Source organism: Pseudomonas monteilii NBRC 103158 = DSM 14164 (assembly GCF_000730605.1).
Classification (GTDB): domain Bacteria; phylum Pseudomonadota; class Gammaproteobacteria; order Pseudomonadales; family Pseudomonadaceae; genus Aquipseudomonas; species Aquipseudomonas monteilii.
The window spans coordinates 1-56,571 of sequence record NZ_BBIS01000049.1 but is presented as its reverse complement, the minus strand read 5'-3'; the positions used below and the strand labels follow the sequence as shown (position 1 = coordinate 56,571).

The following is a 56,571-nucleotide window of genomic DNA, read 5'->3' as shown; positions in this document are numbered from 1 at the left end:
ACAGCAGCGACGCCAGGCTCAAGGCGCAGTTGCAGCAGTTGCGTGACAGCCATCGGCAGTTGGGCCAGGCCTATGCGCAGGGCCGCCAGGCTTTCCTTGCCGCAGGTGGTGACCCGGTAGTCGGCGACCAGGCGGTCAAAGGCGTGGACCGTGCCGCCAGCGAGCAGATGAGCGAACTGGTCGAGCAGCTGCGTGCCGATGCGCGCCAGCGTGCGGCCAGCATCAGCGCCAGCGCCGAGCGCACGGTATGGCTGGGCTTGCTGGTGATGTTGGCTTCGGCGGTGCTGGTGGGGCTGCTCAGCCTGTGGCTGGTCAACCGTAGCCTGATCGAGCCGATCCGCCAACTGATCGAGTATGTCGCACAACTGAGCCAAGGGCGTTTCGCCGCCCGGGTCGATAGCCGCCGTGAAGATGAACTGGGGCGCCTGGCGCGGGCTGCCAACACGCTGCGCGACTTCCTTGCCGATACCGTTGGCCGCCTGCAGGACAACGCGCAGGAGCTGGAAGGCGCCAGTGGCCAGTTGCGTAGCATCGCCGGCGACATGGCCCGTGGCACCCACGACCAGTTCCAGCGTACCGACCAGGTGGCCACGGCCATGCACGAGATGTCCGCCACCGCTCAGGAGGTCGCCCGTCACGCCGCCGAGGCCGCTCGCGCGGCAGATGACGCCGACCACAGCGCCCAGGCCGGCGAGCAGGTGATGCAGCAGACCATCGACATTATCGGTGTGGTCAACCGTGAAATCGCCGGTACGGCGTCGGTAATCCGCGACCTGGAGCACGACAGCACGCGCATTGGCAAAGTGCTGGAGGTGATCCGTGGCATCGCTGAGCAGACCAACCTGCTGGCGCTCAACGCAGCCATCGAAGCGGCCCGTGCTGGCGAAGCCGGGCGTGGGTTTGCAGTGGTTGCCGATGAGGTGCGCAGCCTGGCCCAGCGCACCGCTGCATCGATTGCCGAGATTCACCAGATCATCGAAGCCGTGCAGTCGGGGGCGGTAGAAGCGGTCAAGGCGATCGAAAGCGGCCAGCAGCGCAGCGAGGAGGGGGCCGAGCAGGTGCAGCAGGCCGGGCAGATGCTGCAGCGCATCACCCAGTCCGTAGAGGCGATCCGCGACATGAACCGACAAATCGCCACGGCGGCCGAAGAGCAGACCAGCGTAGCCGAAGACATCTCGCGCAACCTGATCGAAATCACCCGTATTGCCACGGCCAACCAGCAGGCAGTGCAGCATACCGAGCAGGCCGGGCAGCGCTTGCATGGATTGTCGGGGCAGTTGGGTGAGGTGACCTCGCGCCTGACGGCCTGACCGTTTTCAGGCACAACAAAAAGCCCGCGCAAGGCGGGCTTTTTGTTGCGATTTTGGTCGGAGAGACAGGATTCGAACCTGCGGCCTTCTCGTCCCGAACGAGACGCGCTACCTGGCTGCGCTACACTCCGATGAACAAAATCCTACTGCATCCCGTTTTTGCACACAAGCCCTTGTTGTTTAAAGGGGCTTTGCAAAACGGGCGCCTGGATCACAGCTCTTTGACGGTGCGGATCTGGTCCTTGTTCAGGCGGGTGCGCTTGCCATCCAGTTGCTCGAATTCGTAGAAACCGGAGTCTTCATCGTACTTCGGGGTGTCCGTGGCCTGGATTTCGCGGCCATCGTTCAGGGTAATAACGGTCGGCGAAGCGCAGCCGGCAAGGGCGCCCAGGCCCAGGGCGAGCAGGAAGGCAGGTAGGGTCCGTTGAATCATCGTGTTTCTCCAGTGCGATGGTGCTAGATGTCAGTTAAGACGCAGGGTGTCCATGCAAGTTCCTTCTTTAGTGCAGCATAGCGGCAAACCCGGCCTATTGACCGAGGGCAATCGCCATGGGCGCAACGTCGGGAAAGGTGCGCTGTGATATAACTGCGGCCATCTCATCCTGTTGTGACGGACACCCATGAAAGCCAAGGCAGATACCCCCTTCGTGGCGCTGAACATCGCCGTGCTCACGGTCAGCGACACCCGTACTTTCGACACCGACACCTCCGGGCAGCTGTTCGTCGATCGCCTGAGTGCAGCCGGCCACCGTTTGGCCGAGCGCGTGCTGCTCAAGGATGACCTGTACAAGATCCGCGCCCAGGTTGCCACTTGGATCGCCGATGACAACGTGCAAGTGGTGTTGATCACGGGGGGGACCGGCTTTACCGGCCGCGACAGTACGCCCGAGGCGGTGGCCTGCCTGCTGGACAAACAGGTGGAGGGGTTTGGAGAGTTGTTCCGGCAGATCTCCGTGGCCGACATTGGCACATCCACTGTGCAGTCGCGTGCCTTGGCCGGGCTGGCCAACGGTACCTTGGTGTGCTGCCTGCCGGGCTCGACCAACGCCGTGCGCACCGGCTGGGATGGCATCCTTGCCGAACAACTCGATGCCCGCCATCGTCCGTGCAACTTCGTTGCGCACCTGAAGCAGGCAGCGGCCTGTGACAGCCGTGGCTGAGGCCGGCCAGGCCCGGCCGCTGATGCCGGTGGAGCAGGCCCTGGAGCAACTGCTGGCGCTGGCCGAGGCGGCGCCCATCCACGAGACCGAAAACCTGCCGTTGGCCGACGCCGAAGGCCGCGTGCTGGCCACCGACCTGGTGGCCTCGCTCGACCTGCCGCCCTGGCCGAACAGCGCCATGGACGGTTATGCGTTGCGCAGCGCTGACTGGCAGGGCCAGCCGCTGCCGGTCAGCCAGCGCATTTTTGCCGGGCATGCGCCACAGCCGCTGCAGCCAGGCACCTGCGCGCGAATCTTTACAGGTGCGCCGGTGCCGGAAGGCGCCGACTGCGTCGAGATGCAGGAAAACACCGAAGGGCTCGAAGATGGCCGGGTACGCTTTCTTGAAGCGTTGCAAACCGGGCAGAACATACGCCCTCAGGGCCAGGAAACCCGCAAGGGTGAGCAGGTAATGAGCGCCGGCACCCGCCTTGGGCCGATCGAACTGGGCCTGGCGGCGACCCTGGGCCATGGTCGCCTGGATGTGGTGCGCAAGGTACGGGTGGCGGTGCTGTCCACCGGTGACGAGCTGGTCGAGCCCGGTCTGCCGCTGGGCCCTGGGCAAATCTACAACAGCAACCGTCGGCTGCTGGTCAGCTGGTTGCAGCGGCTGGGCTGCGACGTGGTCGATGCGGGCATCCTGCCGGATGACCTTGCACGTACCCGTGCCTGCTTGGCCTCGCTGGGCGACGTTGACCTTATCTTGTCTACCGGCGGTGTCTCGGTGGGTGAGGCCGACTACCTCGGTGCAGCCCTGCGCGAAGCCGGCGAGCTGGCGTTGTGGAAACTGGCGATCAAACCGGGCAAACCGCTGACCTTCGGCCACTTCCAGGGCGTGCCGGTGATCGGCCTGCCGGGCAACCCGGCCTCGACCTTGGTCACCTTTGGCCTGCTGACCCGGCCCTACCTGCTCCGTCGTCAGGGGGTGGCCGATGTCACGCCGCTGCGTTTCGACATGCCGGCGGGCTTCGACTGGCCCAAGCCTGGCACGCGCCGCGAATACCTGCGCGCGCGCATCGAACAGGGCCAGGTGCGCATCTACAAGAACCAGAGCTCGGGGGTGCTGCGCAGTGCCGCCTGGGCCGAGGGCCTGGTAGAGGTGCGCGAAGGCAGTACGCCGAAACAGGGCGATAGCGTGCCGTTCATCCCCTTCAGCGAGCTACTTGGCTGAGCGGCCCAGCCAGGCACTGCCCAGCGGTGCGGCCTCGGCGGGCGCTGCCTGGGCCAGGCGCATGTGCACGTTCTCCAGTTGCTGGGCCGCCACGCTCCAGTCGTGGCGTTGACGGGCGAATTGCCGCCCAGCATCGCTCAGTTGGCTCATGCGCCAGGGCTGGTTGAGCAGTTGGGTGATCAGCAGGGCGAGCTGGTCACCGTCATCACTGCCCAGGTAGTGCTCACCGTTGTTCGCGGCCAGGCCCGATACGCCTTTGCCGGTGGTGATCACCGGCAGGCCGGCGGCCATGGCCTCGAGGATTTTTACTTTGGAGCCGCCGGCATAGCGCAGCGGGGCGAAGAACAGTGCCGAACGCTTTTGCAGCTCGCGCAGGTCAGGGCGGTAGCCGAACCATTCGATGCGCGGGTCGTTCCAGTGCAATTTCCAGCTGATTGGCAGCGCATGCCCGGCTATCGCCAGGCGCACCGCCGGGTTGCTCATCCACACTTGCGGCATGATGTCTTCCAGCGCCCACTCGATGGCTTCCAGGTTGGCGCCATACTCGAAGTTGCCCACGAACAACAAGCGCTGGCTATGCAGCGCCGGTTGCACGTGCTGGTAGAAATCACAATCCACACCATTGACCACCACGTTCACCGGGCGCCCGCTGATCTGCGCGATCAGCTCGGCATCGTGAGCGCTGACCGCCACCAGCTCGGTAGGTTGGCGTAGCACCCGCTGTTCCCAGCGCCGGTAGCGCCAGCGGTCAAAGGCATTGAGCGGGCGTAGACAGAGCGGCAGGCGGTCGTGGCAGGCACCGCCCATCACGGACTCCAGCGTGTGCTCGCTGAGCATGTAGGGCAGCCCGCGTGCCTGCAAAGCCTTTTCGAACGGCTGGAAGCTGTAGCTGTGCTCGATCTGGATCACGTCCCACGGTTCGTCCAGCAATTGCTCGAAGCGGTGCCGCAGGCAAGGGGACAGGCCATTGATGATCGCCCGCATGGGGTAGTCGATGATTGGCGAAGCCAGCAGGTTCAGCGGGCTGTGCAGTGGCCGACGGGGTAGCACGATCAGCCGCTCGAGTAGCGGCTCCAGGGCTTCGCGGGCCGCATCGCTGAGCGGGATTTTCGACTGCACCAGCAGGGTAATGCGGTGGCCTTGCTGTGCCAGTGCGCGCATCAGGTGGTATTGCCGGGTCTTGCTGCCGCTGGTAGTTGGCCAAGGCAGGTACGGCAGTGTCCAGAGAATGCGCATGACCCGAAATCCTCGCTGAGGGCTGCGGATGAAAAGACGCGCCCATCGGCAGCGCTATGCACACCACTGCCGGGGGCGCGTCCATGGCCAGGATCGAGATTGGCCCGGCGAACAGAAGTCAAAAGGCTGACATCCCTGGGGAAAATGTTGGCCTGGGTCAAAAACTTGTCAAAAGTTCATCTTCTGAGCATAGCCGCGCATTGTCGGGTGTGGGAAAAAGACCGCGCCTGCTTCGTTATTTTTTTGCACCCATGCAACGATCCGTTGCTGCGTATGGTCGAGATCTGGGTGGTTCAACTTCACGGAGAAGCGCAATGCAAGGGCGCAAGGCAATGCTGATCTTGCACGGTAAGCAGGCGATGAACGAGGATCTGCGCAGCGCTGTGCATGACCTGCGCGGTACCGGCTGGGCGCTGGATGTACGTGTCACCTGGGAAGCGGGTGATGCGCAGCGGCTGGTTGGTGAGGCACTAAGCGCGGGCTACAGCCATATCGTTGCCGGTGGTGGGGACGGCACTTTGCGCGACGTGGCCGAAGCCATGGGGCTGGCCGGCGCCGATGCCAGCCTGGCGCTGTTGCCCCTTGGCACTGCCAACGATTTCGCCCGAGCCGCTGGTATACCGCTGGAGCCTGCTGCGGCTCTGGCGTTGTTGAGCACGCCGGCCCAGGCGGTAGACCTGGGCCAGGCTGGCGACCAGTTGTTCCTTAACATGGCCACAGGCGGATTTGGCAGCCAGGTCACCGCCAGCACTTCCGAAGACCTGAAAAAAGTGCTGGGGGCGGCGGCCTACCTGTTCACCGGCTTGTCGCGCTTCAGCGAACTGCAGGCAGCTTCGGTGGAACTGCAAGGGCCAGATTTTCAGTGGCAAGGGAGCTTGCTGGCACTGGGTATCGGTAATGGCCGCCAGGCTGGGGGAGGGCAGGTGCTATGCCCTGAAGCGGTGGTGAACGACGGTTTGCTGGACATCGCCATCCTGCCTGCGCCGCAGGAAGTGGTTGGGGCTTTGCGCGATCTGCTGGCCGGTGATGGCCTGTTCGTTCGGGCGAGGCTGCCCTGGGTGGATATCAAGAGTTCGCAGGGGCTGGATATCAACCTCGATGGCGAGCCGTTGCAGGCCGACAACCTGCGCTTTCAGGTCAGGCCAGCCGCGATACGCCTGCACCTGCCGGTCGGGTCGCCATTGCTCAGTCGTCCAGGCTGATGATCTTCTCGCGTACGGCAAACAGTACCAGGCCAGCCACGTCATGAATCTGCAGCCGCTTCATGATTTGCGAACGGTGGGTTTCGACCGTCTTGATAGACAGGCCAAGGCCTGCAGCGATTTCCCGGGTGGACTTGCCGCGTACGATCAGGCGCAGGATTTCCAGTTGCCGGGCCGTGAGGTTATGCCGCTCGCCAGCGGCCTGCTTGCCCTGTTTGGTGTGCCGTAACGCCTGGTTGATGACGGTGTGGGCGATGGCCGGGCTGAGGTAGCGCTCGCCGTTGCGCACCGCGCTCAGGGCCTGTTCCAGCTCGGTGGCGCTGGTGTCCTTGAGCAGATAGCCGTGGGCGCCGCTTTCCAGTGCCCGCATGATCAGGTCGGGGTCGGTATGCATCGACAGAATCAGCACTTTGCAGGCGTTGTCGCTGGCCCGCAATTGAGTCAGGGCGTCCAGGCCGCTGGTGGAGCGCATCGAAATGTCCAGCAAGACGATATCGGGCGCCAGCGTGCGCACCTGTTCGAGCAGTTGGCCGCCATCGTCAGCTTCGCCGATCACGTCATAGCCAGGGATGTCACAGACCAGCGCGCGCACCCCGGCGCGGATCAGCGAGTGGTCGTCAACCAGCAGCAGTCTACAGGTCATGGGTAGCAGTACTCCGGGCACGTTGCTGGCTGCGCGGGGGCCAGGGGAAGATCGCTTCGATCTGCGTGCCCAAGCCAGGCTGGCTGGTGATGTCGAGGCTGCCCTGCAACGCGGTTACCCGTTCCTGCATGCCGGCCAGACCGCGCTGGCCTGCCTTGGCCGGGTGCCGGGCGGGGATGAAGCCACGGCCATCGTCGTGGATCGACAGTGCCAGCCCTTCAGGGTTGCGCTGCAGGCGGATGACCAGGTTGTTTGCCTGGGCGTGGCGCAGCATGTTGGTTACCGCCTCCTGGGTAATGCGGAACACGGCCATGGCCACGGCTTCGTCGATGCCGCCCAGGCGCTGGTTGCACGCCAGGCTCCAGTGAACGCTGCTGCTGGCCAGGGTACGTACCAGGTGCGCGCGCAGGCTGGCTTCCAGGCCAAGGCTGGCGAGCTGCCGGGGGTTGAGCAGGGCGGACACATCGCGCACGTTGCCCAGGGTGTCATCCAGCGTGCCGCGCAGTGCATCGCAGTGGCCCTGCAGCTCGTCGGGTATACGCCGCTGCAGCCACTGCAACTGCAGCTTCGCAGCGGTCAGCAATTGGCCGATGTCGTCGTGAAGTTCGCGGCTCAGATGCTGACGTTCGTCTTCCTGCACCTTGAGCATGCGCTCGGCCAGTTCGGCCGGGCGCAGGCTGATCGACCTGGCGCCCAGCCCCAGTTGAACGGCGGCGCCCAGCGTCGCGACCAGATGCAGCACCAGCAGGCTGGCCGGGATGGCCTGGTTGGCCAGGTACAGCGCCAGGTTCGCAACCAGCGAGGCCACGCACAGCCCGACCGTTGCCCAACGCAGCAGGGCAGCGCGGGAGCAGCAACGCAGAGAAGTCTTCAAGCGTGGGGACATAAGTAGGAAAGCCACTGAAGTATTGCTGATGGAGGCCTTGCACAATGCTGGTCAGAGGCTTTGGCGCAGTACTTTCGATGTTTTTTCGAATGCGTGGTCTTGCAACCTTGGTTCAGGTTGCAAGCCTTGGTGGGGGCGCATATTACCACTTTGGATTGCATCGGTCGCGGCTGGGAAACGCTTTGAAACGCCTGCTAGTCCGGTCTTTTCGGGTAGCAAAGTGCCACCCTTTAATCGTGCAGTACGCACTTGTGCTGTAACTAGCGTGCTCAGGGTTCAACTTGGGCCACTGAAACGCTGGAGAACTTTCCAAGTTTGACCATGGTAGGGCTTGAACAGCGGTACTTAGTTGCACTACGCGTCAATTAAAGCGCCGGGTTAGAGCGGTCAGGGCGGCTGCTGGCTGCCACTTCACCTTGGGTGTGAATGCACACGCTGCCTTGCTCATCGCATGACGTACAGGCTGACGCAAAAGGTTGTTGCACGACTTTCGCCAACTCACCCAGTAGCACCAGTTGCTCGCCGATGTCCAGGTTCAGCCGCCCGGTACGGGTGTCGATCAGTTCCAGTTGCCAGGCCAGTAGGGTCAGGCACTCCCCTATCGCGGGTAGGGCTGCACGTTGTAGGCAACCACCGTGGCAGGCTGGGGCGAGCAACTGTTGAAGGGCAGTGGTGTAATAGGCGACTTCACGCAGGCCCAGGCGTGTGGCCTGACGGGCGAGGCTGTCGAGGGCGTTGCCCAGGCAGCGGCAGGCATCCAGATCATTGTCGATCAGTTCCAGATGTTGCAGGCATTCCTGGGCCTGGGTCAGCAGTACCTGGGCATCCAGCAGGAAGCCCTGCAGGGCGTCGTCGAACGATAAGGCAGTGTCCATGGTCAGGTCCCCGCGCGTGGGGTAGGCGCAGGGGACGGGCACGCCGAAACGATAGCTAGCAAAAGCCTGACTCCATTCATGCAGTGAGAATGGCGTCACATTAATGGCTAAAGGATATCGCGAACATCAGGTTGCACCCGATTGCGACTAAGGGTTTCCCTGATGTGGGGCCAGGGTGGGGAACTTTTGCAGCACCCTCGGTTTATCCCGGTGTGCCCGCAGTAAAACATGATGGTAAAGTGATATCAATTGCCTTTGCGGTATTTTCCCGCGAGGGTCAAGGTGCGCGTGAAACCGCCGATACAGGGTAGATGATTTCACCTTTTCCGACTCAAACCTGGGGGTTTCCAATGGCTGGCATTCTCGACACGGTAGACCAACGCACGCAATTGGTGGGTGAGAACCGCCTGGAAATTCTGATGTTTCGCCTGGCCGGTCGCCAGTTGTTCGCGATCAACGTGTTTAAGGTGCAGGAGGTGCTGCAACTGCCCAAACTGACCTTGATGCCCCAGCGCCACGCCTTCGTCTGCGGTGTGGTCAACCTGCGCGGGCAGACCCTGCCGGTGATCGACCTGTCCCAGGCGATTGGCATGCGCCCGCTGCAGCCGGGGCCGGACAGCACCATCATCGTCACCGAGTACAACCGCTCGGTGCAGGCCTTCCTGGTAGGTGGTGTGGACCGTATCGTCAACATGAACTGGGAGTCGATCATGCCACCGCCTTCCAGTGCCGGGCGCCAACACTACCTGACAGCCATCACCAAGGTTGATGACAAGCTGGTGGAGGTTATCGACGTAGAGAAGGTGCTGGCCGAGATCGTGCCGTACAACGCCCGGGTCTCCGGCGACAAACTCGCCGACCCAGTGCTGGCCCGGGCGCGTGGCCGCGAGGTGCTGCTGGTGGATGACTCCAGCGTGGCCTTGGCGCAGTTGCGCGATACGCTGTCCCAGTTAGGCGTGAAACTGCATGTGGCCAGTGATGGCCTGAAAGCGCTACGTATGCTCAAGGGCTGGGCCGATGCCGGTGAAGACGTATGCGAGAAGCTGCTGATGGTATTTACCGATGCCGAAATGCCGGAAATGGACGGCTACCGGCTGACCACCGAGATCCGCAGTGATGCACGCCTGCGCCAGCTTTATGTGGTGCTGCACACCTCGCTGTCGGGCAGTTTCAACGAGTCCATGGTGAAAAAGGTGGGTTGCGACAACTTCCTGTCCAAGTTCCAGCCTGATCGCCTGGTCGACGTGGTCAAGCAACGCCTGCTATTGGACACCGCCACTGCGTGAACCCTGGGCCGGCCAGGTATAAGCTTGGCTTTTGGCATGACACGAGGCAGCAGGGATGTTTCTCAGTGAGTTGTATCGATACCCTGTGAAGTCGGGGCAGGCGCAAAGTCTGCAGGCTTCACCTGTTGGGTTGCTGGGGTTGCAAGGTGACCGGCGCTGGATGGTGGTCGAGGAAGAAAACGGACGCTTCCTGACCCAGCGCGCATGGCCACAACTTGGCCAGCTGCAGGCGTGTGCAGACGACAGCGGCCAGTTGCTGCTGCAGGCGCTCGGGCAGGCACCGTTGCGGGTATCTGTGCCCGCTGCCGACGAAGCCCTGCGTGGCGTGACCATTTGGCGCGATACGTTGCGAGTGCCTGATGCAGGCGATGAAGTGGCGGCCTGGCTGAGCGAACTGCTGGGCAAGGCCGTGCGCCTGGTGCATTGCCCGGAGCAGCGTGCGCGCTACCTGCCCAATGGTTACGGTTTTAACAGTGACCGGGCGGCGTTTCCGGATGGTTTCCCCTTGCTGCTAATTGGCCAGGGCTCACTCGACGAGCTTAGCCGGCGTGTTGGCAGGCCCATGGAGATGCTGCGCTTTCGGCCCAACCTGGTGGTGCAGGGCGCTGAACCCTTCGCCGAAGATGGCTGGAAGCGGATTCGTATCGGCAGCTTGGTGTTTCGAGTGCTCAAACCGAGTGTGCGGTGCATCTTTACCACGATTGACCCGGCTACCGGGGAGCGCAGTGCCGACCGGGAGCCTATGGCCACGCTCAAGACCTTTCGCGAGAAAGAGGGGGATGTGCTGTTTGGGCAGAACCTGGCGGTGGATGGCAGTGGGTGGCTTGAGGTAGGGATGGAAGTCGAAGTGCTGGAGTAACTTGGTTCGCTGCACCGGCCTCTTCGCGGGTTTACCCGCGAAGAGGCCGGTTCAGGCTCGGCAAACCTTACATATCATCGAAATACCGCTCGTGCCAATCCACCAGCGGCTGCGGCGAATTCAGCTTCTGCCCGTAGATCACCGAATACGACAGCACGTTTTGCACATACTGGCGTGTTTCGTCGAACGGGATCGACTCAACCCACACATCGAAGCTCAGGTGCTTGGCGCCTTTCAGCCACTGGCGAACACGCCCGGGCCCTGCGTTGTAGGCCGCCGAAGCCAGCACACGGTTGCCGTTGAACTGGCTGTGCACCTGGCTCAGGTACGCGGCGCCCAGCTGGATGTTCTTGTCCGGGTTCAGTACCTGCGCCGGTGACGCCAAGGGAATGCTGAACTTGCGCGCGGTTTCCTTGGCTGTGGCCGGCATCAGTTGCATCAGGCCGCTGGCACCCACCGGTGAGCGCGCATCCTCCATGAATGCACTTTCCTGGCGGGTGATGGCGAATACCCAGCTCGAATGCAGGCCGCGGACCTTGGCTTCGCGCACCAGCGTGTCGCGGTGGGCCATCGGGAAGCGGATGTCCAGATCGTCCCAGTACTGCGCCTGGCTAATGGTGCGGATAGCCGGGAAGTACCAGCGCAGCTCATAGCCCAGGCGCGCCTGGGCAACCATTTCGTCGCGGTTGAAGTGGCGGCTGACGTGGTACCACTCGCGGCGGCCTTCCACGATCTGGCCGCGGGCGTGGAATTCCAGCGCGCGCTGAATGCCGGGTGTGTTGCGTACCTTCTTGACCAGTTGCGGGCTTAGCAGCAGCGGCTTGTTGTTCAGCTGGTAAGGTGTTTGTGCCCGGTCGGCAGCAAGGAAACCATAGAAGTCACGCTCACGCGCCACGGTTTTGTACAGCAGCGGGATCTGCGGGTTGTTCGGCTGTGCCAGCTCCAGGCTGCGAGCCTGCCAGTATTTCCAGCGGCTGCTGCTGGCCAGGTCCTGGGGTAGGCGTCTGGTCAGCTCGTAGGCGTCTTCCCAGCGGCCCAGGCGTAGCAGCAGTCGCAGGCGCCACTCGCTGACGGTGTTGTCCCGTAGCTCTGGGTCGTAGCGGGTCATCAGGTCGAGGGCGCGCGGGTCGTAGCGGCGTGCCAGGGTCAGGCCGATTTCACGGGCGATGGCCACTTTCTCGTCGCGGGAAAAGTGCATGCGCTGGGCGTAATCGTCCAGCAAGGCCATGGCCCGCTCCGGGTCCTGGCGGGCCAGGCGGCGCAGGCCGAGGCTGACCACGTCGGACATGGCTTCGTTGACCGGGGTGAAGCGCGACGGCTGGTTGAGCAGCTCAGGTTTTTGCGCTACGTCGACCAGCAGGCGCCCTTGCGGGCCGAGGGTGGTCAGGGTCTTGATCAGGTTGTTGGCCAGGGCGTAGTTGCGAGCCTGGGCCGCCAGCTTGGTACGTTCCCAGCGCTTGGCCTCGGTCAGCTGGCCTTCGGCGGCCCACATGCCGAACAGCGTGTCGCACGCGGCAGGTTGTGACTTGCCGACGTTCCACAGTTTGTCGGCCGTGGCGTAGCCCTCGGCACGCAACCCATGGCTGAGCTGGTACTGGCCGTTGAGGCAGTCCAGTTCGGTGAAGTTGAGCTTGGGGTCGTAATATTTGACGAAGGTGTCCCACTCGCCCCGTTCGGCCAGCCAGCGCAACCAGCGCAGTTTCATCCAGTTGGCCTGGGGCAGGTCGCCGTGCTTGGCGAGGAAACCTTCGATTTCCTGGTTGCTGGCGCTTTTCAGGCGGGCGGTAAGCTCGTCGTAGGCCAGGTAGGGCGTCAGCGGGTAGTCGTTCAGGGCCTGGGCATAACGCAGGTACGGGCCTTTGTCGCCTTTGGCCAGCGCACGCTTGGCCTCGTCGTAGTACTGGCGTTGCAGGGACAGGTCGGTGGCCTGCGCCGCGCAGGTGGCAGCGGTAAGCAGGAGGCAGGATGCAATATGTAACAGGCGGCTGCGCATGATACGTCCGGGCAGTTGAACCATGGGGAAGTGACGGCGGAGCCAGCACTGTTGAAAGCTATTGCCTTAGCTTAGCTGTTTGCCGGCAGCGGGTGAAAGGACTGTGCTTGTATCGGGATATTAAGTTCGACCAGATGTCGCCAGGCACTCGCCGGTTGGCCTGGCGGATGCCGTCGAGGGCCAAGTCAGGTAGAATGCGCGCCCGATTTATGGAGACCAACATGACCCTGCTCAAATTCAGCGATGTGTCCCTCGCATTCGGCGCCATGCCGCTGCTGGACAAAGTGTCCTGGCAGATCGCTCGTGGCGAGCGGGTGTGCATCATCGGCCGCAACGGCACCGGCAAGTCGAGCATGCTGCGCCTGGTCAAGGGCGAGCAGAAGGGCGATGACGGTGAAATCTGGCGTGCCCCGGGCCTGAAGATCGGCGAATTGCCGCAGGAACTGCCGGTGGCCGACGAACGTACGGTGTTCGATGTGGTGGCCGCTGGCCTGGACGGCGTGGGCGAGTTGCTGGCGCAGTTCCACCACCTGAGCATGAACATCCAGGGTGACGAAGACCTGGAAAAGCTCATGCACGTCCAGCACGAGCTGGAAGCCCGTGATGGCTGGCGCCTGCAGCAGGTGGTAGAGAGCACCCTCAGCCGCCTGCAACTGCCCGCCGACAAGACCCTGGCCGAGCTGTCCGGTGGCTGGCGCCGCCGGGTGCTGCTGGCTCAGGCGCTGGTGTCCGAGCCCGACCTGTTGCTGCTCGACGAGCCCACCAACCACCTGGACATCGGTGCCATCGCCTGGCTCGAGGAAGCCTTGCGCGGCTTCAACGGTGCGGTGCTGTTCATTACCCACGACCGTTCCTTCCTGCAGAACCTGGCCACTCGCATCCTCGAGCTGGACCGTGGCGGCCTGATCGACTGGAACGGCGACTACGCCAGCTTCCTGTTGCACAAGGAGGCGGCACTGGCCGCCGAAGAGACGGCCAATGCGCTGTTCGACAAGCGTCTGGCCCAGGAAGAGGTGTGGATTCGTCAGGGCATCAAGGCCCGTCGTACCCGCAACGAAGGCCGTGTGCGTGCGCTGAAAGCCTTGCGTGTGGAGCGTGGCGAACGCCGCGAGCGCCAGGGCAAGGCCAACATCCAGATCGAAGCGGCGGAAAAGTCCGGCAAGCAGGTGATGGTGCTGGAAAACGTCAGCTTCCATCACCCTGACGGGCCGATGCTGGTCAAGGACTTCTCCATGGTCCTGCAGCGCGAGGACCGTATCGGTCTGCTGGGCGCCAACGGTACCGGCAAGACGACCTTGCTCAAGATGATGCTCGGCGACCTTGAACCGACCGCAGGCAAGGTAGAACGCGGCACCAAGCTTGAAGTGGCCTATTTCGACCAGATGCGCCACCAGCTCGACCTTGAAAAGACCGTGATCGACAACCTGGCCGAAGGCCGCGACTTCATCGAGATCGACGGCCAGAACCGCCACGTGCTGAGCTACCTGGGCGACTTCCTGTTCAGCCCGCAGCGTGCGCGCACGCCAGTCAAGGCGCTGTCGGGTGGTGAGCGTGCTCGCCTGCTGCTGGCCAAGCTGTTCAGCAAGCCGGCCAACCTGTTGGTGCTCGACGAACCGACCAACGACCTGGACGTGGAAACCCTCGAGTTGCTCGAAGAGGTGCTGTCCAACTACAAGGGCACTGTGCTGATCGTCAGCCACGACCGGGCCTTCCTCGACAACGTCGTCACCAGCACCCTGGTGTTCGAAGGCGAGGGCAAGGTGCGCGAGTATGTCGGGGGTTATGAGGACTGGATTCGCCAGGGAGGCTCGCCAAAGCTGCTGGGCGTGACCGAGAGCAAGGGCGGCAAGTCGGCCCTTAACAGCGCGGTGGTGGAGAAGGTCGAGGCCAAGCCTGCGCCTGTTGCTGTGCCGGTGGTGGAAGAGGCCTCGAAGAAGAAGCTCAGCTATAAGCTGCAGCGTGAGCTGGAGATGCTGCCGGGGCAGATCGACGCGCTGGAGCAGCGCATGGCTGAAGCCCAGGAAGAAGTGAATGCGGCGGGCTTCTATCAGCGGCCGATTGCGGAGACTTCGGCGGTGCTGGCCAAGATCGAGAAGCTGCAGGGTGAGCTGGATGTACTGGTAGAGCGCTGGGCTGAGCTGGAAGGCTGATCAGATTTCAATCTGTACCGGCCTCTTCGCGGTTTTACCCGCGAAGAGGCCGGTACAGGTTAAATCATTCCCTCTTCAGCAACCGCACCGCCAGCACATCACACGGCGCCCCATGCAGCACGTCATTGGCCGTGGAGCCCAGCAACAACGCCAGGCCGTGACGGCCATGGCTGCCGACCACGATCAGGTCGCATTTCTGGTCCTTGGCCAGTTGATGGATTTCCTGGCGCGGCTGGCCATAGGTCAGGTGTGAGTCGCCGCGGTTGATGCCCGGGTATTTGTTGAACAGGCGGTCCATGCGCTCCTTGGCCTGGTCGAACTGCTGCTGTTGCAGCTGCGACAGGTCCATTGGCACGTCACCGCCGAACGCCATGGCCATCGGTTCGACGATGTGCACCAGCGACACCTTGGCGTTCGAAGGCGCGGCCAGCGCCATGGCGCGTTTGATCACCGGGTCGCATTCTTCGGTCAGGTCGACGGCGACCAACAAATGTTCGTATTGCATGAGCGGTACTCCTGACAATCGCGATAGAAGAAGTATGGTCGCTTTCGGGCGGGTCTTCCGTGAAAAATGGCTAACCAGCTCATTTGCAACGCTTTATGGGATCTACTGATATGACGGTATTGCTGGTGGTGTCAATCCTTGCGCTGATTCTCAGCCCGCTTTCCTGGCTGCGTTCCTCGCGCAAACAGAGCGAGCAGATGAAACTGCGCCTGGAAGCACGGCGCATGGGCCTGGCCATGCAGCTTGCGCCGCAGCAATGGCCGCACTGGCTGGAAAAGGAGCCGCCAAGCCCTTGCCCGCAGTACCACCGCGCCCGGCGCCGTGGGCACGAGGACAGCTTCAGCTTCTGGCAGGTCAGCCCGGGGGTGTGGTGGAACCAGTGGCGTGAACCCTGCGAAGACCCGCGCTTCGTGGAGGCCCTGGCGCGCTTGCCGGCGAGCGTTTACAAGGTCGAGGCGGATGCTCGGATGATCGCGTTGTACTGGACTGAGCGGGGCGATACGGCTGTATTGCAGGATGTTGCCTACTTCCTCGAAACCCTCGCCTGAATCATGCTCATACGCCTTCTAGGGGCGGGTAGGCATCAGCCCGGTTAATCTGGCCTGAAACGACAAAGCGGCGGCTCGGCAGAACCCTGAAGGGGTGGGGTGCCAAGTCGCCGCTTTGCGTTCTGCTGCGCAGAAAAGGCCAGGCAGGCCGGGTATTCATTCAAGCAATTGGCAGTGTAGCCGCCCAGGATTGCCGTGCAAGTGGAAAGTTGCAGCACACTGCAAGTGGCTGTGGTCAATCGCTGACATGAATGGCCGGCGATCACTGTCATCATGTTTTGTACCAAGACGATACAAAATGACTGGAAAGTCGCGTTTTCGCCATGCTCGTGAGCATTTGACAACGCCGATCTTTTCGGAGAATGTGTGCACACCCAAATCAAACGGGCGTATGAATTGAGCGTTTGTATGTCATGACGCCAAGCCATACTTCCGACTAGCGCGCTGACGGGTGTGCCTGGGGCGGGGCAGTTAGGCCTGCTTTTGCTGCAGCGATCGGCGTGTACAGTTCAGCTTCCATATCGTGGAGATCAGTTGATGATTTACGAAGGTAAAGCCATCACGGTTAAGGCTCTTGAAAGTGGCATCGTCGAGCTCAAGTTCGACCTCAAGGGTGAGTCCGTCAACAAGTTCAACCGCCTGACCCTGAACGAGCTGCGCCAGGCCGTCGATGCCATCAAGGCCGATGCCTCGGTCAAGGGCGTGATTGTCAGCAGTGGCAAGGACGTGTTCATCGTCGGCGCCGACATCACCGAGTTCGTCGACAACTTCAAGCTGCCCGAGGCCGAACTGGTCGCCGGCAACCTGGAAGCCAACCGCATCTTCAACGCCTTCGAAGACCTCGAAGTGCCGACCGTTGCCGCCATCAACGGCATCGCCCTGGGTGGTGGCCTGGAAATGTGCCTGGCCGCCGACTACCGGGTCATGTCCACCAGCGCCAAGATCGGCCTGCCGGAAGTCAAGCTGGGAATCTACCCGGGCTTCGGCGGCACCGTGCGTCTGCCACGCCTGATCGGTTCGGACAACGCCATCGAGTGGATTGCCGCCGGCAAGGAAAACCGCGCCGAAGACGCCCTGAAAGTGGGTGCCGTCGACGCTGTGGTCGCCCCTGAGCTGCTGCTGGCCGGTGCCCTGGACCTGATCAAGCGCGCCATCAGCGGCGAGCTGGACTACAAGGCCAAGCGCCAGCCGAAGCTGGAAAAGCTCAAGCTCAATGCCATCGAACAGATGATGGCCTTCGAAACCGCCAAGGGCTTCGTCGCTGGCCAGGCCGGCCCGAATTACCCTGCGCCGGTCGAAGCCATCAAGACCATCCAAAAAGCTGCCAACTTCGGCCGCGACAAGGCGCTGGAGGTCGAAGCCGCAGGCTTTGCCAAGCTGGCCAAGACCTCGGTTGCCGAAAGCCTCATTGGTTTGTTCCTGAACGACCAGGAGCTCAAGCGCAAGGCCAAGGCGCATGACGAAATCGCCCACGACGTGAAGCAGGCTGCCGTGCTCGGCGCTGGCATCATGGGTGGCGGTATCGCTTACCAGTCGGCGGTCAAGGGCACCCCGATCCTGATGAAGGATATCCGCGAGGAAGCCATCCAGCTGGGCCTTAACGAGGCTTCCAAGCTGCTCGGCAACCGCGTCGAGAAGGGCCGCCTGACCCCGGCCAAGATGGCCGAGGCGCTCAACGCCATTCGCCCGACCCTGTCCTATGGCGATTTCGCCAATGTCGACATCGTCGTCGAAGCCGTGGTCGAGAACCCGAAAGTGAAGCAGGCCGTGCTGGCTGAGGTGGAAGGCCAGGTGAAGGACGATGCGATTCTCGCCTCCAACACCTCGACCATCTCCATCAACCTGCTGGCCAAGGCGCTCAAGCGCCCGGAAAACTTCGTCGGCATGCACTTCTTCAACCCGGTGCACATGATGCCGCTGGTGGAAGTGATCCGAGGCGAGAAATCCAGTGAAGTGGCGGTCGCCACCACCGTGGCCTACGCCAAGAAAATGGGCAAGAACCCGATCGTGGTCAACGACTGCCCGGGCTTCTTGGTCAACCGTGTGCTGTTCCCGTACTTCGGCGGCTTTGCCAAGCTGGTCAGCGCCGGTGTCGACTTCGTGCGTATCGACAAGGTGATGGAAAAGTTCGGCTGGCCAATGGGCCCGGCGTACCTGATGGACGTGGTCGGCATCGACACCGGCCACCACGGCCGCGACGTGATGGCCGAAGGCTTCCCGGACCGCATGAAAGACGAGCGCCGCTCGGCCGTTGACGCGCTGTACGAAGCCAACCGCCTGGGCCAGAAGAACGGCAAGGGCTTCTATGCCTACGAAACCGACAAGCGCGGCAAACCGAAGAAAGTCTTCGACGCCACCGTGCTGGACGTGCTCAAGCCTGTCGTCTTCGAGCAGCGTGAAGTCACCGACGAAGACATCATCAACTGGATGATGGTCCCGCTGTGCCTGGAGACCGTGCGTTGCCTGGAAGACGGCATTGTCGAAACCGCCGCCGAAGCCGACATGGGCCTGGTCTACGGCATTGGTTTCCCTCCCTTCCGCGGTGGTGCGCTGCGCTACATCGACTCGATCGGTGTGGCCGAATTCGTTGCCCTGGCCGATCAGTACGCCGACCTGGGGCCGCTGTACCACCCGACCGCCAAGCTGCGTGAAATGGCCAAGAACGGCCAGCGCTTCTTCAACTGAGCGGTCAACGAGCTAGAGCGAGAGATTTGATATGAGCCTGAATCCAAGAGACGTGGTGATTGTCGACTTCGGTCGCACGCCAATGGGCCGCTCCAAGGGTGGCATGCACCGCAATACCCGCGCCGAAGACATGTCGGCGCACCTGATCAGCAAGCTGCTGGAACGCAACGACAAGGTCGACCCGAAAGAGGTCGAGGACGTGATCTGGGGCTGCGTCAACCAGACCCTGGAGCAGGGCTGGAACATCGCCCGCATGGCCTCGCTGATGACCCAGATCCCGCACACCTCTGCAGCCCAGACCGTCAGCCGCCTGTGTGGCTCGTCGATGAGCGCGCTGCACACGGCTGCCCAGGCGATCATGACCGGCAACGGTGATGTATTCGTGGTCGGTGGCGTGGAGCACATGGGCCACGTCAGCATGATGCACGGCGTCGACCCCAACCCGCACCTGTCCTTGCACGCCGCCAAGGCTTCCGGGATGATGGGCCTGACTGCGGAAATGCTCGGCAAGATGCACGGCATCACCCGTGAGCAGCAGGACCTGTTCGGCCTGCGTTCGCACCAGCTGGCCCACAAGGCCACGGTCGAAGGCAAGTTCAAGGACGAGATCATCCCGATGCAGGGCTACGACGAGAACGGCTTCCTGAAGGTGTTCGATTTCGACGAAACCATTCGCCCGGAAACCACCCTCGAAGGCCTGGCATCGCTCAAGCCTGCGTTCAACCCGAAAGGCGGTACCGTCACTGCCGGCACCTCGTCGCAGATCACCGACGGCGCCTCGTGCATGATCGTGATGTCTGGCCAGCGCGCCATGGACCTGGGTATCCAGCCATTGGCGGTGATTCGTTCGATGGCGGTGGCCGGTGTCGACCCGGCAATCATGGGCTATGGCCCGGTGCCTTCGACCCAGAAAGCCCTCAAGCGTGCCGGCCTGACCATGGCCGATATCGACTTCATCGAGCTCAATGAAGCCTTCGCCGCACAGGCCCTGCCAGTGCTGAAAGACTTGAAAGTGCTCGACAAGATGGATGAGAAGGTTAACCTGCACGGCGGCGCCATTGCCTTGGGCCACCCGTTCGGTTGCTCCGGGGCACGTATTTCGGGCACCCTGCTCAACGTCATGAAGCAGAATGGCGGTACCCTGGGGGTGGCGACCATGTGCGTCGGCCTCGGCCAAGGTATCACCACTGTCTTTGAACGCGTCTGATCGCGTAGCGGGACAGCAGCCGGGGCCTTGTGCCCCGGTTTTTGTTTTTTTCAGGTTCAAGTCAAGAGGGTGGGCAACATGCAGATACAACCAGGCGTATACCGGCATTACAAAGGGCCTGAGTACCGTGTCTTCAGTGTTGCACGGCACTCCGAGAGCGAAGAGTGGATGGTGTTCTACCAATGCCTGTATGGTGATTACAGCTTCTGGGTACGGCCACTTTCGATGTTCCAGGAGTCTGTCGAGGTTGACGGCGAGCAGGTGCCACGCTTTGCTTTGGTCAAGGTCGAAGAGGGGCTGCCTGGGTTGCTGGGCAAGTCGCACGCATGATCGTTCGAGCTTGACCTCACCCTTTTGCCACTATATATAGCGGTGCCGCGTCTGGCACCTGACGCGTTTTTCATCTTCAGATTCAGGAATACTCCGATCCATGGGCAAATCGCTGGTCATTGTGGAATCCCCGGCCAAGGCCAAGACCATCAACAAGTACCTGGGCAACCAGTACGTGGTGAAGTCGAGTATCGGCCATATCCGAGACCTCCCCACCAGCGGTTCGGCCAGCGCGAGCAAAGAGCCAGCCGCCAAGCGTGGTAAGGCCGCGGGTGAGGCTCCGGCCCTTTCGCCAAAAGAAAAGGCCCGTCGCCAGTTGGTGGCACGCATGGGTGTCGACCCTGACCATGGCTGGAAGGCCAAGTACGAGATCCTGCCTGGCAAGGAAAAGGTGATCGAAGAGCTGCGCCGCCTGGCCAAGGATGCCGACACCATTTATCTCGCAACCGACTTGGACCGCGAAGGGGAAGCCATTGCCTGGCACCTGCGCGAAGCCATCGGGGGTGACGACACCCGCTACAAGCGCGTGGTGTTCAACGAAATTACCAAGAAGGCCATCCAGGAGGCCTTCTCGCAGCCAGGCGAGCTGGATATCGACCGGGTCAATGCCCAGCAGGCCCGCCGTTTCCTCGACCGTGTGGTCGGTTACATGGTTTCGCCGCTGCTGTGGGCCAAGATTGCCCGTGGCCTATCTGCCGGCCGTGTGCAGTCGGTGGCGGTAAAGCTGGTGGTGGAGCGCGAGCGCGAAATCCGCGCGTTCATCCCGGAAGAGTACTGGGAGATCCACGCCGACCTGGGCACCGCCAAAAACGCCAAGGTGCGTTTCGAGGTGGCGCGCGAGAAGGGTGAGGCGTTCAAACCGCTGAACGAAGCCCAGGCCATGGCTGCGCTGGAGAAGCTCAAGGCCTCCAGCTACAGCGTGGTCAAGCGTGAAGACCGCCCGACCAGCAGCAAGCCATCGGCACCGTTCATTACCTCCACCCTGCAGCAGGCGGCCAGTAACCGCCTGGGCTTCGGGGTGAAGAAAACCATGATGATGGCCCAGCGTTTGTACGAAGCTGGCTACATCACGTATATGCGTACCGACTCGACCAACCTGTCGGCCGATGCCCTGGACATGGCGCGCAGTTACATCGAGCGCGAGTTCGGCAAGCAGTACCTGCCGGAAGCACCGCTGGTATACGGCAGCAAGGAAGGCGCTCAGGAAGCGCACGAAGCGATTCGTCCTTCTGACGTGAATACCCACCCGACCAAGCTCAGTGGCATGGAGCGTGACGCCGAGCGCCTGTACGAGCTGATCTGGCGCCAGTTCCTGGCCTGCCAGATGCCGCCGGCGCAGTACCTGTCCACCAGCGTCACCGTGGCGGCAGGCGACTTCGAGCTGCGCGCCAAGGGCCGCATTCTCAAGTTCGACGGTTACACCCGCGTGCTGCCACAGCAGAGCAAGCCGGGCGAAGACGACGTACTGCCAGAAATGGTCCAGGGCGAAGCGCTGAAGCTGATCCAGATCGACCCGAGCCAGCACTTCACCAAGCCGCCGGCGCGCTTCACCGAAGCCAGCCTGGTCAAGGAAATGGAAAAGCGCGGCATTGGTCGCCCGTCGACCTATGCGGCGATCATCTCGACCATCCAGGACCGTGGCTATGTGACCTTGCACAACCGCCGCTTCTATTCCGAGAAGATGGGCGACATCGTCACCGAGCGCCTGTCGGAGAGCTTCTCCAACCTCATGGATTACGGCTTTACCGCCGACATGGAAGAGAACCTCGACGACGTGGCCCAAGGCGAGCGTGACTGGAAGAACGTGCTCGACGAGTTCTACGGCGATTTCAGCAAGAAACTGCAGACTGCCGAGTCCAGCGAAAACGGCATGCGCGCCAACCAGCCGACCATGACCAACATTGCCTGCAAGGAATGTGGCCGGCCGATGATGATCCGCACCGCTTCCACGGGTGTGTTCCTGGGTTGCTCGGGTTACAGCCTGCCGCCGAAAGAGCGCTGCAAGGCCACCGTCAACCTGGTGCCGGGTGACGAGATTGCCGCTGATGACGAGGGCGAGTCGGAGTCGCGCGTGCTGCTGGGCAAGCATCGCTGCCCGATTTGCGCCACGGCGATGGACGCCTACCTGCTGGACGAGAAGCACAAGCTGCACATCTGCGGCAACAACCCGGATTGCGCCGGCTACGAGATCGAGGAAGGCAACTACCGCATCAAGGGCTACGAAGGGCCGAGCCTGGAGTGCGACAAGTGCGGCAGCGAGATGCAATTGAAAACCGGCCGGTTCGGCAAGTTCTTCGGTTGCACCAACCCGGCATGCAAGAATACCCGCAAGCTGCTCAAGAGCGGCGAGGCTGCGCCACCGAAGATGGACAAGGTGGACATGCCTGAACTCAAGTGCGAAAAGGTCGACGACACCTACGTGCTGCGTGACGGCGCTTCGGGGTTGTTCCTGGCGGCTAGCCAGTTCCCGAAAAACCGCGAAACCCGTGCGCCGTTGGTGCTGGAGATTGTGCCGCACAAGCATGAGATCGACCCCAAGTACCACTTCCTGTGCGAAGCGCCCCAGAAAGACCCGGAAGGCCGCCCGGCGGTAATCCGCTACAGCCGCAAGACCAAGGAGCAGTACGTGCAGTCCGAGGTTGATGGCAAGCCGACCGGCTGGAAGGCGTTCTACGACGGGAATGCGTGGAAGGTTGAAGACAAGCGCTGATTCTTCAGTGCAGCAATTGGGGCCGCTTTGCGGCCCCAATCATTTATGATGCATGTATTCGCCTTGCAGCCTTAGGGAGGCCACTGAAATGGCCCAGGAACTGTATACCCGTACCAACCAGAAACTGTTCTTCGCCGGCCTCGCCCTGGAGTCCATGGCCAAGGCCGAGCAAAGCCAGGCCATGAACGCTCAAGGCCTGGTGCAGGCTGAACGCGAATCGGCGCTGTTCCATCTGTACGGCGCGCTGCTGGGCCTGTGTTATGAGATCGGCGGCTTCTACCGCCTGCCGGTTGTTGCAACGGTCGAGCAAGCCCTGGCTGACGATGCCTTGAACGGCATCGCCATCCCGGAAGTGGCTGAGCTACTGGAAATCGCCCGCCAGCGCGAAACCTGGCTGGCGCAAATGCTGGGTGCTTATGCCGATTTGTTCCGACCACCTGTCGCGAAGAAGGCGCCGAAAACTGACGTTACCCAACCCCTGATCCAGGCCGTCAATCTCGATGAGCCCGAGCATCCTGCACTGTCGCGTGCCGAGCTGGAAAGCTGGCGCAGCAACCTCAAGGGCTTGGTGAGACGTTTCCGCGATGCGTTGAGTGAGTGCTGATAGCCGCAACGGCTGATACACTAGCGGCCTTTCGCGGAGAACTGCCATTTATGTCTACGTCGTTTCTGGAAATTGTCGAGTTGCCTGATGGCCGCATCGAACTGCGTCGCGCCGAGGATGAGGGCTCTCTGGTAACCCTGGATTTCTCGGAAGACGCCAAGGTGTTCCTGCAGGGCCAGCATGTGGAAGTGGCCAAGGCCATGCTCAGTGTGGGCGTGCAGATGGCCGGTCGCCTGATGGATGGCGAGCTTGAGCGTGATGAAGGGCCGCGTGTGCTGCACTAAGGGTGCAGCAACGTGTCAGGCTTTTTGAAGTGACAGGCAAAGCCTGAACATCAGCCGAGGCGGATGTTCAGGCTTTGTGCATTTCCGGCACTGGCCGCGCGTAGCAACTGTTGGCGTGCAGTGGCATTGACGCTACCCAGCCAGCTCACCACGGTGTGGCTGAGGCCAAGGCGCAAGGCCTCGCAGGCTAGTTGCAGCGGGCTTTGATTGCTGCGAGGTTGCAGCAGCAAAATACGTTCACGGTTGAGCCCGGCATCGCGCAACCAGGCCTGGGTCAGGCTGGAGGGCGGAGCGATCAGGGTCAGCCAGCGGGCCTCGTCCTCTTCGCTCAGCTCGCGCAGTACCGGTGCCAGCAGGCTTTGGCAGTGCCCAGGGGCGCCGCGCAGCGACAGTTCGCTGAACAGCTCGGGTTGGCTGCTCTTGCGTGCCAGTTCACTGGCTTTCAGGCCCGGTAGCACGGGCTGGGCGAGAAAAGCTTCGAACAGGGGCAACTGGGCTTGCTCGGGTGCGTGAATGAACTGCTGCATGACGCCTCCTGGATCAGCGGCGAATGACGCCGACGCTCAAGCCCTCGATCACCAGCTCCTGTTCTTTCAGGTCGACTTCGATGGGGGCGAATTCGGGGTTTTCGGCAAGCAGCCATACCTTGCTGCCCTCACGCTTGAAGCGCTTCACGGTTACTTCGTCGCCGATGCGGGCCACCACGATCTGGCCGTTGCGGGCTTCGCGGCAGGTGTGTACCGCCAGCAGGTCGCCGTCGAAGATGCCGACGTCTTTCATGCTCATGCCGTGTACGCGCAACAGATAGTCGGCTTGGGGGTGGAAGAAGGCGGGGCTGATGTTGCAGGATTGCTCGATGTGCTGTTCGGCAAGGATCGGCGCACCGGCAGCAACCCGGCCGATGATTGGCAGGCCGCTTTCTTCGGCTTTGGCTTCCAGGCCGGGAATGCGGATACCACGGGAGGCGCCCGGGGTCATCTCGATGGCGCCTTTGCGGGCGAGTGCCTTGAGGTGTTCCTCGGCGGCGTTGGGCGACTTGAAGCCCAGCTCCTGAGCGATCTCGGCGCGCGTCGGCGGGAAGCCGTTGTCTTCCAGGCAGCGTTTGATGAACGCGAGAATTTCGGCTTGGCGTGGCGTCAGTTTCAACATGGTGAGCGCTCTGTCTTTTTGTACAGTGACTGGGATTATATACAGTACTGGATGCGCTGCAAGCCAAAAGGCGCAATAAACAGCAGAGGTGGCGCTTGCAGCCGGCCGTCTGGCGCTTTTAAATGGCGACCGCCCGGTCACCGAGCCTTGACAGAAGCGGGGCTGAAACGTATGTTTCAAACACTTGTTTGTCTGGCGGAGTACCCGGAGTAGTCATGGCCCAATCGGAAACCGTTGAACGCATTCTCGATGCTGCCGAGCAGCTGTTCGCGGAAAGGGGGTTCGCCGAAACCTCGTTGCGGCTGATTACCAGCAAGGCCGGGGTCAACCTGGCGGCCGTCAACTATCATTTCGGCTCCAAGAAGGCGCTGATCCAGGCTGTGTTCTCGCGCTTCCTCGGCCCGTTTTGTGCCAGCCTGGAGCGTGAGCTCGAGCGGCGTCAGGCCAAGCCGGAACAAAAACCCAGCCTTGAAGAGCTGCTGGAAATGCTGGTGGAGCAGGCGCTGGCGGTGCAGCCTCGCAGCAACAATGACCTGTCGATCTTCATGCGATTGCTGGGCCTGGCTTTCAGCCAGAGCCAGGGCCACCTGCGGCGCTATCTGGAAGACATGTACGGCAAGGTATTCCGCCGCTACATGCTGCTGGTCAACGAGGCCGCGCCACGCATTCCACCGCTGGAGCTGTTCTGGCGTGTGCACTTCATGCTCGGCGCCGCAGCCTTCAGCATGTCCGGTATCAAGGCCCTGCGGGCGATCGCCGAGACCGACTTCGGCATCAATACCTCGATCGAGCAGGTGATGCGCCTGATGGTGCCGTTCCTGGCGGCCGGCATGCGTGCCGATAGCGGTGTCACCGATGACGCCATGGCCACCGCCCAGTTGCGCCCGCGTACCAAGACCAGCGTCAGCGCTACCACCGCCAAAGCCTGAAGGCTGGGCGGGGCAGGGCGCTTCGGCTAAGCTAGCGCCCATGCCCGACCTCGATCTGTTGCACATTTCCCTTGCTGACCAATGCCTGTACGGTTTTGCCCGTGGCCAGTTGCGCGTGCGCGTGCCAGTGTCCACGGCGCGTAACGGAGTCGGTGAGCGCAACGGTTCGGGGTGTACGCCGCGCGGCCTGCATCAGGTGCGGGCAAAGATTGGCGCAGGCCTGCCGCTGAATGCGGTATTGGCCGGGCGGCGCTGGACGGGTGAGGTGTGGTCGCCGGAGCTGCACGCGCAAAACCCCGAGCGCGACTGGATTCTCACCCGCATCCTCTGGCTCAGCGGCTGCGAGCCTGGTGTCAACCGCCTGGGTGCGGTCGACACGTTCCGCCGCTATATCTACCTGCATGGCACTCCGGATACGGAACCCATGGGCGTAGCGTTGTCCCATGGCTGCATACGCCTGCGTAATACCGACTTGCTAAGCCTGTTCGAGCGGGTGCCGGTCCATTGCCCGGTGCGCATCGAACAAGCTGCCTGCCCCCAGTGGGCTTCTCTCAGTCTTCAATGAAGGATTACCCATGACCGTCAGCCTGCAAGGCTCCCTGATGGTGGATATCGCCGGTAAATGGCTGACCGCCGAAGACCGTCACTTGCTGCGCCAGCCCGAAGTGGCTGGCCTGATCATCTTTGCCCGCAACATCGATAGCCCGCGCCAGGTGCGTGAGCTGTGTGCGTCGATCCGCGCCATTCGCCCCGACCTGATCCTGGCGGTAGACCAGGAAGGTGGCCGTGTGCAGCGCCTGCGTCAGGGCTTTGTGCGCCTGCCAGCCATGCGTGCGCTGGCCGACAATGACAATGCCGAGTACCTGGCCGAGCAATGCGGCTGGCTGATGGCGACCGAGGTGCTGGCGGTTGGCCTGGACCTGAGCTTTGCCCCGGTGCTCGACTTGGACCACCAGCGTAGCGCCGTGGTTGGCAGCCGCGCCTTCGAGGGTGACCCGCTGCGTGCCACGCAACTGGCCGGGGCCTTCATTCGCGGCATGAATGCGGCGGGCATGGCCGCTTGTGGCAAACATTTCCCGGGGCATGGCTGGGCCGAGGCCGACTCGCATGTGGCCATCCCTACCGATGAGCGCAGCCTTGAGCAGCTGCGCCAGGCCGACCTGGTGCCGTTCACCCGCCTGAGCGGGCAACTGGCAGCGGTGATGCCGGCGCATGTCATCTACCCGCAGGTCGACAACCAGCCAGCCGGTTTCTCGCGGCGCTGGCTGCAGGACATCCTGCGTGGCGAGCTGGGCTTCGACGGGGTGATCTTCAGTGATGACCTGTCGATGGCCGGGGCACATGTGGTGGGTGATGCGGCCAGCCGTATCGAGGCGGCGCTGAGTGCCGGCTGTGACATGGGCCTGGTGTGTAACGACCGGGCGGCGGCTGAGCTTGCACTGAGTGCGGCGCAGCGGATGAAAGTGAAGCCCTCGCCGCGAATTGCGCGGATGCGTGGGCAGGGGTTTGCGCGGACCGATTACCGACAGCAGCCGCGCTGGCTGGAGGCGTTGGGGGCGTTGAAGGAGGCCCAGCTGGTTGATTGAGCCGAAGCGTAGGTCTTGAGTTTTCCGGGGTTGCCGAGATCGAGCGCCGCCCGCGCGGCGCTCGATCTGACGGGCGACAAAACCCTCAAGTCATGCGCCCCGAAACACTCACCGCCCACGCTTCCCCGGCAGCGGCGCAAACAACGCCTCGATTTCCTCATCCCCCATGCGCCATTGCCCAGCCTGCCCGCCATCCAGCAAGCTCGCCGCCAGCGCCGCCTTCTCTTGTTGCAGCAACTGGATCTTCTCTTCCACCGTACCCCTGGTAATCAGCTTGAACACGAACACCGGCTTGTCCTGGCCAATGCGGTAGGCGCGGTCGGTGGCCTGGTTTTCACTGGCCGGGTTCCACCAGGGATCGAAGTGGATCACCGTGTCCGCAGCCGTCAGGTTCAGCCCCACACCACCTGCCTTGAGGCTGATCAGGAACACGTCGCTGTCACCTTGCTGGAATTGCTGTACCGGCGTGCGCCGGTCGCGGGTGTCACCGGTCAGCAGGCTGTAACGGATTTTGCGCTTTTGCAGTTCTTGCTCGATTAGCGCCAACATCGAGGTGAATTGCGAGAACAACAGTACCCGCCGCCCTTCGCTGAGCAGTTCTTCGAGCATTTCCAGCAGCGCACCCAGCTTGCCCTTGTCGGCCTGGTTACCCTTGCTTTCCACACCCTTGACCAGGCGCAGGTCGCAGCACACCTGGCGCAGCTTGAGCAGGGCGTCGAGGATGACGATCTGGCTGCGGGCGGCGCCATTGCGGGCGATTTCGTCGCGCACTTTCTTGTCCATCGCCACGCGCACGGCCTCGTAGGTGTCGCGCTGGGCGTCGCTCAGCTCCACCCAGTGCACCATCTCGGTCTTGGCAGGCAGCTCGGTGGCCACCTGTTCCTTGGTGCGGCGCAACAGGAACGGGCGAATGCGTGTAACCAAGTGAGCCAGTCGCTCGCTGTCGCCATGGCGCTCGATGGGGGTACGGTAGTCCTGGTTGAAGCGCTTCAGGTCACCCAGCCAGCCGGGCATCAGGAAGTGGAAGATCGACCACAGCTCGCCCAGGTTGTTTTCCATTGGCGTGCCGGTGAGGCACAGGCGCTGGTTGGCCTGCAGCTCGCAGACGGCGAGTGCGGCCTTGCTGGTGCTGCTCTTGATGTTTTGCGCCTCGTCCAGCACCAGTACATGCCAGGGTTGGCTGCGCAGGTGTTCGAGGTCGCGTGGCACCAGGGCGTAGGTGGTCAGCACCAGGTCGTAGTCGTGCAGCGTGGTGAAATGCTTGCTGCGCCCTGGGCCTTGCAGGGCCAGCACGCGCAGGTCGGGGGCGAAGCGCTGGGCTTCGTCCAGCCAGTTGGGCACCAGGCTGGTCGGCATCACTGCCAGGGCGGGAGCGGTCAGTCGCCCGGCCTGCTTTTCCAGCAGCAGGTGCGCCAGGGCCTGCAGGGTCTTGCCCAAGCCCATGTCGTCGCCCAGGATGCCGCCGGTGCCCATTTCGCGTAGTGCCTGCAGCCAGTTAAGGCCCTGTTGCTGGTAGGGGCGCAGGCTGGCCTGCAGCCCTGTCGGCGGGGCTACCTGCAAGTCGCGGGCGTCGCGCAGGCGGCGGCCCAGATCCCGCACATGTGCGCCGCCTTCCCAGTGCAGGGGCAAGCCTTCGATCTCGTTCAGGCGTGCGGCATCGGCGCGGTCCAGGCGCAGGGACCGGCCGGCTAAGTCTTCGTGCAGGTACAGCTCGCCCAAGGTGCCCATTACGGCCTTGATGCGGCCGTAGGGCAGGGCAACGCGCAGGGCCGAAGCATCGAGGCGGCCGCGGTTGAGGTCGATCAGCAGGTGCTCGTCGTCGCTGCGCCGGGCCAGTTCGCTGGGGCGCAGCAATTCCGGGTTACTGCGCAGCAGTTGCAGTACGATCGGCAGCAGGCTGTGGCGCTGGCCGTCGACCACGATACCCAGCTCCAGGTCGAACCATTCATGGCCGGGGGCTTCGTCGATGGTGGCGTACCAGTCGTCCACCTCTTGCAGGTTGAAGGCGAAATCGCGGTGGATGTCGATGTCCCACCCGGCTTCGCGCAGGCGCGGCAGGCCTTCGCGGGCAAAGCGCAGCCAGGCTTCGTCGTCTGGCAGCTGAAACATCTCGCCGGCGCTGTCGGGCAGGGCCTTGCTTTGTCGGGTGGCGGCTTTGAAGCCCAGGTCGCGCAGCACCTTGCGCAGCGCCTGCTCGGCCTGCGGCTGGCGGCGGATGCGCTGGCTGGTGTTGTCGACCAGGCGGGTCAGCGGTTTTTCGTCGCTGCCGCTGGCGCGTAAACCGTCATAGTCGAACGCCAGTGCGGCCCGATGCTGCATCTGCCGCTGCATGCGGCCGGTCTTGGGCATGTAGGCGCTGAATTCGAGGCTGCCCAGCGTCATTTGCGGCCTGGGTTGAATACTGTCGATCTCTTCACTGCGTACGCTTGTAGGCGTTGGAACCTGGCGATTCAGCGCATTCAACCGGTGGCTCAGGGGGATGATCAAGTGTTCGGGCACCGTAGGTGCGCTTGCCAGTTGGCTGGCAATGAACGGGTCAAGGCCATGTTCAAGCTTGCCAGTCATGCCCGTTTGAGTATCGATGTAGTAGAGCGGGTCGAGCGGCAGTGCCACGTCATGCATCCGCTCGTCATTGTGCCACGAACCGCGATAGCTGCCGTTCTCAAGCCTCATCCAGCGGAACTCGGCTTGCAGGGGTGGCCCAGGGATTAATGGCAACTGTTGCTCGGCATGAATCAAGCGCCCACTGGCAAGTGCGAATTCATACAGCTCTGCACCTTGTTTACCTTCCAGTCTTGCGATGGGCATGCTGGAATTATTGGCCAGGGTGTCAATCAACCTGAGGATGCGCAGATCTTCATCTGTGACATAACGCGGCGTGTAATAGAGCATTTCAGGCAGCGAGCTGGCACGCCCCAGGTTCAGCTGACCATCGGCTTCGCGGGTGCCTTTGGATACGCTGAGCGTGCAAACGCCATGGTCGTTAACGACCTTGTAGTAGAGCGAGGGGCCTTTGCGCTTGGCGGGTTCAGCGGGCTTGGTCGGGACTTCCAGGGTTTCGACCCAGTGGGCGAGTTCAGGGGGGAGGTCGAGCGAGTGCTGGGTCGTTTCGGCAGGTGCAGGCAGGGTGTCCTGATCGCCTTCGCCGCAATCCGGGCCCTGTTCCAGCAGGTAAAGTGCAGCGGCGCAATGCTTGCAGTTCTCACCTACTGGGCATGTGCAACTGCCCTCGCATTCCAGGCCATCTTCAGTCATGTCCAGGGTTATGCGCTGGTAGTAGGTGCGGCCCGCTGAGCCTGTACACTCAGCGCGGATCGTCATGCCCAGGATCGATACGATCGCGCTTCTGCCTTCATCGGCATAGTCCCGACCGCGCCGCAGGGTCTTGCGATCAAACGACATAGTCCAGCCATTGTGCGCCCGCACAAAGAACTGCGCATCGCTCTCGCTCACGTCACTGCTCCATCATCTCCGGGTCCACCACCGGCATTTTCGGCGTACCCGGTGGCGTCACCTTCAGCAGCACGGCCAGGTGGCCGCCGTCGAGGAAGGTCAGCTGGCCGCCCTTGACGTTGCTGTTGCTCTGCTTGAACTGCTCGCTTTGCAGCACGTTGCCGTTGCCGTCCAGCTGGTTGACCCAGAAGTTGGCGTCGACAGTGATGAAGCGGCCTTCGGCGATGCTCAGGTTACCTTCGATGGGGAAGTGGCCGAACTGCTCAGCACCTTCGCCCAGGGCAATGCGGCTGGGCTCGCTGCCCACTTGCTGCTGCCATGCCTTGTGCATCAATACGGTGTAGTCGGCAGTGGCTTCCAGGCGGGTGGCTTCGTCCTCCAGCGCCAGGCGGCGCTCGGCATCCTTTTCCAGGCGTGGGGCGCCGGCGCTCCAGTTTTCCGGGGCGAACGGGCTGGTGAAGGCGGGCACGCTGTTTTGCCGCACCAGGATCATTTCAACCTGATACAGGCCTTCGGCGAAGGCGGCTGGCGCAAACAGCGCCAGCAGCAGGGTCAGGCTACGGATGGCACGCATGGATCTTCCTTAGGCAGGCTGTGGGGTCAGGCGCTCGAACAGCGCCTCCAGGGTGTTGAAACGTTCGTCGGGGCGCTCCATCGGCACCAGGAAACGGAACTGGGTCGCACCTTCGAACTTGTAGCGTTTGGGCTGCCCCTGGATCAGCTTGATCAGGGTCAGCGGGTCGACCGGGGTTTCGGCCTCGAACTCGAGCTTGCCGCCATTGGGGCCGGCGTCGACTTTCTTGATGCCGAGCTTTTCCGCAAGCAGCTTGAGCGAGGTCAGGCGCATCAGGTTCTTGGTCGGCTCCGGCAGCAGGCCGAAGCGGTCGATCATTTCCACTTGCAGGTCTTTGAGGCCTTCTTCGTCGGCCGCCGAGGCAATGCGCTTGTACAGGATCAGCCGTGCATGCACGTCGGGCAGGTAGTCTTCGGGGATCAGCGCCGGCAGGCGCAGGTTGATCTCCGGGCCACCACCCAGTGGCTGTTCGAGGTTCGGCTGGGTGCCTTTGCGAATCGCCTTCACCGCACGTTCGAGCATTTCCATGTACAGGGTGAAGCCCACCGCCTGGATCTGCCCGCTTTGACCTTCGCCCAGCAGCTCGCCCGCACCGCGGATTTCCAGGTCGTTGGTGGCCAGCACGAAACCGGCGCCCAGGTCCTGGGTGTTGGCGATAGCCTCCAGGCGTTTTTCGGCGTCGGCGCTGACTTTCTGCCGGGTGGGCGTGAGCAGGTAGGCGTAGGCCTGGTGGTGGCTGCGGCCGACCCGGCCACGCAACTGGTGCAACTGGGCCAGGCCGAACTTGTCGGCACGCTCGATGACGATGGTGTTGGCGCTGGGCACGTCGATGCCGGTTTCGATGATGGTCGAGGCCACCAGCACGTTGAAGCGCTTGTGGTAGAAGTCGCTCATCACCTGTTCCAGCTCGCGCTCGCGCATTTGCCCGTGGCCAATGCCGATGCGCGCCTCGGGTACCAGTTCGGCGAGGTCGGCGGCGCATTTTTCGATGGTTTTCACATCGTTGTGCAGGTAGTACACCTGGCCACCGCGCAGCAGTTCACGCAACAGCGCTTCCTTGACCGTGCTCTTGTTCTGCTCCATGACGAAGGTGCGCACCGACAGGCGGCGCGCTGGCGGCGTGGCGATGATCGACAGGTCGCGCATGCCCGCTACCGCCATGTTCAGCGTGCGCGGAATCGGCGTGGCGGTGAGGGTAAGGATGTCGACCTCGCTGCGCAGGGCCTTCAGTTGCTCCTTCTGGCGCACGCCAAAACGGTGTTCTTCGTCGATGATGGCCAGGCCTAGGTCCTTGAAGCGCACATCGTCCTGCAGCAGCTTGTGGGTGCCGATGAGGATGTCGATCTTGCCTTCGGCCAGGTCGGCGGCAGCGGCGGCCACTTCCTTGGCGGATTTGAAGCGGCTCATCACTTCCACGGTCACCGGCCAGTCGGCGAAGCGGTCGCGGAAACTGTTGTAGTGCTGCTGGGCGAGCAGGGTGGTGGGCACCAGCACGGCCACCTGGCGGCCGCTGTGCACAGCGATGAACGCGGCGCGCATGGCCACTTCGGTTTTGCCGAAGCCGACATCGCCGCACACCAGACGGTCCATCGGCTTGGGTGCCAGCATGTCGGCACGCACGGCTTCGATGGCGGCTTGCTGGTCCGGGGTTTCTTCGAAAGGGAAGCCGGCGCTGAAGGTGGCGTAGTCGGCAGACGGGTCGGCAAACGCATAACCCTTGCGCGCAGCGCGGCGGGCATAGATGTCGAGCAGCTCGGCGGCCACGTCGCGCACCTGTTCGGCGGCCTTGCGCTTGGCTTTCTGCCAGGCCTCCGAGCCCAGCCTGTGCAACGGCGCCAGCGCGTCGTCGCTACCGGTGTAGCGGGCGATCAGGTGCAGGTTGGCCACTGGCACATACAGCTTGGCGTTCTCGGCGTATTCCAGGGTAAGGAACTCGGCGGCCTGGCCGTCGATTTCCAGGGTGGCCAGGCCCAGGTAGCGTCCTACACCGTGGTCGATGTGCACCACTGGCGCGCCTTCGCGTAGTTCGGTGAGGTTCTTGATGACGGCGTCGTTGGCGGTTTCGCCACGCTTGTCGCGGCGTCGGCGCTGCATCACCCGCTGGCCGAACAGCGCGCTTTCGGCCACCAGGGCCAGGCCTGGGTCGTCCAGCACCAGGCCGTCGTCCAGCGGAGCAATGGTGATTGCCAGGCGCTCGCTGCCGGTAATGAAATCGTCCCAGCCGTCGACGGTATGCGGGCGCAGCTTCAGCCGGTCGAGCAGTTCCAGCAACACTTCGCGGCGGCCCGCCGATTCGGCGGTGAACAGCACGCGGCCGGGGAACTGGTCGAGGAAGTTGGCCAGTTCGGCCAGTGGCTGGTTGGCCTTGGCCTCGATGGCCAGGTTGGGCAAGGCGCGTGCCGGGAAGCGCTCGCGGCCCGCGCCCGGGTCGAGGTCTTCGCTGCTGACCACCACCCGCGGCCACTGCTTGAGCCGGGCAAAGCAGTCTTCCACCGGCAGGAACAGCTCGGCCGGTGGCAGCAGTGGCCGGCTCAGGTCGCCGCGACGGTCTTCATAGCGCCCGCGTACGTCGTTCCAGAAGTGTTCGGCGGCCTGCTCCACACCGGGCAGCGAGAACACCTGGGTGTCGGCTGGCAGGTAGTCGAACAGGGTCGAGGTTTCTTCGAAGAACAGTGGCAGGTAGTACTCGATACCGGCGGGGATGATGCCGCTGGCCAGGTCTTGGAAGATGGCGCAGCGGCGGAAGTCGACGTCGAAGCGCTCGCGAAAGCGCGCCTTGAAGCGGGTCACTTCCTCTTTCTGCATCGGGAATTCGCGTGCCGGCAGCAGGCGCACCGAATCCACCTTGTCGATCGAGCGCTGGGTCTCGGGGTCGAAGGTGCGCAGCGTCTCGATCTCGTCATCGAACAGGTCGATACGGTAGGGCAGTTTGCTGCCCATCGGGAACAGGTCGATCAGCGCGCCGCGCACGGCAAACTCGCCATGCTCGTACACGGTGTCGACGCAGCGATAGCCGCTGGCCTCCAGGCGCGTACGCATCTGTTCCACGTCGATGGTCTGGCCCACATCCAGCACCAGGCTGCTGCCTAGCAGAAAGCGTGTGGGAGCCAGGCGGTGCAGGGCGGTGGTGACCGGCACCACGAGGATGCCGTGGCTCAGCTCCGGCAGCCGGTACAGGCTGGCGATGCGCTGGGAAATGATGTCCTGGTGTGGCGAGAACAGGTCGTAGGGCAGGGTTTCCCAATCGGGGAACGGCAGCACCGGCAGGTCTGGGGCAAAGAAGCGCAGCTCCTGTTCCAGACGGTCGGCGGCCTGGCTGTCGGCCGTCAGCAGCAGGGTGAAGCGGCCAGCGCTGCTGGCGGCCTCGGCGATGGCAAGGCTGAGGGCGGCACCGGGCAGGTTGCCCCAGGTTTGTTTGCCGGCCGTGGCCGACATTTGCGGTAGGCGCAGAACTGACACGGGAGATTGCACTCCAAGCGTTGCGGCAAAGAGACCGATTGTACCGGTGCCAGTGCCGCCTGTCAGGCTTGAAAGGGCATGAACGCTGGCTTGCGTGACTGCGACAGGCGCTCATTGCCGGTTCCGCGTTGGGGCGTCATAATGTAGCCCCTTTTTTCTGTCCCTACATGTGGAAGGTTCCCGTGACTCAGAAGCCCGACCAGTGTCTTGGTGAGTGGATTGATCGTGAAGCCCTGGCTGAAGCGATGATCCCGCTTATCGGTCAGCTCTACCGCAACAACAATGTGGTGAGCTCGATTTATGGCCGCAGCCTGATCAACCGTTCGGTTATCTCGATCCTCAAGGCGCACCGCTTTGCGCGTCATCGTCAAGCCGACGAAACCGAACTGTCCGTCCACGAGACATTCCCACTGCTCAAGGCCATGAGCGAGCTGAAACTGGGCGCCGCTTCGGTCGACCTGGGCAAGCTGGCCAACAAGTTCAAGCAGGAAGGCAATGGCCGCACTGCCGAGCAGTTCGTCCGTGAAGAGCTGGCTGACGTGGTTGGCCAGCAGAACGCTTCGGCCCGTAAAGGCACCGACGTTGTCCTGTACGGCTTCGGCCGCATCGGCCGCCTGCTGGCGCGCATCCTGATCGAGAAGACCGGTGGTGGTGACGGCCTGCGCCTGCGTGCCATCGTCGTGCGCAAAGGCGCCGAAAACGACCTGGTCAAACGTGCCAGCCTGCTGCGTCGTGACTCGGTTCACGGCCCGTTCGATGGCACCATCACCATCGATGAAGCCAACAACACCATCACCGCCAACGGCAACCTGATCCAGGTTATCTACGCCAAGAGCCCGAGCGAAGTCGACTACACCCAGTACGGCATCGACAACGCGCTGATCGTCGACAACACCGGCGTATGGCGTGACGCTGACGGCCTGGGCCAGCACCTGGCCTGCCCGGGCGCTGCCCGCGTGATCCTCACCGCACCTGGCAAGGGCGCGCTGAAGAATATCGTGCACGGCATCAACCACGGTGACATCGCCGCCGATGACAAGATCATCTCGGCAGCTTCCTGCACCACCAACGCCATCGTGCCGGTGCTCAAGGCCATCAACGACCAGTACGGCATCGTCAACGGCCACGTCGAAACCGTTCACTCGTTCACCAACGACCAGAACCTGATCGACAACTTCCACAAGGGCAGCCGCCGTGGCCGTGCCGCGCCGCTGAACATGGTTATTACCGAAACCGGCGCCGCCACTGCTGCCGCCAAGGCACTGCCAGTGCTGAAGGGCAAGCTGACCGGCAACGCCATTCGCGTGCCGACGCCGAACGTTTCGATGGCCATCCTGAACCTGAACCTGGAAAAGGCCACCTCGCGCGACGAGATCAACGAGTACCTGCGCCAGACCGCCATGCACTCGGAACTGCACAAGCAGATCGACTACGTCAGCTCGCAGGAAGTGGTTTCGACCGACTTCGTCGGCTCGCGCCACGCCGGTGTGGTTGACGCTGAAGCCACCATCGCCAACGACAACCGCGTTGTTCTGTACGTCTGGTACGACAACGAGTTCGGTTACAGCTGCCAGGTGGTTCGCGTGATGGAAGAGATGGCCGGTGTGAACCCGCCAGCGTTTCCACGCTAATGCGCTTGTAAGGCAATGAAAAAACGGGAACCTTCGGGTTCCCGTTTTTTTTGGCTGGAGTAAGTTGTGTGGCGTCTGTTAGATCGAGCGCCGCCCGCGCGGCGCTCGGTATGTGCCACACCACAGAATCCAAGCCAAGCACCCAGGAACCGATTTTTTGCGCAAAGCCTTACTGTCCTTCCTCCTGCTGCTAACCGCCTGCAACCAAGGCCCTATCCTGGAGCGCCTGGGTGGCCCGACCATGGGCAGCAGCTACAGCATCCAGTACGTCCGTGAGCCCGGCGGCCCGGCGCCGGAACAGGTGCAAGCGGCGGTCGAAACCATCCTGGGCGACATCGACCAGCACTATTCGACCTATCGCGCAGACTCCGTCGTCAGCCTGTTCAACCAGTTGCCCGCCAACCAGTGCCTGGCGCTGCCGCCCGACATGCTCGAACTGGTCAACCTTGGCCAGCACATGGCCGAGCAGAGCGATGGCGCCTTCGACCTCACCGTCGAGCCCTTGCTCAACCTGTGGGGCTTTGGCCCTCAGGCCCGCCACGAGCAGGTGCCGGACCCGCAAGCCCTGGCCCAGGTGCGCCAGCGCGTGGGCTACCGGCACTTGCACATCAAAGGCCAGGCCCTGTGCAAGGACGCCCCGGTGCAGCTCGACTTCAACAGCATGGCCGCCGGCCATGCCGTCGACCTGATAGCCGCTCGCCTGCAAGCCATGGGCGTAACCCGCTTTGTCGCCGAGGCCACTGGCGAGCTCAAGGCGGTCGGCCGCAAACCCGATGGCAGCCCTTGGCGCATCGCCCTGGAACTGCCCCGCGAAGACCGCCAGATCGCCCGGCAGATCATCCCGGTCAATGGCCTTTCAGTATCAACCTCGGGTGACTATCGGCACTATTTCGAGCAGAATGGCCGGCGCTATTCGCACGCCTTCGATGCCCGCCTGGGGCGCCCGGTGCAACATGACCTGGCCGCCGTCACCGTGCTACACGCTTCGGCGCTGCAGGCCGACGGTTATTCGACGCTGCTGCTGATCCTTGGCCCTGAGCGTGGCTGGGATTTTGCCCTGGCGCATGGCCTGGCTGCGGTATTGGTGACTCGGGCCGAGGGTGGCTTCGTCTCCCGAGCTACGCCCGCATTCGAACGGGCGGTGAAAGGCGATTGAAAGCGCAGGCAGGGATGATTGCCGCCAGGGAATGGGTAAACCATATGTAGTGCGGGCGAAATTGGCCTACGACGCGACCAAGGGTTAATGTGCGCGGCGTTCACGCTTGATTAGACTGCACCCGAATTTTCTCATGACGCCCCGGCGGCATGATCGCGCCCCGCGAGCGACCGTGGCTTGCGGGCCAGTTCTGAAGGAGTACGCATGGCTGTCTACAACTACGACGTAGTGGTGCTGGGTTCCGGCCCGGCCGGTGAAGGCGCGGCAATGAACGCCGCCAAAGCAGGGCGCAAGGTAGCGATGGTCGATGACCGTCGCCAGGTTGGTGGCAACTGCACCCACCTGGGTACCATCCCGTCCAAGGCACTGCGTCACTCGGTGCGGCAGATCATGCAGTTCAACACCAACCCGATGTTCCGTGCCATCGGTGAGCCACGCTGGTTCTCGTTCCCGGACGTGCTGAAAAGCGCCGAGAAGGTGATTGCCAAGCAGGTGGCATCGCGCACTGGTTACTACGCCCGTAACCGCGTTGACTTGTTCTTCGGCACCGGCAGCTTTGCCGACGAGCAAACCGTCGAAGTGGTGTGCCCGAACGGCGTGGTGGAAAAACTCAACGCCAAGCACATCATCATCGCCACTGGCTCGCGCCCGTATCGCCCGGCCGACATCGACTTCCACCACCCGCGCGTGTACGACAGCGACACCATCCTCAGCCTCAGCCACACCCCGCGCAAGCTGATCGTGTACGGCGCCGGTGTGATCGGTTGCGAATACGCCTCTATCTTCAGTGGCCTGGGCGTGCTGGTAGAGCTGGTGGACAACCGTGGCCAGCTGCTGAGCTTCCTGGATTCGGAAATTTCCCAGGCGTTGAGCTACCACTTCAGCAACAACAACATCACCGTGCGCCATAACGAAGAGTATGAGCGCGTCGAAGGCCTGGACAACGGGGTTGTCCTGCACCTGAAGTCGGGCAAGAAGATCAAGGCCGACGCCTTGCTGTGGTGCAACGGCCGTACCGGCAACACCGACAAGCTGGGCCTGGAGAACATCGGTATCAAGGTTAACGGCCGTGGCCAGATCGAGGTCGACGAGGCCTACCGCACCAGCGTGTCGAACATCTACGGTGCAGGCGACGTGATCGGCTGGCCAAGCCTGGCCAGTGCCGCCCATGACCAGGGCCGTTCAGCGGCTGGCAGCATCGTCGACAATGGCAGCTGGCGCTTCGTCAATGACGTGCCGACCGGCATCTACACCATTCCGGAGATCAGCTCGATCGGCAAGAACGAGCAGGAGCTGACCCAGGCCAAGGTGCCGTACGAAGTGGGCAAGGCCTTCTTCAAGGGCATGGCGCGTGCGCAGATCGCCGGCGAGCCGCAGGGCATGCTGAAGATCCTGTTCCACCGCGAAACCCTGGAAATCCTCGGCGTGCACTGCTTCGGCTACCAGGCTTCGGAAATTGTCCACATCGGCCAGGCGATCATGAACCAGCCGGGTGAGCACAACAACCTGAAGTACTTCGTCAACACCACGTTCAACTACCCGACCATGGCCGAAGCCTACCGGGTAGCTGCCTACGACGGCCTGAACCGGCTTTTTTGAGCGGCTCCGACCGGTGGCCTGAGCCGGTCGGAGAGACCGATTTCAACCCTACCCGAGGGTGGTCTTGGCCAAACCGGGAAAGTCTGTAATCAGGCTGTCCACGCCAAAGTCAGCGAGCCGGCGCATCAGTGCCGGTTCGTTGACCGTCCACACCGACACGTGCAAGCCCTGGCCCTGTGCTTTCAACAGGCGCTCGGGGGTGCACAGTGTCCAGTTCAGGGCCAGTATCTCGCAGCCGTAGTTCTGCGCCACCTTCAACGGGTCGAGCCAGGCGTATTCGGCTACCAGCCCGCGTTTCACGTCTGGCACCAGCTCCTGGGCTGCGCCCAATACTTCGCGTGAGCTGGAGGTGATGGTTACCTTGTCCAGCAGGCCGTATTGCTGGGCCAGTTCGCGGATCGCCAGCACGGTGGTGGCGGCGCGGGTGCGCGAAGCGCTCTTGACTTCCAGCTGCCAGTGCTCGAACGGGCACTTCTCGAACAGTTCTTCCAGTTTTGGAATAGGGCAGGGCTGCACATGGCCCGGGCCGCCTTTACGTGCGTCGATTTTCACCAGGTCGGCGGCCGGGTGCTCGACCACCTTGCCGCGTTTGCCGGTGGTGCGCTTGAGGGTAGGGTCGTGTATCACCATCAGCTCGTTGTCGGCCGACAGGTGCAGGTCCAGCTCGCAGCGGGTGACGCCGTGGGACAGGCACTGGCGAAAGCTGGTCAGGGTGTTCTCGGGTGCTTCGCCCTTGGCGCCGCGATGGCCGTAGATCAGGGTCACGTTCGTTCCTTCAAATCAGGGGGAAATAGGCTCAGGAGGCGGGGTCGTTCTGTTCCAGCTGCTGGCGCCGTTGTTGTTGCTGGCGCTGCAGGATGTAGCGGGCCAGCAGTTGACGCTGGGCGTCGGTCATGTCGGTAAACTCGGTGCCGACCTCGAAGCCGCCCTCCGGGCGCGGGTCGCAATGGGTGACCTTGCCGCGCAGCAGCAGGCCATGGGCGCGCGGCATCAGCACCATTTTCACTTTTACCCGGGTGCCGGGGGCAATCTGCGTGGCCTGGGCGAATTCGATACCGCCTTCGGAGATGACCACCGGCAGCGGCTGGCCGACTTCGCCAAGCAGGGTTTGTGCAACCACCGCGCTAAGCAGGTCGAGGCGCTTGTTCTGCGCCCGCAGGAAGGCAGCGAGGGTGCGGTCCTTGTCACTCAGCTGGCGCAGCAGGTGCTGTGACTCGAAGTCGGACAGATGCAGTTCGCTGAGCAGGTTGAACAGCGGGGAATCATCTTGCAACACATCTGGGTCGAGGGCTTCGGCCGCGCTGAGGGGGCTTATTTGAAGTGCGATCCGATCTTCGATGCGGTAGTATTCGCGGCGATCTTCTTCGTCTAATGTCGTCATGGCGAACCCAAGGTAGCGGCGGTGGTCCGAGTGTAAAGCCGCCGTAGGCGCCTCGCCACAAGGACGTTCCCTTTCATCCGAACAAGCCCCGACATGTTCAGACCTCTTTTCGCATTCATCGGTACGCGTTATACCCGTGCCAAACGCCGTAATCACTTCGTCTCGTTCATTTCCCTGACCTCGATGATCGGCCTCGCCCTGGGCGTGGTGGTGATGATCGTGGTGCTGTCGGTGATGAACGGTTTCGACCACGAGATGCGCACCCGCGTGCTCGGTATGGTCCCGCATGCCACGCTGGAGAGCGGCCAGCCCATAACCGACTGGCCTGCCCTTGCCCAACAAGTAAAGCAGAATCCGCAGGTGGTGGCGGTAGCGCCTTTCACCCAGATGCAGGGCCTGCTGACCCATGACGGCAAGGTGCAGAAGGTGCTGCTCAACGGCATCGACCCGGCCCGCGAGCGCGAGGTGTCGATTATCGACAACTTCATCTTGCAAGGCCGCCTCGACCAGCTGGCGCCGGGCGAGTGGGGCATCATGATAGGCGACAAGGCTGCGGCCAAGCTGGGTGTGACCATTGGCGACAAACTCACCTTCGTCGCCCCCGAAGTCAGCGTGACGCCTGCCGGCATGTTCCCGCGCATGAAGCGCTTCACCGTGGTGGGCACCTTCCATGTGGGCGCGGGGGAGATCGACGGCTATCTGGGCCTGACCAATATCAGCGACCTGTCCCGCCTGCACCGCTGGAAGCCCGACCAGGTACAGGGCCTGCGCCTGAAGTTCGACGACCTGTTCCAGGCGCCACGGGTGGCCTGGAGCATTGCCCAGCAGCTGGGTGACCAGGAGTACTACAGCCGCGACTGGACCCGCACCCACGGCAACCTGTACCAGGCCATCCGCATGGAAAAGGCCATGATCGGCCTGCTGTTGCTGCTGATCGTGGCGGTGGCGGCGTTCAACATCATTTCCACGCTGGTGATGGTGGTGAACGACAAGCGTGGCGACATTGCCATCCTGCGCACACTGGGCGCCACGCCCGGGCAGATCATGCTCATCTTCATGGTCCAGGGCACGGTAATCGGGGTGATCGGTACCCTGATCGGCGCCGTGGTCGGGATTGTTGCCGCGCTGAACGTGAGTGCGGCGATCGCCGGCATCGAGAAACTGATCGGGCACAAGTTCCTCAACGCCGACGTGTACTTCATCGATTACCTGCCCTCGCAGATCCAGGCCCAGGACGTGTACATGGTCTGCGGTGCGGCGCTGGTCCTGAGTTTCTTCGCCACCCTGTACCCGGCCTGGCGTGCGGCCCGCACCCAGCCTGCAGAGGCGCTACGTTATGAGTGAGTCGCGCATGAGTGATAAAGCCGTTCTGAGTTGCCGCAACCTGGGCAAGTCCTACGACGAGGGCCCGGAGTCGGTGCAGGTGCTGTCCGGGCTCAACCTGGAGCTGCACGCCGGCGAGCGGGTGGCCATTGTCGGCAGCTCCGGTTCGGGCAAGAGTACCTTGCTCAACCTGCTGGGCGGCCTCGACCGGCCGACCCAGGGCAGCGTCTGGCTGGCCGGCGAAGAACTGTCGGCGCTGGGCGAGCGCGCCCGTGGCCTGCTGCGCAACCGAGAGCTGGGCTTTGTCTACCAGTTCCACCACCTGTTGCCAGAGTTCACCGCCATTGAGAACGTGTGCATGCCGCTGCTGATCGGCCGCACGCCCATCCCCGAGGCCCGTGAGCGCGCCGAGGCGCTGCTCAAGCGCGTGGGCCTGGGCCATCGCCTGAACCACAAACCGGCCGAGCTGTCCGGTGGTGAGCGCCAGCGTGTGGCGATTGCCCGGGCCCTGGTCAACCGCCCTGGCCTGGTGATGCTCGACGAGCCGACTGGCAACCTCGACCACCATACCGCCCAGGGCATCCAGGAGCTGATGCAGGAGCTGTCCAGCGCCTCGCGCACGGCGTTCCTGGTGGTGACCCACGACCTCAACCTGGCGCGGCAGATGGACCGTGTATTGAAGCTCGACGACGGCCACCTGGTGGCCATCTGATCGACTGCCCGGGGTGGCAGGTGCCGCCCCGTTTTCCTGTTTTCACTGGGTGATTCCGTACATGTTCAGACCCTTGCCCATTTTCATCGGCGCGCGCTACACCCGAGCCAAGCGTCGCAACCACTTCATCTCGTTCATTTCGATGACCTCGATGATCGGCCTGTCGCTGGGTGTGCTGGCGATGATCGTGGTGTTGTCGGTGATGAACGGCTTCCAGCGTGAAATGAGCGCGCGCATTCTTGGCCTGGTGCCGCATGCTGCCATCCTGGGCGTGCAGCCGATGGACGACTGGCACAAGGTGGCCGACGCGGCCCTGCAGAACCCGGCGGTGATGGCGGCAGCGCCGATTACCGAAATGGAAGGCATGCTGTCGTACAAGGGGGCGATGCAGCCGATCCAGGTGGGCGGTATCGACCCGGCCGAAGAGGGCAAAGTCTCTATCGTTGGCCAGCACATCGTGCAGGGCCGCTTGCAGGACCTGCAACCGGGTGAGTTCGGCGTGGTCATCGGCGAGCTGACGGCGCGTCGCTTCCGCCTGAACACCGGCGACAAGCTGACCCTGATCGTGCCGGAAATCAGCAAGGAGCCGGGCGGGATTACCCCGCGTATGCAGCGCCTGACCGTGGTCGGTATTTTCAAGGTGGGCGCCGAGCTGGACGGTTCGCAGGCTTACATCCACGTGGCGGATGCCGGTGAGATGCAGCGCTGGGCGCCGGGCCAGGTGCAGGGCGTGCGGTTGAAACTGCATGACCTGTATGCCGCGCCGCAGGTGTCCAAGGCCATCGCTGCCGGGCTGGGCGATGCCTACCGCGCCGATGACTGGTCGCACACCCAGGGTAGCCTGTTCAGCGCCATGAAGATGGAAAAGACCATGATCGGCCTGTTGCTGATGATGATCATTGCGGTGGCCGCGTTCAACATCATCGCCACCCTGGTGATGGTGGTGAACGACAAGGGGCCGGACATTGCCATCCTGCGCACCCTGGGCGCCACGCCGGCGCAGATCATGGGCACGTTCATGGTTCAGGGCAGCCTGATCGGCATTGTCGGTACGTTGATTGGTGGCGTGCTGGGGGTGATTGCGGCGTTCAATGTCAGCCAGATCGTTGGATGGCTGGAGCGGGTGAGCGGGCAGCACATCTTTACGTCGGATGTGTACTTTGTCAGCAGCTTACCATCGCAGTTGCAGTGGGGGGATGTGGCGATCATCTGCACTGCGGGCCTGGTGATGAGCTTTTTGGCGACCATTTACCCGGCATATCGGGCATCGCAGGTGCAGCCGGCGATTGGCCTGGCGGTTTGATGTTTACCTGAGAGTCTGGGGGCTGCGAAGCAGCCCCAATTTCAACGATCCTGAGTGAACTCGATCAAAAACCGCGTCCACCCATCCTCGCATTCCGCCCGGATGCACCCGCCATGGGCCTGCACGATCGACCGGGTAATCGCCAAACCCAACCCCGCATGTTCGCTGCTGCCTTCCCGTCGCGCAGGGTCGACCCGGTAGAAGCGGTCGAACAACCGTGGTAGCGCCGCAGGGTCAATAGCCTGCCCGGTATTGGCCACGCAGATTGTAGGCCCCGGCTCCAGCGTCACCCTTATCTGCCCGCCCGCCGGGGTAAACCGCAGGGCATTGTCCAGCAAGTTGGACAACGCTCGCCGCAGCATATGCCGGTCGCCCTGCAACACGGCTTCTCCCTCACGCAACATCTGCACCCCGCTGTCCTCGGCGAGCGGCGCGTAGTACTCCAGCAGTGCATCCACTTCTTCATGCAACGCCAGCGGCGCCTGCCCCGGCACCAGCAGGCCGTGATCGGCCTTGGCCAGGAACAGCATGTCGTTGATCATCTGCGCCATCCACTGCAGCTCTTCCAGGTTGCCATGCAGCGCCTCGCGGTACTCCTCCAGGCTGCGGGGGCGGGTGAGGGTGACCTGGGTGTGGGTTAGCAGGTTGGACAGGGGGGTGCGCAGCTCGTGGGCGATGTCGGCAGAAAACGCCGACAGGCGCTGGAAGGCATCGTCCAGGCGTTGCAGCATGGCGTTCATGCTGGTGGCCAGCTCGGCCAGTTCTTCGGGCATCTGCGCCACCGGCAGGCGGGTGGTGAGCGAACGTGCCGACACGCCAGCGGCCACCTGGCCCATCTGCCGCAAAGGGCGTAGCCCACTGCGTGCGGCCCAGGCGCCAAGCAGCGCGGTGGCCAGCGCCGACAGGCCGACGGTTAGCCAGATCAACCGTTGCATGCCTTGCAGGAAGTGCTGGTGGTGGGTGATGTCCAGGTAAAGGGTGAGTTGCGGCGACGGTGTTGTGCCTTGTGCCAGGTGCATGGCCAGGCTGCGGTAGTCGGTACCTTGCGCGTGCAGGGTAGCCAGCCCGGCGGGCCGTGGTGCCTGCGGCAGCCCTGTGCGGCTTTCGAACCAGGTGGTGCCGTCGTTGCCGCTGATGCGCAAGGCCAGGTCGGCCTGGTGGCTCAGCTCATCGTGCAGGGCGGGCAGGCGGGCCTGTAAATCTTCCGGCGTGCTGATGCCGGCCAGTTGTGCGCGGAACAGCGACAGGCGCGAGTCCAGCAATTGTTGGTCCAGCTCGACGAAATGCTGCTCGCTGGCCTTGCTGAACAACAGGCCGGCACCAAGCGAGACGGCTGCTGTGCAGGCGGCGAACAACAGGGCCAAACGGCTGCCGAGGGAAAGCCTGCGCATCAATCTGCACGCTCTTCGAGTACATACCCCATGCCGCGTACGGTGTGGATGAGTTTGTTGGGGTGCGGGTCGTCAATCTTCAGTCGCAAGCGGCGGATTGCCACCTCGATCACGTTGGTGTCGCTGTCGAAGTTCATGTCCCATACCTGCGAGGCAATCAGCGATTTTGGCAGCACCTCGCCCTGGCGGCGCAGCAGCAGTTCGAGCAGGGCGAACTCCTTGGCGGTCAGGTCGATGCGCTGGCCGGCGCGCTCGGCGCGGCGGCGGATCAGGTCCAGGCGCAGGTCGGCCAAGCTCAGGATGGTGTCCTGGCCGGGGTTGGTGCCACGGCGCAGCAAGGTGCGCACCCGGGCCAGCAGCTCGGAGAAGGCAAAGGGCTTGACCAGGTAATCATCGGCGCCCAGCTCCAGGCCGTGCACGCGGTCTTCGACGGCGTCGCGTGCGGTGAGGAACAGTACCGGCGTGTCGAGGCCGGCCTGGCGCACCGCTTGCAGGATTTGCCAGCCATCCCTGCCGGGCAGCATCACGTCGAGGATCAGCAGGTCATGGTCACCGGTCAGCGCCAGGAACTGGCCGGTTTCGCCATCGGTGGCCAGTTCGGTGGCGAAGCCGGCTTCGCTCAGGCCTTGGCTCAGGTACTGGCCGGTGCGGGCCTGGTCTTCGACGATCAGCAATTTCATTGGGTAGCTTGCCTCCAGCAAGGGCCGGGTGATGCTTGAAATGATACGTGACTATCCCGGTCGTCACTCAAGCTGACAACGTTGTAATCTCCCTGTCAGGTTGCCGCCAGCCGTCCCCGACTAAGGTCGCCTCATACTGTTGTGCATGCCCGGAGTCATCATGAAACACCTGTTCATCGCCGCCACCCTTGCCTTGGTCAGCCTGCCAGCCTTTTCTGCCGAGGCGAAAACCTTCGCCTTCGGCGAGCCGGCCCCGGCGGCCAAAGCCAGCCGCACGGTGGACGTGGTGCTCAAAGACATTGCCTTCGAGCCCAAGAGCCTGCAGGTAAAAGCCGGTGAGACGGTGCGCTTCGTGCTGGTCAACGAGGGCAAGCTGCCGCACGAGTTCAACCTGGGTGACAAGGCCATGCATGCCGAGCACCAGAAAGAAATGGTCGCCATGCAAGGCAGGATGTTCACCCAGGCCATGAATCATGAAGGCATGGATCACAGCCAGATGATGGATCACGGTGGCGGCCATGGTCACGGCGGTGGCAATACCGTGCTGGTAATGCCCGGCCAGCGCGCCGAGCTGACCTGGACCTTCCGCCAGTCGGCGCCCATCGAGTTTGCCTGCAACGTACCAGGGCATTACCAGGCCGGTATGGTCGGGGCCTTGACCATCGAGTGACTTGCCCTGCAAGGCGGGGTGCAAAACCGGTAAACTAGGGGCAATTTCGAACCTTTAGGTCAGTTTCCATGCATCCCGCTGCCGAACACTCCCCGCTGGGCAAATCCAGCGAATACATTGCCACCTACTCCCCGGAGCAGCTGTTCCCGATTCCGCGTACTGCCAAGTGGGCCGAGCTGGGCGTCACTGCGCAGACCTTGCCCTGGCAGGGCGTGGATTACTGGAACTGTTTTGAGCTGAGCTGGCTGCTGCCGTCGGGCAAGCCTGTGGTGGCGATCGGCGAGTTCGCCATTCCGGCTGATTCGCCGAACATCATCGAATCCAAGTCGTTCAAGCTGTACCTCAACTCGCTGAACCAGACGGTGTTCGCCTCGCTGGGCGAGTTGCAGGCGTGCCTGGAAAAAGACCTGTCCGCTGCCGCTGGCAAGCCGGTGGGCGTGAAAGTGCGGACCTTGGCCGAGGTCGAGGCCCAGGGTGTGGTGGCTTTGCCGGGGCTGTGCATCGATGCGCTGGATGTGGCCATCAGCAACTACGAGCAGCCGCAGCCAGAACTGCTGCACTGCAACCCGGAGCGGGTTGTGGAAGAAACCTTGCACAGCCACTTGCTGAAGTCCAACTGCCCGGTTACCGGCCAGCCGGACTGGGGCAGCGTGGTGGTCGAGTACAAGGGCAGGGCGCTGGACCATGCCAGCCTGCTGACCTACCTGATCAGCTTCCGCCAGCATGCCGACTTCCACGAGCAGTGCGTGGAACGCATTTACCTGGACTTGAAGAACCTGCTGCAGCCGGAGCACCTGACGGTGTATGCGCGTTATGTGCGCCGGGGTGGGCTGGACATCAACCCTTACCGCAGCACCGGGGCCATCAGCCCGCAGAACACGCGGCTGGTTCGGCAGTAAGGTATGGGGGCCGCCAAGCGGCCCCCGGCTATTTCAGATCCCCATGCTGTGCAGCGAGTTGGCAATACTGCGCAGGGTGGCGGTGAGGTCGGGGTGGTCGGCCTCGAAGCGTTCGATCGCCAGGTTCACGCCATCCACCAAGTTGTTGTCCGGCGTGGCTTCCTCAAGTTTCAGTTGCGCCTCAATCTGGCGCGCTTCTTCGTGCAGCGCGGCCAGCTCTTCTTCCGAAAGCGGTACGTTGCGGTCCAGTTGCTCGCGCAAGCTGTTCAGGCGCTCTTGCAATTCGCGGGCAGGCATTGGCAGTTCTCCATCAATGGCTTGGCAAGCCATGGACCTCAGCGAAGCGGCAAAGGTTCTGGCCTGTCTTCAGCGTAATCCACCTGCCGCCGCTTTGCATGATCCGTGTCAAAGGTGCTGTATCAGGGTTTTTCACCTTTGCGCCGGCGCTGCGCGATGTCCTGCAGGCAGGTATCCAGTGCTTCGAGGTGGTCGATTACCGAATGCACGCCCAGGCTGAACAGCTCCAGCGTCGCCTTGCCGCGGGCCAGGTCTTGTTCCTGTGTACTCATGGCTTGCCATTGCTGCGAGCTGCGGTCGCAGAGCGGGCTGCAGGCCGCCAGGCCCACCGTCCACAGGCCCGCGTTAAGGCCCGACTGCAGCAGGCGCGGGTCGCCGCTGACCAGCACGCAGCCGTCCAGGCGTTCGCTGTCCAGGCTCATCAAGGCCTGCCAGCAGGCATTGGGCGCTGGCCAGCGGACGCCGTTGACCAGGTGCCCTGGCAGCCAGTCGGGCAGCACATGGGCCAGGCGTTTGCTGTGGGCGGCGGTGAGGTCATCCAGCCAGATGCACGGCACCTGGCGATGACGCAGGCTGGCGAGGGTGGCCAGTGCGCCGGGGGCGGGTGAGGGGGCGCCGCCATTGGCAGCCTGCACCAGGCAGCCGCGCAAGCCGAACAGCACAGCAGTGAATGCAGGTGCAGCGTCCATGGCAACTTCCCCCAAATAGTCCGCAGGCTATTCGCTGATTGTTACCGGCCTGTGACAGGCTCGCCCGCGCAACAGTTGTTCACAAAATATTGAGCAAAAATGTGTAAAGCTGTTTATCAGGCCGCAAGCCTCTATACTGCCGCCTTACCAGCAGCGCGCCCCGTTGCGCGTGCGGCCGAGAAATTCGATGGAGAGACATCTATGCGTAGGATCGGTGCCAGTGTGATCGAACGAGTCACCCAGGCCTGTGTCTGTGCCAGCTTGCTGCTGGCGCCCGTGGCAGCCACCCAGGCCGCCACCGAGGAAGATCCCTGGGAAGCGGTCAACCGCCCGATCTTCCGTTTCAACGATACCCTCGACACCTATGCCCTGAAGCCATTGGCCAAGGGCTACCAGACGGTCACCCCGCAGTTCCTTGAAGATGGCATCCACAACATCTTCCGCAACCTGGGCGACGTGACCAATCTGGCCAACGACCTGCTGCAGCTCAAGCCTCATGCAGCGGGCGTGGACACTGCGCGGCTGATCGTCAACACCACGTTCGGCCTGGGCGGCTTCTTCGATGTGGGTACCAAGATGGGCCTGCAACGTAATGACGAGGACTTTGGCCAGACCTTGGGTTATTGGGGCGTGCCGAGCGGCCCTTACGTAGTCATCCCGCTGCTGGGGCCGAGCACCGTACGTGACGGCGTAGCCAAGTACCCGGACACCTACACCAAACCCTACCGCTACATCGACCATGTGCCGACGCGCAACTCGATCTTCGCCCTGGATGTGGTCGACACCCGTGCCGACCTGTTGTCGGCCGAAAAGCTGATTCAGGGTGACAAGTACATCTTCATTCGCAACGCCTACCTGCAGAACCGCGAGTTCAAGGTGAAGGACGGCGAAGTCGAAGACGACTTCTGATCCGTGAGCCTGGGGCTGCAACGCGGCCCCAGGTTCAGTGCATCGCCAGAATCCGCAACCCGAACTTCTGCTGCCCGCCCGCCTGGTCGGCAATCCATACCACTTCGGTGCTGGCATGCAGCCCTTTCAGCGCCGGGTGGTCTGAGTCGATCCGCACCTCGATATGATCCCCCACCAGAAAGCGCTGCGGTGCTTGCACCTGCATGCCGCCGCTGGACAGGTCCAGGCACACGGCCGCAATCACCTGGCCCTCATGCAACAGGCTGACCTCGGTGTCGAGGCGCATACGGATAAAGTCGCGTTTCTCGCTGTGGCTGGAGGGCGTGTGGGGCATGCTGCATCCTTCCCATCGGGTTGCGCTGGTCGACTTTCTTATAACTCCCGGTGATTTGCCCTGTAAAGAGCGGCGAGGTCGACCCTTGCATGCTTGAAACCCCTGCCGGATGGGAGTACCGTCTGCGCCTTACAAGGTAGCTCTGACAGTTGCCGGAGAGTTGCCGGGCAGGTGTTCTTGTCCTACAACTCAAGTAGAGTGTGACCCTAAAGAATTCCCGTAGCTGGCCGTCTGCCTTGCCGACACCGCTGCACCAACCTAAATCGGCGCCGTTCGCCCACATGCAGAAAACCAGTGCAACGCTGCTGATCATCGATGACGACGACGTGGTCCGTGCGAGCCTCGCCGCCTATCTTGAAGACAGTGGCTTCAGCGTCCTCCAGGCCGGTAATGGCCAGCAGGGGCTTCAGGTCTTCGAAGAACACCAGCCCGACCTCGTGATCTGCGATCTGCGCATGCCGCAGATGGGTGGCCTCGAACTGATCCGCCAGGTCAGCGAGCGCGCGCCGCAGTTGCCGGTGATCGTGGTGTCTGGTGCCGGCGTCATGAGTGATGCGGTGGAGGCGTTGCGCCTGGGCGCCGCCGACTACCTGATCAAGCCGCTGGAAGACCTGGCCGTACTCGAGCATTCGGTGCGCCGCGCCCTCGACCGTTCGCGCCTGGTGCTGGAAAACCAGCGCTATCGCGACAAGCTCGAAGCCGCCAACCGCGAACTGGAGGCCAGCCTGCACTTGCTGCAGGAGGACCAGACCGCCGGTCGCCAGGTGCAGATGAACATGCTGCCGGAAAGCCCCTGGGCAGCCGGTGAGTTCGCTTTCGCGCACCAGATCATTCCGTCGCTGTACCTGTCGGGTGATTTTGTCGATTACTTCCGCGTGGACGAGCGGCGCATTGCCTTCTACCTTGCCGATGTTTCCGGGCATGGCGCGTCGTCGGCCTTTGTCACCGTGCTGTTGAAGTTCATGACCACGCGGCTCATGTTCGAGCTCAAGCGCAGCAGGATGCGCGAGTTCAAGCCGTCGGAAGTGCTTAGCCATATCAACCGCGGCCTGATCAATAGCAAGCTGGGCAAGCACGTCACCATGGTCGGCGGTGTGATCGACGAAGAGTCCGGTCTGCTGACCTACGCCGTGGGCGGTCATCTGCCGCTGCCGGTGCTGTACACCCCCGATAATGCCCGCTACCTGGAAGGCCGTGGCCTGCCGGTGGGGCTGTTCGAGGAGGCCATCTACCAGGATCTGGTAGTGGAGCTGCCACCGCAGTTCAGCCTCAGCCTGATGTCCGATGGCATTCTGGACCTTTTGCCGGGTGACACGCTCAAAGATAAAGAAACCGCCTTGCCGGAGATCGTCAAGGCAGCAGGTGGCAGCTTGGATGGGCTGCGTCAACGATTCGGATTGGCTACGCTTGGGGAGATGCCGGATGATATCGCCCTATTGGTGTTGAGCAGGAACCTTCAATGAGTACCGGTAGAATCCAGTTCGCCGAGCAGAGTGGTACCTTCGTACTGAAATTTGTCGGTGAAGTGCGCCTGACCCTGTGTTCGGCGCTGGATGCGACGATCGAGAAGATTTTCACGGCGTTGAACTTCTCGGCGATTGTCATCGACCTGACTGAAACCGAAAGCATCGACAGCACCACCCTGGGCCTGCTGGCCAAGCTGTCGATCCTGTCGCGGCAGAAGGTGGGCTTGCTGCCGACTGTGGTTACCACTAATCCAGACATTTCCCGGTTGCTGCAGTCGATGGGCTTCGATCAGGTGTTCAACATCGTCGATCGCCCAATCCCGTGCCCGGAATGCCTGACCGACCTGCCATCGCAGGACCAGAACGAAGACGTGGTGCGCTCCAAGGTGCTGGAGGCGCACAAGATCCTCATGGGCCTGAACGACTCCAACCGCGAAGCGTTCCATGACCTGGTCAACGCGCTGGAGCGAAGCTGACCTGTTGCCTGGCTACCGCCCGGCAACAAACTCGGTTGCTTCAGCGCCGCCGGCATCCAGCTGAAGTACCCGCACTGGCCGCCCCTGTTCGTCGAAGAACACCTGCCCCAACCCCGCCCCGTTCCAAAGCCGCTCTCCAGCCTTGCTGTGGCTGGGCGTACGCGGTACCACTTCCATCTCCCGGCGCCTGGTGAACCAGTTCAACGGCGAGCGTGGCGAATACAGCCAGCGGTTGAGCCGGTCGAGCACATCCAGCAAACGCCGGGGGAACTCGTTCTTGATCCCGCTGCTGGTCACCTGCCACAAGTGCGGGCTGCGCTGGCGGTGGCGGATCAGCACTTCATAGACGAACGAGTAGTGCACATCCCCGGACAGCACCACATAGTGCCCCGGTGTACGGGAGTGGCGGAAGATGTTGAGGATGACCTGCGCCGCCCCTCGGTGGGCCATCCAGTTTTCGGCATCTACCAAGAGTGGATAGCCTAGCCAGCTGAACACCTTTTGCACCGTCTCGATCAGCTTCACGCCAAAAATCGGCGCAGGTGACACGATGACCGCAGACGGGTGGTCGAGCAGTGCTTGCTGCAACTCGCTCAGCGCCTCCCAATCGAGCAGGCCGGACGGCTTGGCCAAACTGCTTTCACTGCGCCAGCGCCGGGTGCGGGTGTCCAGCACCAGCAGGGGCGGGTTTGTGGGCAGGCTGAAGTGCCAGCCCTGGAAGCGCAACAGCTCGTCGATCAGCTCATCCTGGTGTTGGCTGGTCAGCGCCTGGCATTGCTCGGTCAGTGGCTTGCAGCCGTCCGGGTTGTTACCCCAGGCCTGGCACAGCAGGTAGCCGAGCAGGGCGTTGCCGATAATGCGCCGCGAGAACGGATGGCCGTAGGCGGTTTCTTCCCACTGTGCCGAGAGGTTCCAGTCGTCGGTGATGTCGTGGTCGTCGAAAATCATCAGGCAGGGCAGGTGGGCCATCACCCGCGCCACCTGGTCGAGGTTGTCGGCAAACGCCTGGATCAATGGCAGCTCTTGCCGGTAACGGGCCTGGCGCTGGTCGGTAAGACCGGTGGGCATGTCCAGGTTCACCAGTTGCCAAGGCACCGGTGACCACACCAGCAGGTACATGGCCATGACCTCGGCGAAGGTCACCAAGTGGTTGTCGGCGTTGCTGGACGAGAAAATCGGCTTGCGCTTGCCGCCAAAAAAACGCTCGCGCAAGGTGTCGTTGTGTTCCTGCGCCGGCAGCAGGTCGGCGCGGTGGTAGTAGCTGGCCGGGTGCTGGTAAAGCGCCTGGCTATCCGGCACCACCGCACCCTCCAGCTGCTCGTCGAACAGGCCCAGGCGCGCGATCAGGGTATGGATGGCGCGCAGCATGGGGCCGGCGACATCGTCGGCGTACACTTGGTCGCCGGTCATCAGCAGCACGGCCGGGCGGTCTTCGGGCTTTGTGCAGGCCTTGAGCAGGCGATCGGCGCACAACAGGCCATCGGCAGCGGGGTGGTGCGGCTTGCGGCAGGAACCGTGCAGCAAGTGGTCGAGGCGGTCGCGCAGCACCAGGCTTGGGCGCTGGGTGCCGGGGTAGAGCAAGTGTGGCGCCCAACTGGCGATGCCTTGACCGTTGATCATCAGATCGTAGTCAAGCAGCTGGTTGCAGGGCAGGGGATTTGCGAAGTGGATATCCAGCAGGTGAATGAAGGCCTGCTGGCCGACCGGGAGAACCTGGCAATCGACCTGGGCCTCGCCTGCGGGGCAGATGAAATCGGGTTGCAGCGGTTGGGTGGCGACCAGCCAGATGGCCAGGCGCTGGGGCTCCAGGCGGCGCAGTACCGGGCCGGCGAGCACGAGGGGCAATGGGGTAGAGGGGGTCATCGACAGCTCGGGTGGCTATGCGGGCCTCTTTGCGGGCAAGCCCGCGAAAAGGCCCTGGAATTCAGTACACAACTAAAACAGGGCAAAACAAAACGGGCGGAAAATGCTGAACACCTCCCGCCCGTCAGGCAAACCCGAACTGTATCAGGCCTTTTCAGCCATTAACTTCTCCAGCTTTTCCTGGTCCCGCGCAAACTGGCGGATACCCTCGGCCAACTTCTCGGTGCCCATGGCATCTTCGTTCATCGCCCAGCGGAACTGGCTTTCATTCAGCTGCTGCTTGGGTTCACCCGCATTGCCAGGCTTGAGCACGCGCGGCAGCTCACCCTGGTCATCGCTCAACTGCTGCAACAGCTCAGGGCTGATTGTCAGGCGGTCGCAACCGGCCAGTTGTTCGATCTGGCCGATATTGCGGAAGCTGGCGCCCATGACCACGGTGTTGTAGCTATTGGCCTTGTAGTAGTTGTAGATGCGCGTGACCGACTGCACGCCCGGGTCATCGGCGCCGACGTACTCCTGGCCGGTGCTTTTCTTGTACCAGTCGTAGATGCGGCCCACGAACGGCGAAATCAGGAACACCCCGGCATCGGCGCAGGCTTGTGCCTGGGCGAAGGAGAACAGCAGGGTGAGGTTAGTCTGGATGCCTTCCTTCTCCAGCTGCTCGGCGGCACGGATGCCTTCCCAGGTGGAAGCCAGCTTGATCAGCACGCGGTCTTTGGAGACCCCGGCTGCGTCATACAGCCCGATCAACTGGCGGGCTTTGGTCAGCAGAGCCGCTTCATCGAACGACAGGCGCGCATCCACTTCAGTGGAGATACGCCCCGGGATGGCCTTGAGAATGCCCGAGCCCACGGCCACTGCGAACTTGTCGCAAGCCAGGTCGACATTGCCCTTGGCATCGGCCTTCACCTGCGTGAGCAGATCGGCATAGCCCGGGATGGCGGCGGCCTTGAGCAGTAGCGACGGGTTGGTGGTGGCATCGACCGGCTTCAGGCGGGTGATGGCATCCAGGTCCCCGGTGTCGGCGACCACGGTGGTGAACTGCTTGAGTTGTTCCAGCTTGGAGGTCATGGGCGTGCTCTGTCCTGTGCAATGACTCGACATTACCCGAGCCCCGACGGCCGCTCAAGGGCCGTCGAAACCATGCAGGCAAGCGGTGGAAGCAGGCTTGCCCGCGAAGGGCGGTGCGAAAGGTGAAGATTCGAGTCGCAAGCCGGCCCGAGGTTCCCAATCCCGCTTGTCACCGCCCTTGCAACAACTCCACTGCCTGATCAAACACCGCCAACGGCTCAGCGGCCTTGTGAATATCCGCCGACAGCAATTGGCGGAAGCGCCGAGCGCCCTTGAACCCCTGCGCCAACCCTAGAATGTGCCGGGTAACGTGATGCATCGCGCCACCACTTGCCATATGCGCTACGATGTAAGGCCGCAGCTGTGCCAGCGCCTCGCTACGGCTGACCACCGGCGCTGCGCTGCCAAACAGCTGCTGGTCTACCTCGGCCAGCAGGTAAGGGTTGTGATACGCCTCACGCCCCAGCATCACGCCATCGAAGGTTTCAAGGTGCGCCTGGCATTCGGCCAGGGTCTTGATCCCGCCGTTGAGCACGATCTCCAGGTCCGGGAAGTCGGCCTTCAACTGCGCTGCCACGTCATAGCGCAGCGGCGGGATTTCGCGGTTCTCCTTCGGCGACAGCCCCTCCAGGATCGCGATGCGCGCATGCACGGTAAAACTCCGGCAGCCAGCCTCTCGCACCTGCCCAACGAAGTCGCACAGTTCGGCGTAGCTGTCGCGGCCATTGATGCCAATGCGGTGCTTGACCGTCACCGGCGTCGACACCGCATCACGCATGGCCTTCACGCAATCGGCCACCAGCGCCGGGTGTGCCATCAGGCAAGCGCCGATCATGTTGTTTTGCACCCGGTCGCTCGGGCAGCCGACGTTGAGGTTGACCTCGTCGTAGCCGGCCTCCTCGGCCAGGCGCGCGCAGGCAGCCAGGTCGGCGGGCACACTACCGCCCAATTGCAGGGCCAGCGGGTGCTCGGAGACGTCGTGGCGCAGGAAGCGGTGGGCGTCGTTGTGGAGAAGGGCGCCGGTGGTGACCATCTCGGTGTAGAGCAGGGTTTGGCTGGAGAGCAGGCGCAGGAAGAAGCGGCAGTGGCGGTCTGTCCAGTCCATCATAGGTGCAACGCTGAACCGGCGAGAGGGCTCAGGGCGCGTGGTTTGTGGCTTTGAGGCTGATTCTAGGGGCATTCTGGTCTACGCATTTTTGTGCCATTTTTTGGGGTTTTTGGTGTGGCGGTGGTGCGATGTACCAATGCCAGCCACGCTTGTACCACCGGAAATCATGGCAACGATTAGAGCAAGGAAAAAGGCCGATGGAACGGTTGGCTATACCGTTCAGATCTGCCTCAAGAAAAAGGGTGTCCTAGTCTACCAAGAAGACCGGACGTTCGCCCGTAGGCAGGCTGCTCAACGCTGGGCGAAGCGACGGGAGACCGAATTGGCCAGGGCGGCGTGGGGCTATGAGATTGACGCGCAAGCAATGCCAGATGCGCGCCTCGTGCTTAAGAAATTCGGGTACAACCTTAAAAGACACGGACTCAATCGGCACAGCCTGGTCGAAGGCATGCAAGATGAAAGGGATAGAGGACCTGCACTTCCACGACTTGCGTCACGAAGGGGTGAGTCGGTTGTTTGAAATGGACTGGGACATACCCAGGGTCTCAAGCGTATCTGGTCACCGTGATTGGAACTCGCTGCGGCGATATACCCATTTGCGTGGGCGAGGGGATGGGTATAAAGGTTGGAAGTGGCTGGATCGGATCATTCAGGCACCGGTTAAACTCGGCGCCCGGGCTGAGTAGGCGGGTGGATAACGATGCTACCTCTATATGCGCTTAGTGGTGGTAGGCATCGGCTGTGTGTCGATTGCGGGCAGTCGCGAACGGCTGCTCTCGA

Annotated in this window: 50 protein-coding genes, 1 tRNA gene and 2 pseudogenes (1 of these 53 only partly in view); 30 read left to right on the top strand and 23 right to left on the bottom strand. The window is 62.7% G+C overall.

What is annotated here, in order from left to right; genetic code table 11:
• Positions 1-377: pseudogene (locus PM2_RS32145) on the top strand (methyl-accepting chemotaxis protein); its annotated part reaches 307 nt to the left of the window's first position; the annotation flags it as partial.
• A 165-nt stretch (positions 378-542) separates the two neighbouring features.
• The gene (locus PM2_RS32140; RefSeq protein WP_372237808.1) at positions 543-1,310 is read left to right on the top strand and encodes a methyl-accepting chemotaxis protein; all 768 of its coding nucleotides are present in this window, start codon (positions 543-545) and stop codon (positions 1,308-1,310) included.
• Between the two features lie 54 nt (positions 1,311-1,364).
• On the opposite strand, the gene PM2_RS23370 is transcribed toward PM2_RS32140, so the two are convergent.
• A tRNA-Pro gene (locus tag PM2_RS23370) sits at positions 1,365-1,441 on the bottom strand.
• Between the two features lie 80 nt (positions 1,442-1,521).
• Positions 1,522-1,743, bottom strand: coding sequence for a YgdI/YgdR family lipoprotein (locus PM2_RS23365; protein ID WP_013971697.1), 222 nt, complete (start codon positions 1,741-1,743; stop codon positions 1,522-1,524).
• A 187-nt stretch (positions 1,744-1,930) separates the two neighbouring features.
• Between PM2_RS23365 and moaB the strand changes: the two genes are divergently transcribed.
• Together moaB and PM2_RS23355 are read left to right on the top strand one after the other, a co-directional pair.
• A complete protein-coding gene (moaB, locus tag PM2_RS23360; protein WP_016714883.1) occupies positions 1,931-2,470 on the top strand; it encodes a molybdenum cofactor biosynthesis protein B in 540 nt (179 codons plus the stop codon).
• Entirely contained in the window at positions 2,454-3,680 is a 1,227-nt protein-coding gene (locus PM2_RS23355; RefSeq protein ID WP_016714884.1) for a molybdopterin molybdotransferase MoeA, read from the top strand. The genes moaB and PM2_RS23355 overlap by 17 nt, the downstream gene beginning before the upstream one ends.
• Here PM2_RS23355 and PM2_RS23350 read toward each other — a convergent pair.
• Positions 3,669-4,916 carry a glycosyltransferase family 4 protein gene (locus PM2_RS23350; protein WP_028699752.1) on the bottom strand — a complete coding sequence of 416 codons (1,248 nt, stop codon included), beginning with the start codon at positions 4,914-4,916 and terminating at the stop codon, positions 3,669-3,671. The two genes, PM2_RS23355 and PM2_RS23350, sit on opposite strands and share 12 nt — an antisense overlap.
• Positions 4,917-5,230: 314 nt before the next feature.
• On the opposite strand from PM2_RS23350, the gene yegS reads away from it, so the two are divergent.
• Positions 5,231-6,118 carry a lipid kinase YegS gene (yegS, locus tag PM2_RS23345; protein WP_028699753.1) on the top strand — a complete coding sequence of 296 codons (888 nt, stop codon included), beginning with the start codon at positions 5,231-5,233 and terminating at the stop codon, positions 6,116-6,118.
• Here the strand turns inward: yegS and PM2_RS23340 are convergent.
• The 3 genes from PM2_RS23340 to PM2_RS23330 form a co-directional block, all read right to left on the bottom strand.
• Positions 6,102-6,761 (bottom strand): response regulator, encoded by a 660-nt coding sequence (locus PM2_RS23340; protein WP_028699754.1) that lies wholly within the window; start codon positions 6,759-6,761, stop codon positions 6,102-6,104. The genes yegS and PM2_RS23340 overlap by 17 nt on opposite strands.
• Complete coding sequence (locus tag PM2_RS23335; protein WP_028699755.1) at positions 6,751-7,647, bottom strand: sensor histidine kinase; 897 nt, start codon at positions 7,645-7,647, stop codon at positions 6,751-6,753. Before PM2_RS23335 ends, PM2_RS23340 begins: the two co-directional genes overlap by 11 nt.
• A gap of 365 nt (positions 7,648-8,012) precedes the next feature.
• Positions 8,013-8,522 carry a hypothetical protein gene (locus tag PM2_RS23330; RefSeq protein ID WP_016714889.1) on the bottom strand — a complete coding sequence of 170 codons (510 nt, stop codon included), beginning with the start codon at positions 8,520-8,522 and terminating at the stop codon, positions 8,013-8,015.
• Between the two features lie 350 nt (positions 8,523-8,872).
• On the opposite strand from PM2_RS23330, the gene PM2_RS23325 reads away from it, so the two are divergent.
• On the top strand, positions 8,873-9,808 hold the full coding sequence (locus tag PM2_RS23325) for a chemotaxis protein CheV (protein ID WP_016714890.1): 936 nt from the start codon (positions 8,873-8,875) through the stop codon (positions 9,806-9,808).
• A gap of 55 nt (positions 9,809-9,863) precedes the next feature.
• The gene (locus PM2_RS23320) at positions 9,864-10,667 is read left to right on the top strand and encodes an MOSC domain-containing protein (RefSeq protein ID WP_028699756.1); all 804 of its coding nucleotides are present in this window, start codon (positions 9,864-9,866) and stop codon (positions 10,665-10,667) included.
• Between the two features lie 67 nt (positions 10,668-10,734).
• Here PM2_RS23320 and PM2_RS23315 read toward each other — a convergent pair whose 3' ends face one another.
• Positions 10,735-12,660: a transglycosylase SLT domain-containing protein gene (locus tag PM2_RS23315; RefSeq protein WP_028699757.1), complete on the bottom strand. Its 1,926-nt coding sequence runs from the start codon at positions 12,658-12,660 to the stop codon at positions 10,735-10,737.
• 221 nt (positions 12,661-12,881) lie between these two features.
• Here PM2_RS23315 and PM2_RS23310 point away from each other — a divergent pair, with 221 nt between their 5' ends.
• Positions 12,882-14,810 (top strand): ATP-binding cassette domain-containing protein, encoded by a 1,929-nt coding sequence (locus PM2_RS23310; RefSeq protein ID WP_028699758.1) that lies wholly within the window; start codon positions 12,882-12,884, stop codon positions 14,808-14,810.
• A 64-nt stretch (positions 14,811-14,874) separates the two neighbouring features.
• Here the strand turns inward: PM2_RS23310 and PM2_RS23305 are convergent, their stop codons facing one another.
• A complete protein-coding gene (locus tag PM2_RS23305; protein WP_016714894.1) occupies positions 14,875-15,315 on the bottom strand; it encodes a universal stress protein in 441 nt (146 codons plus the stop codon).
• A 110-nt stretch (positions 15,316-15,425) separates the two neighbouring features.
• Here PM2_RS23305 and PM2_RS23300 point away from each other — a divergent pair, with 110 nt between their 5' ends.
• The 7 genes from PM2_RS23300 to PM2_RS23270 all read left to right on the top strand — a co-directional run bounded on the left by PM2_RS23300 (position 15,426) and on the right by PM2_RS23270 (position 23,683).
• The gene (locus tag PM2_RS23300) at positions 15,426-15,863 is read left to right on the top strand and encodes a hypothetical protein (protein WP_028699759.1); all 438 of its coding nucleotides are present in this window, start codon (positions 15,426-15,428) and stop codon (positions 15,861-15,863) included.
• A gap of 537 nt (positions 15,864-16,400) precedes the next feature.
• A complete protein-coding gene (gene fadB / locus PM2_RS23295) occupies positions 16,401-18,548 on the top strand; it encodes a fatty acid oxidation complex subunit alpha FadB (protein WP_025754462.1) in 2,148 nt (715 codons plus the stop codon).
• 31 nt (positions 18,549-18,579) lie between these two features.
• Positions 18,580-19,755 (top strand): acetyl-CoA C-acyltransferase FadA, encoded by a 1,176-nt coding sequence (gene fadA, locus PM2_RS23290; protein WP_013971712.1) that lies wholly within the window; start codon positions 18,580-18,582, stop codon positions 19,753-19,755.
• A gap of 78 nt (positions 19,756-19,833) precedes the next feature.
• Positions 19,834-20,085: a DUF1653 domain-containing protein gene (locus tag PM2_RS23285; protein ID WP_016714897.1), complete on the top strand. Its 252-nt coding sequence runs from the start codon at positions 19,834-19,836 to the stop codon at positions 20,083-20,085.
• A 100-nt stretch (positions 20,086-20,185) separates the two neighbouring features.
• On the top strand, positions 20,186-22,795 hold the full coding sequence (gene topA / locus PM2_RS23280) for a type I DNA topoisomerase (RefSeq protein WP_016714898.1): 2,610 nt from the start codon (positions 20,186-20,188) through the stop codon (positions 22,793-22,795).
• Positions 22,796-22,883: 88 nt separating this feature from the next.
• Complete coding sequence (locus PM2_RS23275; RefSeq protein WP_028699760.1) at positions 22,884-23,399, top strand: DUF6586 family protein; 516 nt, start codon at positions 22,884-22,886, stop codon at positions 23,397-23,399.
• 50 nt (positions 23,400-23,449) lie between these two features.
• Positions 23,450-23,683: a hypothetical protein gene (locus PM2_RS23270; RefSeq protein WP_003248777.1), complete on the top strand. Its 234-nt coding sequence runs from the start codon at positions 23,450-23,452 to the stop codon at positions 23,681-23,683.
• Positions 23,684-23,733: 50 nt separating this feature from the next.
• On the opposite strand, the gene sulA is transcribed toward PM2_RS23270, so the two are convergent.
• A complete protein-coding gene (gene sulA, locus PM2_RS23265) occupies positions 23,734-24,210 on the bottom strand; it encodes an SOS-induced cell division inhibitor SulA (protein WP_016714900.1) in 477 nt (158 codons plus the stop codon).
• A gap of 13 nt (positions 24,211-24,223) precedes the next feature.
• Complete coding sequence (gene lexA, locus PM2_RS23260) at positions 24,224-24,832, bottom strand: transcriptional repressor LexA (RefSeq protein WP_016714901.1); 609 nt, start codon at positions 24,830-24,832, stop codon at positions 24,224-24,226.
• Between the two features lie 215 nt (positions 24,833-25,047).
• Here lexA and PM2_RS23255 point away from each other — a divergent pair, with 215 nt between their 5' ends.
• The 3 genes from PM2_RS23255 to nagZ are packed head-to-tail and all read left to right on the top strand — an operon-like array spanning position 25,048 to position 27,347.
• The gene (locus PM2_RS23255; RefSeq protein ID WP_016714902.1) at positions 25,048-25,761 is read left to right on the top strand and encodes a TetR/AcrR family transcriptional regulator; all 714 of its coding nucleotides are present in this window, start codon (positions 25,048-25,050) and stop codon (positions 25,759-25,761) included.
• 40 nt (positions 25,762-25,801) lie between these two features.
• Positions 25,802-26,326 carry a L,D-transpeptidase gene (locus PM2_RS23250; protein ID WP_016714903.1) on the top strand — a complete coding sequence of 175 codons (525 nt, stop codon included), beginning with the start codon at positions 25,802-25,804 and terminating at the stop codon, positions 26,324-26,326.
• Positions 26,327-26,348: 22 nt separating this feature from the next.
• Complete coding sequence (nagZ, locus tag PM2_RS23245; RefSeq protein WP_172455937.1) at positions 26,349-27,347, top strand: beta-N-acetylhexosaminidase; 999 nt, start codon at positions 26,349-26,351, stop codon at positions 27,345-27,347.
• Positions 27,348-27,455: 108 nt separating this feature from the next.
• Here the strand turns inward: nagZ and PM2_RS30280 are convergent, their stop codons facing one another.
• From PM2_RS30280 to mfd, 3 genes are read right to left on the bottom strand one after another with little or no spacing between them, the layout of a single operon-like run.
• Entirely contained in the window at positions 27,456-30,800 is a 3,345-nt protein-coding gene (locus tag PM2_RS30280) for a DEAD/DEAH box helicase (protein ID WP_080694024.1), read from the bottom strand.
• A gap of 1 nt (position 30,801) precedes the next feature.
• The gene (locus PM2_RS23235) at positions 30,802-31,374 is read right to left on the bottom strand and encodes a CsiV family protein (protein WP_016714905.1); all 573 of its coding nucleotides are present in this window, start codon (positions 31,372-31,374) and stop codon (positions 30,802-30,804) included.
• Positions 31,375-31,383: 9 nt separating this feature from the next.
• Positions 31,384-34,833: a transcription-repair coupling factor gene (gene mfd, locus PM2_RS23230; protein WP_028699762.1), complete on the bottom strand. Its 3,450-nt coding sequence runs from the start codon at positions 34,831-34,833 to the stop codon at positions 31,384-31,386.
• Between the two features lie 167 nt (positions 34,834-35,000).
• Between mfd and PM2_RS23225 the strand changes: the two genes are divergently transcribed.
• The 3 genes from PM2_RS23225 (at position 35,001) to sthA (ending at position 39,219) form a co-directional block, all read left to right on the top strand.
• Positions 35,001-36,464 (top strand): glyceraldehyde-3-phosphate dehydrogenase, encoded by a 1,464-nt coding sequence (locus tag PM2_RS23225; protein WP_016714907.1) that lies wholly within the window; start codon positions 35,001-35,003, stop codon positions 36,462-36,464.
• Between the two features lie 157 nt (positions 36,465-36,621).
• Positions 36,622-37,620 (top strand): FAD:protein FMN transferase, encoded by a 999-nt coding sequence (locus PM2_RS23220; protein ID WP_028699763.1) that lies wholly within the window; start codon positions 36,622-36,624, stop codon positions 37,618-37,620.
• 204 nt (positions 37,621-37,824) lie between these two features.
• Entirely contained in the window at positions 37,825-39,219 is a 1,395-nt protein-coding gene (gene sthA, locus PM2_RS23215) for a Si-specific NAD(P)(+) transhydrogenase (protein ID WP_016714908.1), read from the top strand.
• Between the two features lie 48 nt (positions 39,220-39,267).
• On the opposite strand, the gene PM2_RS23210 is transcribed toward sthA, so the two are convergent.
• Positions 39,268-39,984, bottom strand: coding sequence for a glycerophosphodiester phosphodiesterase (locus PM2_RS23210; RefSeq protein ID WP_016714909.1), 717 nt, complete (start codon positions 39,982-39,984; stop codon positions 39,268-39,270).
• A 31-nt stretch (positions 39,985-40,015) separates the two neighbouring features.
• A complete protein-coding gene (locus PM2_RS23205; RefSeq protein WP_016714910.1) occupies positions 40,016-40,600 on the bottom strand; it encodes a PilZ domain-containing protein in 585 nt (194 codons plus the stop codon).
• A 93-nt stretch (positions 40,601-40,693) separates the two neighbouring features.
• Between PM2_RS23205 and PM2_RS23200 the strand changes: the two genes are divergently transcribed.
• The 3 genes from PM2_RS23200 (at position 40,694) to PM2_RS23190 (ending at position 43,938) form a co-directional block, all read left to right on the top strand.
• Entirely contained in the window at positions 40,694-41,944 is a 1,251-nt protein-coding gene (locus tag PM2_RS23200) for a lipoprotein-releasing ABC transporter permease subunit (RefSeq protein ID WP_019096215.1), read from the top strand.
• A 7-nt stretch (positions 41,945-41,951) separates the two neighbouring features.
• Positions 41,952-42,635, top strand: coding sequence for a lipoprotein-releasing ABC transporter ATP-binding protein LolD (lolD, locus tag PM2_RS23195; RefSeq protein ID WP_174244669.1), 684 nt, complete (start codon positions 41,952-41,954; stop codon positions 42,633-42,635).
• Between the two features lie 61 nt (positions 42,636-42,696).
• Positions 42,697-43,938, top strand: a complete 1,242-nt coding sequence (locus tag PM2_RS23190; RefSeq protein ID WP_025754455.1) for a lipoprotein-releasing ABC transporter permease subunit — start codon at positions 42,697-42,699, stop codon at positions 43,936-43,938.
• 41 nt (positions 43,939-43,979) lie between these two features.
• On the opposite strand, the gene PM2_RS23185 is transcribed toward PM2_RS23190, so the two are convergent.
• Both PM2_RS23185 and cinR read right to left on the bottom strand, forming a co-directional pair.
• Positions 43,980-45,332, bottom strand: coding sequence for a heavy metal sensor histidine kinase (locus PM2_RS23185; RefSeq protein ID WP_016714914.1), 1,353 nt, complete (start codon positions 45,330-45,332; stop codon positions 43,980-43,982).
• Positions 45,329-46,009, bottom strand: coding sequence for a two-component system response regulator CinR (cinR, locus tag PM2_RS23180; RefSeq protein WP_016714915.1), 681 nt, complete (start codon positions 46,007-46,009; stop codon positions 45,329-45,331). Before cinR ends, PM2_RS23185 begins: the two co-directional genes overlap by 4 nt.
• Before the next feature lie 160 nt (positions 46,010-46,169).
• Here cinR and PM2_RS23175 point away from each other — a divergent pair, with 160 nt between their 5' ends.
• Both PM2_RS23175 and queF read left to right on the top strand, forming a co-directional pair.
• Entirely contained in the window at positions 46,170-46,679 is a 510-nt protein-coding gene (locus tag PM2_RS23175) for a cupredoxin domain-containing protein (RefSeq protein WP_016714916.1), read from the top strand.
• Positions 46,680-46,747: 68 nt separating this feature from the next.
• The gene (gene queF / locus PM2_RS23170; protein WP_016714917.1) at positions 46,748-47,578 is read left to right on the top strand and encodes an NADPH-dependent 7-cyano-7-deazaguanine reductase QueF; all 831 of its coding nucleotides are present in this window, start codon (positions 46,748-46,750) and stop codon (positions 47,576-47,578) included.
• A 33-nt stretch (positions 47,579-47,611) separates the two neighbouring features.
• Here the strand turns inward: queF and PM2_RS23165 are convergent, their stop codons facing one another.
• Entirely contained in the window at positions 47,612-47,875 is a 264-nt protein-coding gene (locus PM2_RS23165; protein ID WP_003248815.1) for a DUF4404 family protein, read from the bottom strand.
• A gap of 122 nt (positions 47,876-47,997) precedes the next feature.
• Entirely contained in the window at positions 47,998-48,564 is a 567-nt protein-coding gene (gene pcrP, locus PM2_RS23160) for an HAD superfamily inactivated hydrolase PcrP (RefSeq protein WP_016714918.1), read from the bottom strand.
• Positions 48,565-48,765: 201 nt separating this feature from the next.
• Here pcrP and PM2_RS23155 point away from each other — a divergent pair, with 201 nt between their 5' ends.
• Positions 48,766-49,473, top strand: coding sequence for an MlaA family lipoprotein (locus PM2_RS23155; RefSeq protein ID WP_016714919.1), 708 nt, complete (start codon positions 48,766-48,768; stop codon positions 49,471-49,473).
• 34 nt (positions 49,474-49,507) lie between these two features.
• Here the strand turns inward: PM2_RS23155 and PM2_RS23150 are convergent, their stop codons facing one another.
• Entirely contained in the window at positions 49,508-49,807 is a 300-nt protein-coding gene (locus PM2_RS23150; RefSeq protein ID WP_016714920.1) for a PilZ domain-containing protein, read from the bottom strand.
• Between the two features lie 281 nt (positions 49,808-50,088).
• On the opposite strand from PM2_RS23150, the gene rssB reads away from it, so the two are divergent.
• Both rssB and rssC read left to right on the top strand, forming a co-directional pair.
• Complete coding sequence (gene rssB, locus PM2_RS23145; RefSeq protein ID WP_028699764.1) at positions 50,089-51,270, top strand: two-component system response regulator RssB; 1,182 nt, start codon at positions 50,089-50,091, stop codon at positions 51,268-51,270.
• A complete protein-coding gene (rssC, locus tag PM2_RS23140; RefSeq protein WP_009686305.1) occupies positions 51,267-51,749 on the top strand; it encodes an anti-sigma factor antagonist RssC in 483 nt (160 codons plus the stop codon). Before rssB ends, rssC begins: the two co-directional genes overlap by 4 nt.
• A 12-nt stretch (positions 51,750-51,761) precedes the next feature.
• Here rssC and PM2_RS23135 read toward each other — a convergent pair whose 3' ends face one another.
• The 3 genes from PM2_RS23135 to dusA all read right to left on the bottom strand — a co-directional run bounded on the left by PM2_RS23135 (position 51,762) and on the right by dusA (position 55,863).
• A complete protein-coding gene (locus tag PM2_RS23135) occupies positions 51,762-53,612 on the bottom strand; it encodes an alkaline phosphatase D family protein (RefSeq protein WP_016714922.1) in 1,851 nt (616 codons plus the stop codon).
• Positions 53,613-53,756: 144 nt separating this feature from the next.
• Complete coding sequence (gene tal / locus PM2_RS23130) at positions 53,757-54,683, bottom strand: transaldolase (RefSeq protein WP_028699765.1); 927 nt, start codon at positions 54,681-54,683, stop codon at positions 53,757-53,759.
• A gap of 169 nt (positions 54,684-54,852) precedes the next feature.
• Entirely contained in the window at positions 54,853-55,863 is a 1,011-nt protein-coding gene (dusA, locus tag PM2_RS23125) for a tRNA dihydrouridine(20/20a) synthase DusA (protein WP_016714924.1), read from the bottom strand.
• Between the two features lie 94 nt (positions 55,864-55,957).
• Between dusA and PM2_RS23120 the strand changes: the two are divergent.
• A pseudogene (locus PM2_RS23120) lies at positions 55,958-56,477 on the top strand (tyrosine-type recombinase/integrase).
• Positions 56,478-56,571 lie beyond the last annotated feature (94 nt).

Bases quoted from the DNA above. Each gene is read 5' to 3' on its own strand.
- PM2_RS23255 (WP_016714902.1), top strand. From the start codon at position 25,048: ATGGCCCAATCGGAAACCGTTGAACGCATTCTCGATGCTGCCGAGCAG.
- queF (WP_016714917.1), top strand. From the start codon at position 46,748: ATGCATCCCGCTGCCGAACACTCCCCGCTGGGCAAATCCAGCGAATAC.
- PM2_RS32140 (WP_372237808.1), top strand. From the start codon at position 543: ATGGCCCGTGGCACCCACGACCAGTTCCAGCGTACCGACCAGGTGGCC.
- PM2_RS23250 (WP_016714903.1), top strand. From the start codon at position 25,802: ATGCCCGACCTCGATCTGTTGCACATTTCCCTTGCTGACCAATGCCTG.
- fadB (WP_025754462.1), top strand. From the start codon at position 16,401: ATGATTTACGAAGGTAAAGCCATCACGGTTAAGGCTCTTGAAAGTGGC.
- PM2_RS23275 (WP_028699760.1), top strand. From the start codon at position 22,884: ATGGCCCAGGAACTGTATACCCGTACCAACCAGAAACTGTTCTTCGCC.
- sthA (WP_016714908.1), top strand. From the start codon at position 37,825: ATGGCTGTCTACAACTACGACGTAGTGGTGCTGGGTTCCGGCCCGGCC.
- PM2_RS23205 (WP_016714910.1), bottom strand. From the start codon at position 40,600: ATGACGACATTAGACGAAGAAGATCGCCGCGAATACTACCGCATCGAA.
- PM2_RS23300 (WP_028699759.1), top strand. From the start codon at position 15,426: ATGACGGTATTGCTGGTGGTGTCAATCCTTGCGCTGATTCTCAGCCCG.
- sulA (WP_016714900.1), bottom strand. From the start codon at position 24,210: ATGCAGCAGTTCATTCACGCACCCGAGCAAGCCCAGTTGCCCCTGTTC.
- PM2_RS23190 (WP_025754455.1), top strand. From the start codon at position 42,697: ATGTTCAGACCCTTGCCCATTTTCATCGGCGCGCGCTACACCCGAGCC.
- cinR (WP_016714915.1), bottom strand. From the start codon at position 46,009: ATGAAATTGCTGATCGTCGAAGACCAGGCCCGCACCGGCCAGTACCTG.
- dusA (WP_016714924.1), bottom strand. From the start codon at position 55,863: ATGCCCCTAGAATCAGCCTCAAAGCCACAAACCACGCGCCCTGAGCCC.
- rssB (WP_028699764.1), top strand. From the start codon at position 50,089: ATGCAGAAAACCAGTGCAACGCTGCTGATCATCGATGACGACGACGTG.
- tal (WP_028699765.1), bottom strand. From the start codon at position 54,683: ATGACCTCCAAGCTGGAACAACTCAAGCAGTTCACCACCGTGGTCGCC.
- PM2_RS23155 (WP_016714919.1), top strand. From the start codon at position 48,766: ATGCGTAGGATCGGTGCCAGTGTGATCGAACGAGTCACCCAGGCCTGT.
- yegS (WP_028699753.1), top strand. From the start codon at position 5,231: ATGCAAGGGCGCAAGGCAATGCTGATCTTGCACGGTAAGCAGGCGATG.
- PM2_RS23320 (WP_028699756.1), top strand. From the start codon at position 9,864: ATGTTTCTCAGTGAGTTGTATCGATACCCTGTGAAGTCGGGGCAGGCG.
- lolD (WP_174244669.1), top strand. From the start codon at position 41,952: ATGAGTGATAAAGCCGTTCTGAGTTGCCGCAACCTGGGCAAGTCCTAC.
- PM2_RS23150 (WP_016714920.1), bottom strand. From the start codon at position 49,807: ATGCCCCACACGCCCTCCAGCCACAGCGAGAAACGCGACTTTATCCGT.
- moaB (WP_016714883.1), top strand. From the start codon at position 1,931: ATGAAAGCCAAGGCAGATACCCCCTTCGTGGCGCTGAACATCGCCGTG.
- PM2_RS23200 (WP_019096215.1), top strand. From the start codon at position 40,694: ATGTTCAGACCTCTTTTCGCATTCATCGGTACGCGTTATACCCGTGCC.
- PM2_RS23235 (WP_016714905.1), bottom strand. From the start codon at position 31,374: ATGCGTGCCATCCGTAGCCTGACCCTGCTGCTGGCGCTGTTTGCGCCA.
- PM2_RS23270 (WP_003248777.1), top strand. From the start codon at position 23,450: ATGTCTACGTCGTTTCTGGAAATTGTCGAGTTGCCTGATGGCCGCATC.
- PM2_RS23135 (WP_016714922.1), bottom strand. From the start codon at position 53,612: ATGACCCCCTCTACCCCATTGCCCCTCGTGCTCGCCGGCCCGGTACTG.
- PM2_RS23335 (WP_028699755.1), bottom strand. From the start codon at position 7,647: ATGTCCCCACGCTTGAAGACTTCTCTGCGTTGCTGCTCCCGCGCTGCC.
- PM2_RS23175 (WP_016714916.1), top strand. From the start codon at position 46,170: ATGAAACACCTGTTCATCGCCGCCACCCTTGCCTTGGTCAGCCTGCCA.
- PM2_RS23315 (WP_028699757.1), bottom strand. From the start codon at position 12,660: ATGCGCAGCCGCCTGTTACATATTGCATCCTGCCTCCTGCTTACCGCT.
- PM2_RS23350 (WP_028699752.1), bottom strand. From the start codon at position 4,916: ATGCGCATTCTCTGGACACTGCCGTACCTGCCTTGGCCAACTACCAGC.
- PM2_RS23330 (WP_016714889.1), bottom strand. From the start codon at position 8,522: ATGGACACTGCCTTATCGTTCGACGACGCCCTGCAGGGCTTCCTGCTG.
- rssC (WP_009686305.1), top strand. From the start codon at position 51,267: ATGAGTACCGGTAGAATCCAGTTCGCCGAGCAGAGTGGTACCTTCGTA.
- lexA (WP_016714901.1), bottom strand. From the start codon at position 24,832: ATGTTGAAACTGACGCCACGCCAAGCCGAAATTCTCGCGTTCATCAAA.
- topA (WP_016714898.1), top strand. From the start codon at position 20,186: ATGGGCAAATCGCTGGTCATTGTGGAATCCCCGGCCAAGGCCAAGACC.
- PM2_RS23340 (WP_028699754.1), bottom strand. From the start codon at position 6,761: ATGACCTGTAGACTGCTGCTGGTTGACGACCACTCGCTGATCCGCGCC.
- PM2_RS23365 (WP_013971697.1), bottom strand. From the start codon at position 1,743: ATGATTCAACGGACCCTACCTGCCTTCCTGCTCGCCCTGGGCCTGGGC.
- pcrP (WP_016714918.1), bottom strand. From the start codon at position 48,564: ATGGACGCTGCACCTGCATTCACTGCTGTGCTGTTCGGCTTGCGCGGC.
- PM2_RS23310 (WP_028699758.1), top strand. From the start codon at position 12,882: ATGACCCTGCTCAAATTCAGCGATGTGTCCCTCGCATTCGGCGCCATG.
- PM2_RS23325 (WP_016714890.1), top strand. From the start codon at position 8,873: ATGGCTGGCATTCTCGACACGGTAGACCAACGCACGCAATTGGTGGGT.
- PM2_RS23225 (WP_016714907.1), top strand. From the start codon at position 35,001: ATGTGGAAGGTTCCCGTGACTCAGAAGCCCGACCAGTGTCTTGGTGAG.
- fadA (WP_013971712.1), top strand. From the start codon at position 18,580: ATGAGCCTGAATCCAAGAGACGTGGTGATTGTCGACTTCGGTCGCACG.
- PM2_RS23165 (WP_003248815.1), bottom strand. From the start codon at position 47,875: ATGCCTGCCCGCGAATTGCAAGAGCGCCTGAACAGCTTGCGCGAGCAA.
- PM2_RS23305 (WP_016714894.1), bottom strand. From the start codon at position 15,315: ATGCAATACGAACATTTGTTGGTCGCCGTCGACCTGACCGAAGAATGC.
- PM2_RS23285 (WP_016714897.1), top strand. From the start codon at position 19,834: ATGCAGATACAACCAGGCGTATACCGGCATTACAAAGGGCCTGAGTAC.